53 protein-coding genes and 3 pseudogenes (1 of these 56 only partly in view) are annotated in these 54,702 nt (G+C 72.0%); 24 read left to right on the plus strand and 32 right to left on the minus strand.

The genetic code is table 11. The features are described 5' to 3' along the window. Positions 1-217: 217 nt before the first annotated feature. Positions 218-1,396 carry a helix-turn-helix domain-containing protein gene (locus tag ACFZDJ_RS18105; protein ID WP_391060070.1) on the minus strand — a complete coding sequence of 393 codons (1,179 nt, stop codon included), beginning with the start codon at positions 1,394-1,396 and terminating at the stop codon, positions 218-220. Between the two features lie 113 nt (positions 1,397-1,509). Between ACFZDJ_RS18105 and ACFZDJ_RS18110 the strand changes: the two genes are divergently transcribed. Together ACFZDJ_RS18110 and ACFZDJ_RS18115 are read left to right on the plus strand one after the other, a co-directional pair. Continuing rightward, complete coding sequence (locus tag ACFZDJ_RS18110; protein WP_390936135.1) at positions 1,510-2,679, plus strand: alpha-hydroxy-acid oxidizing protein; 1,170 nt, start codon at positions 1,510-1,512, stop codon at positions 2,677-2,679. A 29-nt stretch (positions 2,680-2,708) separates the two neighbouring features. After that, positions 2,709-3,713 (plus strand): NAD(P)-dependent oxidoreductase, encoded by a 1,005-nt coding sequence (locus ACFZDJ_RS18115; RefSeq protein ID WP_391060566.1) that lies wholly within the window; start codon positions 2,709-2,711, stop codon positions 3,711-3,713. Between the two features lie 22 nt (positions 3,714-3,735). Here ACFZDJ_RS18115 and ACFZDJ_RS18120 read toward each other — a convergent pair whose 3' ends face one another. The 6 genes from ACFZDJ_RS18120 to ACFZDJ_RS18145 form a co-directional block, all read right to left on the minus strand. Continuing rightward, positions 3,736-5,643, minus strand: a complete 1,908-nt coding sequence (locus tag ACFZDJ_RS18120) for a ricin-type beta-trefoil lectin domain protein (RefSeq protein ID WP_391060072.1) — start codon at positions 5,641-5,643, stop codon at positions 3,736-3,738. Positions 5,644-6,185: 542 nt separating this feature from the next. Beyond that, a complete protein-coding gene (locus tag ACFZDJ_RS18125; protein ID WP_384915498.1) occupies positions 6,186-6,563 on the minus strand; it encodes a toxin Doc in 378 nt (125 codons plus the stop codon). 3 nt (positions 6,564-6,566) lie between these two features. Beyond that, positions 6,567-6,812 (minus strand): hypothetical protein, encoded by a 246-nt coding sequence (locus ACFZDJ_RS18130; protein WP_054234230.1) that lies wholly within the window; start codon positions 6,810-6,812, stop codon positions 6,567-6,569. A gap of 79 nt (positions 6,813-6,891) precedes the next feature. After that, entirely contained in the window at positions 6,892-7,206 is a 315-nt protein-coding gene (locus ACFZDJ_RS18135; RefSeq protein WP_390936140.1) for a hypothetical protein, read from the minus strand. Beyond that, the gene (locus tag ACFZDJ_RS18140) at positions 7,206-7,778 is read right to left on the minus strand and encodes a TIGR03086 family metal-binding protein (protein ID WP_391060074.1); all 573 of its coding nucleotides are present in this window, start codon (positions 7,776-7,778) and stop codon (positions 7,206-7,208) included. Before ACFZDJ_RS18140 ends, ACFZDJ_RS18135 begins: the two co-directional genes overlap by 1 nt. Before the next feature lie 53 nt (positions 7,779-7,831). After that, positions 7,832-8,248, minus strand: a complete 417-nt coding sequence (locus ACFZDJ_RS18145; protein WP_391060076.1) for an SRPBCC domain-containing protein — start codon at positions 8,246-8,248, stop codon at positions 7,832-7,834. A gap of 119 nt (positions 8,249-8,367) precedes the next feature. Between ACFZDJ_RS18145 and ACFZDJ_RS18150 the strand changes: the two genes are divergently transcribed. Continuing rightward, positions 8,368-8,679, plus strand: a complete 312-nt coding sequence (locus ACFZDJ_RS18150) for a helix-turn-helix transcriptional regulator (protein WP_099919073.1) — start codon at positions 8,368-8,370, stop codon at positions 8,677-8,679. Next, entirely contained in the window at positions 8,676-9,134 is a 459-nt protein-coding gene (locus ACFZDJ_RS18155; RefSeq protein ID WP_390936145.1) for an SRPBCC domain-containing protein, read from the plus strand. The genes ACFZDJ_RS18150 and ACFZDJ_RS18155 overlap by 4 nt, the downstream gene beginning before the upstream one ends. A gap of 20 nt (positions 9,135-9,154) precedes the next feature. Here ACFZDJ_RS18155 and ACFZDJ_RS18160 read toward each other — a convergent pair whose 3' ends face one another. Together ACFZDJ_RS18160 and ACFZDJ_RS18165 are read right to left on the minus strand one after the other, a co-directional pair. Further along, a complete protein-coding gene (locus ACFZDJ_RS18160) occupies positions 9,155-9,784 on the minus strand; it encodes a hemerythrin domain-containing protein (protein ID WP_391060078.1) in 630 nt (209 codons plus the stop codon). After that, entirely contained in the window at positions 9,781-11,406 is a 1,626-nt protein-coding gene (locus ACFZDJ_RS18165) for an MFS transporter (RefSeq protein ID WP_384915480.1), read from the minus strand. Before ACFZDJ_RS18165 ends, ACFZDJ_RS18160 begins: the two co-directional genes overlap by 4 nt. A 173-nt stretch (positions 11,407-11,579) precedes the next feature. Between ACFZDJ_RS18165 and sigJ the strand changes: the two genes are divergently transcribed. Together sigJ and ACFZDJ_RS18175 are read left to right on the plus strand one after the other, a co-directional pair. Then, positions 11,580-12,557 carry an RNA polymerase sigma factor SigJ gene (sigJ, locus tag ACFZDJ_RS18170; protein WP_390936150.1) on the plus strand — a complete coding sequence of 326 codons (978 nt, stop codon included), beginning with the start codon at positions 11,580-11,582 and terminating at the stop codon, positions 12,555-12,557. After that, entirely contained in the window at positions 12,554-14,101 is a 1,548-nt protein-coding gene (locus ACFZDJ_RS18175) for a cytochrome b N-terminal domain-containing protein (protein ID WP_391060080.1), read from the plus strand. The genes sigJ and ACFZDJ_RS18175 overlap by 4 nt, the downstream gene beginning before the upstream one ends. Here the strand turns inward: ACFZDJ_RS18175 and ACFZDJ_RS18180 are convergent. Beyond that, positions 14,012-17,110, minus strand: coding sequence for a glycoside hydrolase family 2 TIM barrel-domain containing protein (locus tag ACFZDJ_RS18180; protein ID WP_391060082.1), 3,099 nt, complete (start codon positions 17,108-17,110; stop codon positions 14,012-14,014). The genes ACFZDJ_RS18175 and ACFZDJ_RS18180 overlap by 90 nt on opposite strands. A gap of 254 nt (positions 17,111-17,364) precedes the next feature. Between ACFZDJ_RS18180 and ACFZDJ_RS18185 the strand changes: the two genes are divergently transcribed. The 3 genes from ACFZDJ_RS18185 (at position 17,365) to ACFZDJ_RS18195 (ending at position 21,667) form a co-directional block, all read left to right on the plus strand. After that, positions 17,365-19,749 carry a SpoIIE family protein phosphatase gene (locus tag ACFZDJ_RS18185; RefSeq protein WP_391060084.1) on the plus strand — a complete coding sequence of 795 codons (2,385 nt, stop codon included), beginning with the start codon at positions 17,365-17,367 and terminating at the stop codon, positions 19,747-19,749. Positions 19,750-19,850: 101 nt separating this feature from the next. Beyond that, positions 19,851-21,107, plus strand: coding sequence for an SLC13 family permease (locus tag ACFZDJ_RS18190; RefSeq protein WP_391060568.1), 1,257 nt, complete (start codon positions 19,851-19,853; stop codon positions 21,105-21,107). Positions 21,108-21,142: 35 nt separating this feature from the next. Next, positions 21,143-21,667, plus strand: coding sequence for a universal stress protein (locus tag ACFZDJ_RS18195; RefSeq protein WP_391060086.1), 525 nt, complete (start codon positions 21,143-21,145; stop codon positions 21,665-21,667). On the opposite strand, the gene ACFZDJ_RS18200 is transcribed toward ACFZDJ_RS18195, so the two are convergent. Beyond that, on the minus strand, positions 21,597-22,553 hold the full coding sequence (locus ACFZDJ_RS18200) for a helix-turn-helix domain-containing protein (protein ID WP_391060088.1): 957 nt from the start codon (positions 22,551-22,553) through the stop codon (positions 21,597-21,599). The genes ACFZDJ_RS18195 and ACFZDJ_RS18200 overlap by 71 nt on opposite strands. 64 nt (positions 22,554-22,617) lie before the next feature. Between ACFZDJ_RS18200 and ACFZDJ_RS18205 the strand changes: the two genes are divergently transcribed. Next, positions 22,618-23,427, plus strand: a complete 810-nt coding sequence (locus ACFZDJ_RS18205) for a phytanoyl-CoA dioxygenase family protein (protein WP_391060090.1) — start codon at positions 22,618-22,620, stop codon at positions 23,425-23,427. Positions 23,428-23,429: 2 nt separating this feature from the next. On the opposite strand, the gene ACFZDJ_RS18210 is transcribed toward ACFZDJ_RS18205, so the two are convergent. From ACFZDJ_RS18210 to ACFZDJ_RS18220, 3 genes are read right to left on the minus strand one after another with little or no spacing between them, the layout of a single operon-like run. After that, on the minus strand, positions 23,430-26,207 hold the full coding sequence (locus tag ACFZDJ_RS18210) for an AAA family ATPase (RefSeq protein ID WP_391060092.1): 2,778 nt from the start codon (positions 26,205-26,207) through the stop codon (positions 23,430-23,432). After that, positions 26,204-27,127, minus strand: coding sequence for an alpha/beta fold hydrolase (locus ACFZDJ_RS18215; protein WP_391060094.1), 924 nt, complete (start codon positions 27,125-27,127; stop codon positions 26,204-26,206). The genes ACFZDJ_RS18210 and ACFZDJ_RS18215 overlap by 4 nt, the downstream gene beginning before the upstream one ends. Positions 27,128-27,148: 21 nt before the next feature. Continuing rightward, positions 27,149-27,754, minus strand: coding sequence for an NAD(P)-binding domain-containing protein (locus tag ACFZDJ_RS18220; RefSeq protein WP_391060096.1), 606 nt, complete (start codon positions 27,752-27,754; stop codon positions 27,149-27,151). 286 nt (positions 27,755-28,040) lie between these two features. Between ACFZDJ_RS18220 and ACFZDJ_RS18225 the strand changes: the two genes are divergently transcribed. Beyond that, positions 28,041-28,910 carry an endo alpha-1,4 polygalactosaminidase gene (locus ACFZDJ_RS18225; RefSeq protein WP_390936225.1) on the plus strand — a complete coding sequence of 290 codons (870 nt, stop codon included), beginning with the start codon at positions 28,041-28,043 and terminating at the stop codon, positions 28,908-28,910. Between the two features lie 114 nt (positions 28,911-29,024). Next, the gene (locus ACFZDJ_RS18230; protein ID WP_391060098.1) at positions 29,025-30,716 is read left to right on the plus strand and encodes a phospholipid carrier-dependent glycosyltransferase; all 1,692 of its coding nucleotides are present in this window, start codon (positions 29,025-29,027) and stop codon (positions 30,714-30,716) included. A 10-nt stretch (positions 30,717-30,726) separates the two neighbouring features. On the opposite strand, the gene ACFZDJ_RS18235 is transcribed toward ACFZDJ_RS18230, so the two are convergent. Next, positions 30,727-31,260 (minus strand): flavoprotein, encoded by a 534-nt coding sequence (locus tag ACFZDJ_RS18235; protein ID WP_391060100.1) that lies wholly within the window; start codon positions 31,258-31,260, stop codon positions 30,727-30,729. A 49-nt stretch (positions 31,261-31,309) separates the two neighbouring features. Continuing rightward, positions 31,310-31,768, minus strand: a complete 459-nt coding sequence (locus ACFZDJ_RS18240) for a DUF1348 family protein (protein WP_391060102.1) — start codon at positions 31,766-31,768, stop codon at positions 31,310-31,312. A gap of 124 nt (positions 31,769-31,892) precedes the next feature. On the opposite strand from ACFZDJ_RS18240, the gene ACFZDJ_RS18245 reads away from it, so the two are divergent. After that, entirely contained in the window at positions 31,893-32,474 is a 582-nt protein-coding gene (locus tag ACFZDJ_RS18245) for a TetR family transcriptional regulator (RefSeq protein WP_391060104.1), read from the plus strand. 140 nt (positions 32,475-32,614) lie between these two features. On the opposite strand, the gene ACFZDJ_RS18250 is transcribed toward ACFZDJ_RS18245, so the two are convergent. Then, a complete protein-coding gene (locus ACFZDJ_RS18250; RefSeq protein ID WP_054234301.1) occupies positions 32,615-32,809 on the minus strand; it encodes a ferredoxin in 195 nt (64 codons plus the stop codon). 19 nt (positions 32,810-32,828) lie between these two features. Then, positions 32,829-34,016, minus strand: a complete 1,188-nt coding sequence (locus ACFZDJ_RS18255) for a cytochrome P450 (RefSeq protein WP_390936177.1) — start codon at positions 34,014-34,016, stop codon at positions 32,829-32,831. Between the two features lie 405 nt (positions 34,017-34,421). Between ACFZDJ_RS18255 and ACFZDJ_RS18260 the strand changes: the two genes are divergently transcribed. Then, the gene (locus tag ACFZDJ_RS18260) at positions 34,422-35,051 is read left to right on the plus strand and encodes a LysE family transporter (RefSeq protein ID WP_391060106.1); all 630 of its coding nucleotides are present in this window, start codon (positions 34,422-34,424) and stop codon (positions 35,049-35,051) included. A 107-nt stretch (positions 35,052-35,158) separates the two neighbouring features. After that, positions 35,159-35,602, plus strand: a complete 444-nt coding sequence (locus tag ACFZDJ_RS18265) for a nitroreductase/quinone reductase family protein (RefSeq protein WP_391060108.1) — start codon at positions 35,159-35,161, stop codon at positions 35,600-35,602. Positions 35,603-35,668: 66 nt separating this feature from the next. Here the strand turns inward: ACFZDJ_RS18265 and ACFZDJ_RS18270 are convergent, their stop codons facing one another. Next, positions 35,669-36,655 carry a cation diffusion facilitator family transporter gene (locus ACFZDJ_RS18270; protein ID WP_391060110.1) on the minus strand — a complete coding sequence of 329 codons (987 nt, stop codon included), beginning with the start codon at positions 36,653-36,655 and terminating at the stop codon, positions 35,669-35,671. Between the two features lie 111 nt (positions 36,656-36,766). On the opposite strand from ACFZDJ_RS18270, the gene ACFZDJ_RS18275 reads away from it, so the two are divergent. Continuing rightward, positions 36,767-37,084, plus strand: coding sequence for a DUF4235 domain-containing protein (locus ACFZDJ_RS18275; protein WP_391060112.1), 318 nt, complete (start codon positions 36,767-36,769; stop codon positions 37,082-37,084). 44 nt (positions 37,085-37,128) lie between these two features. Here ACFZDJ_RS18275 and ACFZDJ_RS18280 read toward each other — a convergent pair. From ACFZDJ_RS18280 to ACFZDJ_RS18290, 3 genes and pseudogenes are all read right to left on the minus strand, one after another. Continuing rightward, a pseudogene (locus ACFZDJ_RS18280) lies at positions 37,129-37,221 on the minus strand (VOC family protein); the annotation flags it as partial. A gap of 37 nt (positions 37,222-37,258) precedes the next feature. Continuing rightward, positions 37,259-37,720, minus strand: a complete 462-nt coding sequence (locus tag ACFZDJ_RS18285) for a pyridoxamine 5'-phosphate oxidase family protein (RefSeq protein WP_390936184.1) — start codon at positions 37,718-37,720, stop codon at positions 37,259-37,261. Next, positions 37,717-38,475 carry a TetR family transcriptional regulator gene (locus ACFZDJ_RS18290; RefSeq protein ID WP_391060570.1) on the minus strand — a complete coding sequence of 253 codons (759 nt, stop codon included), beginning with the start codon at positions 38,473-38,475 and terminating at the stop codon, positions 37,717-37,719. Before ACFZDJ_RS18290 ends, ACFZDJ_RS18285 begins: the two co-directional genes overlap by 4 nt. A gap of 181 nt (positions 38,476-38,656) precedes the next feature. Here ACFZDJ_RS18290 and ACFZDJ_RS18295 point away from each other — a divergent pair, with 181 nt between their 5' ends. Both ACFZDJ_RS18295 and ACFZDJ_RS18300 read left to right on the plus strand, forming a co-directional pair. Further along, complete coding sequence (locus ACFZDJ_RS18295) at positions 38,657-40,150, plus strand: amino acid permease (RefSeq protein WP_390936186.1); 1,494 nt, start codon at positions 38,657-38,659, stop codon at positions 40,148-40,150. 22 nt (positions 40,151-40,172) lie between these two features. Continuing rightward, a complete protein-coding gene (locus tag ACFZDJ_RS18300; RefSeq protein ID WP_391060114.1) occupies positions 40,173-41,840 on the plus strand; it encodes an amidohydrolase family protein in 1,668 nt (555 codons plus the stop codon). A 59-nt stretch (positions 41,841-41,899) separates the two neighbouring features. Here the strand turns inward: ACFZDJ_RS18300 and ACFZDJ_RS18305 are convergent, their stop codons facing one another. The 6 genes from ACFZDJ_RS18305 to ACFZDJ_RS18330 form a co-directional block, all read right to left on the minus strand. Then, on the minus strand, positions 41,900-43,174 hold the full coding sequence (locus ACFZDJ_RS18305; RefSeq protein ID WP_391060116.1) for a cytochrome P450: 1,275 nt from the start codon (positions 43,172-43,174) through the stop codon (positions 41,900-41,902). Then, positions 43,171-43,779: an ATP/GTP-binding protein gene (locus tag ACFZDJ_RS18310; RefSeq protein ID WP_391060118.1), complete on the minus strand. Its 609-nt coding sequence runs from the start codon at positions 43,777-43,779 to the stop codon at positions 43,171-43,173. Before ACFZDJ_RS18310 ends, ACFZDJ_RS18305 begins: the two co-directional genes overlap by 4 nt. Next, positions 43,760-44,131 (minus strand): DUF742 domain-containing protein, encoded by a 372-nt coding sequence (locus tag ACFZDJ_RS18315; protein ID WP_168514362.1) that lies wholly within the window; start codon positions 44,129-44,131, stop codon positions 43,760-43,762. The genes ACFZDJ_RS18310 and ACFZDJ_RS18315 overlap by 20 nt, the downstream gene beginning before the upstream one ends. Further along, positions 44,128-44,538 carry a roadblock/LC7 domain-containing protein gene (locus ACFZDJ_RS18320; protein ID WP_384915573.1) on the minus strand — a complete coding sequence of 137 codons (411 nt, stop codon included), beginning with the start codon at positions 44,536-44,538 and terminating at the stop codon, positions 44,128-44,130. Before ACFZDJ_RS18320 ends, ACFZDJ_RS18315 begins: the two co-directional genes overlap by 4 nt. Further along, a complete protein-coding gene (locus ACFZDJ_RS18325) occupies positions 44,535-46,085 on the minus strand; it encodes an ATP-binding protein (protein ID WP_391060120.1) in 1,551 nt (516 codons plus the stop codon). The genes ACFZDJ_RS18320 and ACFZDJ_RS18325 overlap by 4 nt, the downstream gene beginning before the upstream one ends. Before the next feature lie 203 nt (positions 46,086-46,288). Next, a complete protein-coding gene (locus ACFZDJ_RS18330; protein WP_390936197.1) occupies positions 46,289-46,573 on the minus strand; it encodes a hypothetical protein in 285 nt (94 codons plus the stop codon). Positions 46,574-46,597: 24 nt separating this feature from the next. Between ACFZDJ_RS18330 and ACFZDJ_RS18335 the strand changes: the two are divergent. Then, positions 46,598-46,774, plus strand: a pseudogene (locus tag ACFZDJ_RS18335) (hypothetical protein); the annotation flags it as partial. Next, positions 46,744-47,034 (plus strand): annotated as a pseudogene (locus tag ACFZDJ_RS18340) (beta-ketoacyl synthase N-terminal-like domain-containing protein); the annotation flags it as partial. The pseudogenes ACFZDJ_RS18335 and ACFZDJ_RS18340, both read left to right, overlap by 31 nt. Positions 47,035-47,160: 126 nt before the next feature. On the opposite strand, the gene ACFZDJ_RS18345 reads toward ACFZDJ_RS18340, so the two are convergent. After that, positions 47,161-48,882, minus strand: a complete 1,722-nt coding sequence (locus ACFZDJ_RS18345; RefSeq protein WP_391060122.1) for an AMP-binding protein — start codon at positions 48,880-48,882, stop codon at positions 47,161-47,163. Positions 48,883-49,228: 346 nt separating this feature from the next. Between ACFZDJ_RS18345 and ACFZDJ_RS18350 the strand changes: the two genes are divergently transcribed. The 3 genes from ACFZDJ_RS18350 (at position 49,229) to ACFZDJ_RS18360 (ending at position 51,634) form a co-directional block, all read left to right on the plus strand. Continuing rightward, positions 49,229-50,545, plus strand: a complete 1,317-nt coding sequence (locus tag ACFZDJ_RS18350; protein ID WP_391060124.1) for a helix-turn-helix domain-containing protein — start codon at positions 49,229-49,231, stop codon at positions 50,543-50,545. A gap of 175 nt (positions 50,546-50,720) precedes the next feature. Further along, on the plus strand, positions 50,721-51,083 hold the full coding sequence (locus ACFZDJ_RS18355) for a DUF1304 domain-containing protein (protein WP_384915387.1): 363 nt from the start codon (positions 50,721-50,723) through the stop codon (positions 51,081-51,083). Further along, positions 51,080-51,634: a TetR/AcrR family transcriptional regulator gene (locus ACFZDJ_RS18360; RefSeq protein WP_067360187.1), complete on the plus strand. Its 555-nt coding sequence runs from the start codon at positions 51,080-51,082 to the stop codon at positions 51,632-51,634. The genes ACFZDJ_RS18355 and ACFZDJ_RS18360 overlap by 4 nt, the downstream gene beginning before the upstream one ends. Before the next feature lie 4 nt (positions 51,635-51,638). Here ACFZDJ_RS18360 and ACFZDJ_RS18365 read toward each other — a convergent pair whose 3' ends face one another. Next, on the minus strand, positions 51,639-52,493 hold the full coding sequence (locus tag ACFZDJ_RS18365; RefSeq protein WP_391060126.1) for a hypothetical protein: 855 nt from the start codon (positions 52,491-52,493) through the stop codon (positions 51,639-51,641). A gap of 121 nt (positions 52,494-52,614) precedes the next feature. Beyond that, positions 52,615-53,571, minus strand: a complete 957-nt coding sequence (locus ACFZDJ_RS18370; RefSeq protein WP_390936206.1) for a helix-turn-helix domain-containing protein — start codon at positions 53,569-53,571, stop codon at positions 52,615-52,617. A 69-nt stretch (positions 53,572-53,640) separates the two neighbouring features. On the opposite strand from ACFZDJ_RS18370, the gene ACFZDJ_RS18375 reads away from it, so the two are divergent. Continuing rightward, a complete protein-coding gene (locus tag ACFZDJ_RS18375; RefSeq protein WP_384915375.1) occupies positions 53,641-54,591 on the plus strand; it encodes an NADP-dependent oxidoreductase in 951 nt (316 codons plus the stop codon). A gap of 46 nt (positions 54,592-54,637) precedes the next feature. Here the strand turns inward: ACFZDJ_RS18375 and ACFZDJ_RS18380 are convergent, their stop codons facing one another. Then, positions 54,638-54,702, minus strand: partial view of a zinc-binding dehydrogenase gene (locus ACFZDJ_RS18380; protein ID WP_391060129.1) — the final stretch only. Its footprint extends 1,042 nt past the window's final position; only the last 65 of its 1,107 coding nucleotides appear in the window; the start codon falls outside the window, past its right edge — the gene reads right to left on this strand; its stop codon occupies positions 54,638-54,640.

Below are 54,702 nucleotides of genomic sequence, written 5' to 3' on the forward strand. Positions count from 1 at the left end.
GTTCGCGCAGTTCCCCGCGCCCCTAAAGGCCTCGGGCCGGCCGACGCCGAGGGCGCAGCCCACCCACGCCGGCCCACACCACTCAGCCCGTCCGGCGCTTGAGGACGAGCCCTTCGGGCGATGCGGGGGTACAGGGGGCGCAGCCCCCGTCGGGGTCGGGGTTGAAGGGGCGAAGCCCCTGGGGGATGGGTCGGGTAGGGCGGCGGGGGCGAGGAGGCTACGGCCTGATCGTGCGGGCGATGTCCAGGGTGAGTCGTTGCCAGGGGTCGCGGGGATCCCGGGACGTCAGGGCGTGGATGCGCCGCAGGCGATAGCGCAGGGACTGCGCGTGCAGGTGCAGCACCCGCGCGGCGGCGCTCGCCGAGCCGGCGTCGATGTACGCGGTCAACGCCTCCATGAGATGCCGCTGCCCCGGGTCGGTGAGCGGCCCCAGAACGAGGCGGGCGACATGGTCCGGCGCGGCGACCGGATGCCCGCCGAGCAGGGCGAGGACATGGGCGTCGGCGTCCGTGAGGACACGCCCCGGCCGGTGCGCGTGGGCAGGCGCCGTGTCGAGGGCGTCGGCGGCGAGCCGATGCGCCACGGCGACCCGGTCCAGGCTCTCCCCGGTGATCGCGCAGCCCCGCCAGGACCGCGCGTCCAGCACAGCCCCCGCCCTGGCGGCAGCCGCACCCGGCAGCAACACAACGGCACGGGAGCCACGTACCGTCGCGGACGAGGCCACCTCGTCCCCCGGAACGGCCAACGCCTCCAGCAGCCCCGTCGCCGCGTCGAGCGCCATGTCGGGACGCTCCGCGCCCACCGGCTCGGCCACCAACAGACAGTAGGGGTCGGGGAGTTGGACCCCCAGCCGGGCCGACCGGTCGCTCAGCGCACCCACCGAGGCGTGCCGCCCGGCGATCAGGTCGTCGAGCAGCAGCCGCAGCGCCCGGTCACGGTCCGCCGCGAGGTCCTCGTCGGTGGCGGCGTACGCCGTGGTCATCTCCTCGGAGAGGGTGTCGAGCGCGGTCAGCAGCATCCGGGAGAGGGCGAAGGCGTCCGCGGCGGCGAGCCGGGGCGCGCGGGCCGCGATCTCGTCGGTGAGGACGGTCGCCGCCACCCGGTAGGCCCGCAGCACCGCCTGCACGGGCCGCCCGTCCGCCGCGCGGGCCGCCGCGATGCCTCGCAGGCGCCGCAGGTCCGACGGTTCGAGGGCGCCGTCGGTGACCCACAGGTGGAGCAGCCGCTCCAGACCCCAGGCCGCGATGGCCCGTACCTCCGGCAGCCGGCTGTCGTCCAGCGCGGCGTACACCGGGACCTGTTCGTGGACCGCCGAGACGATCGCCGCCACGACGCGTGGATCGGCGACCATCTCCTGCCGGACGTGCTCTCTGGCGGCAACGGGCTGACTTGTCACAGGGTGATGATCCCAGCCGCGCGATGTGCGCACCTCAGTGGACGGCTCTTGTCACCTTCGCCAGGATCGACGGCGTACAGCGCGGTCTCAGGGACGAGAGGCGGGACGTACGGATGGCTAAGCATTGGGCCGACTTCCAGTACGAGATCTATCTGAACGGAATGACGGGCGCCGTACCGCGGCTGCCCACCGATCTGACCCGGCTGGAGGAGCTCACCGAGCAGCGGCTCGGGCCCGGTCCGGTCGGCTACGTGGCGGGCAGCGCGGGCAACGGGAGCACCGCCCGGGCCAACCGGGCCGCCCTCGACCGGCGCCGGATCGTGCCGCGCATGCTGCGCGACGTACACGAACGCGATCTGTCCGTCGAGGTGTTGGGACGCGCCCTGCCGGCGCCGCTGGCGCTCGCGCCCGTGGGCGTGCTGTCGATCATGCATCCGGACGGGGAGTCCGCCGCCGCGCGGGCCGCCGCGGCGCAGGGCGTCCCCTACATCCTGTCCTCGGCGTCCAGCACGCCCATGGAGCAGGTCGCGGAGGCGATGGGTGAGGCGGAACGCTGGTTCCAGCTGTACTGGGCGAAGGACCGCGAGGTCACCCGGTCGTTCCTGGACCGGGCGAAGGCGGCCGGGTTCACCGCGCTGTTCGTCACCCTCGACACCCCACTGCTGGCCTGGCGTCCGCGCGACCTCGACCAGGCGTATCTGCCGTTCCTGCACGGTGTGGGCACGGCGAACTACTTCTCCGACCCGGCGTTCCAGGCGGGTCTGGCCAAGCCGGTGCACGAGGACCCCAACGCGGCCGTGCTGCACTTCGTCGGCATGTTCGCGGACCCGGGCAAGACCTGGCCCGACCTTGAGTTCCTGCGCGAGAACTGGGACGGGCCGATCGTCCTCAAGGGCATCCTGCACCCGGACGACGCCCGGCGCGCCGCCGACGCCGGGATGGACGGCGTGGTCGTCTCCAACCACGGCGGCCGGCAGGTGGCGGGGTCGGTGGCGGCGGCCGACGCGCTGCCGCGGGTGGTCGAGGCGGTCGGCGAGCGGCTGACCGTCCTCTTCGACAGCGGCATCCGCACCGGTGACGACATCTTCAAGGCGCTCGCGCTCGGCGCGCGGGCCGTGCTCGTCGGACGCCCGTACGCCTATGGGCTGGGCCTGGACGGGCAGACGGGCGTCGAGCACGTCGTCCGGTGTCTGCTCGCCGAGTTCGACCTCACCCTCGCCCTGTCCGGGCACGCCCGCCCCGCCGGCCTCGGCCCCGACGACCTGATCGAGGAATCCGCATGAGCCAGACCCACACGACCGACACTGCCCACATGACCGACACGATCGACACGACGGTCCCCTCGGTGGCGAAGAACGTTCTGGCCGTGGTCTCGCCCCACGTCGGCGGTCGCACCGCCGGTGCCGCGCTCGCCACCGTCTTCCCCGGCGAGGCCCGTGTCACCGTCGTGGAGACGACCGACGAGGACCCGGCCGCGCTGCGCGCGGCCCATGTCATCATCACGGGCCTCGGCCCGGTGACCGCCGAACACCTCGCCGCCGCACCGGACTTGGAACTGGTCCAGTGCGCGAGCCACGGTTTCGACTACGTGGATCTGGACGCCGCCCGCGCGAAGGGTGTGCCGGTGTGCAACATCGGCTCCAGCGGCGCCGAGAAGCAGAACGTGGCCGAGCAGACCTTCGCCCTCATGCTGGCCCTCGCCAAGCAGCTGGTCCCGGCGCACACCGCGCTCGTCGACGCCGACTGGGCGCTGCCGAGGCTGCAGCGGTCCATCACCGAACTGTCCGGCAAGACCCTCGGCATCATCGGGCTCGGCCACATCGGCGAGGAGGTCGCCCGGCGCGCGGTCGCGTTCGACATGAGCATCGTGTACGCCGGGCCGCAGTCCGTCGGCGCGCAGGCCGAGGCGCGGCTCGGCGGGGCCCGCCATGTCGAACTCGACGAACTGCTGCGGACGTCGGACTACGTCACGCTGCACGCCCCGCTCACCGAGGAGACCCGGCATCTGCTGAACGCCGAGCGGCTCGCGCTCCTCAAGCCGACCGCGTTCGTGGTCAACACCTCGCGGGGCGCCCTGATCGACCAGGACGCCCTCGCGGACGCGCTCGGGGCGGGCGCCCTGGCCGGGGCGGGCATCGACGTCTTCGACCCCGAACCGCCCACCGCGGCCCTGCGGTTGCTCAAGTCCCCGAACGTGGTGCTGTCGCCGCACGTCGCGGGCGTCACGCGCGAGACGCTCGTACGGATCGCGCTGGCGGCGGTCCAGAACGCCGCCGACTTCGTGGCGGGCAAGCCGCCCCGGGACGTGGTGTCCTAGGTCCTGTCGCCCGGGGCGCCCGCTACAGCCCCAACCCCTCCACGAGGGAGGAGAGTGGGGCGGTCAGCGGCAGCACGGGCTGGGGGCTCGTGCGGTCGCCGACGGTCACGGAACGGGGCTCGGCGGAGGACTCCGAGGGGGTCGCCGACGGGTCGGCCCGGCCGTCCGTCGGCGGCTCGCTGGGCGACGCGCTCGGCTCGTCCGCCGTGCCCTGCGGGGACGGCGCCTTGCTGACCGGCCGGGTCGTGGCGCTCGCCGTCCCCGCGATCGACAGCGACCCGGGGTCGGCGGAGGCGGAGTCGGTCCGCCACCGCTGCGCGTCGGAGCCGTCCCGGTCCTTGACGACGATGTCGGCGTTCGGATCGGTGGAACTGGGCGTGAGCGCGAGTCCCTCGCGCGAGCGGGACAGCAACTCGCCCCGCACGGTGAGGTCGTAGCGCACGTCGCCGCCCCGCGCGGCGCTCTGCGGGGCGCAGCGGTCCAGGGCGACGACACCGTCGTCGGCGTGCGAGTCCAGGCACAGCGCGGGGTCGGCGACGCTGCGCAGCAGGCCGTCGTTCTCATACGACCACTGCTGGGTCCAGGCGGACGAGCAGACGGCCAGCTCGGCCTCGGCACCGGCCTTGGCCCTGCCGCCCCGGATGTCGAGGCAGAGATCGGCGGCGAGGTTGCGCAGCCGGGTCTGCTCGGTGCTGGTGGGCAGTCCGGCCGAGGTCGGGGGCGAGGAGTCGACGGAGGGGTCCGGGGCGACCGGGCTGGGCGAGACGGTGTGGCTGCTGCCGACACCCGTGGAGGCGGCCGGGTCGGCGCCACCGTCGCCGTGGGACCACAGGCTGATGGTCAGCACGGTCACGAGCAGCACCGCCGAGGCGGTGCCCGCCCCCGTGAGCAGGACCTTCGAGTGCTTCTGGGCAATCTGGACCAGCCGCCCGGGGGCGGGAATCTGCGCCAGCAGACGATGCCGACCAGCACTCCCAGGACGCCCACCGGTCCCGAGACGCCCGCCGGTCCCCACGCGTCCGCCGATACCCGACCGTCCGCCGGCACCCGCCCGTCCGCTGCCGAACGCGGACTCCTCCTCGGGGCGCATCGCTTGCCGTACGCGCCCCGGGCGTGCGTCGAGGTAACGTCGCGCGCCCCAACCGAGCACCGCTTCGGCGAGCAGAATCCCCAAGCCGCCTTCGAAATAGCCGAGTTGCTCGGCCGCGTGCCGGCAGTGACGACACTCCCCCAGATGCTGTCGGACATCCGGCAGCAAGGCGCCGCCCCGACGAATCGGGACGTCCAACAGCCGGTTGTAGAAGCCGCATTCCTTGCTCGGCGCGAGTTCCCGGTGGGCGCGCACACATCCCTGGCGGAATTGCTCACGGGCCTGCTCCAGAGCGGCTGACGCGGTGTCGACGTCCAGGCCCGACAGACCGGCCGGTACGGAAATGTCCTCGGCCTCGACCTCGGTGTGCCACAGCAGGCACTGGGCGAGGGGCGGCAAGGCGTGGAAAGAGCGCTCGGCGAGCTTCCGATTTTCGGCGGTCATGGACTGCGCCGCCCGCATACCCCGCCCCCCGGCAGGTTTCCTCAAATCCGGCAGAACACCGGATATCCGGTCCTCACCGGCCCACTCATTGACGGTGTCCCGCACGGTCACGAGGAGTCGGGGCCGCAGAGCCGCTCCGGACTCGCCGCGTATCAGGCAGTCGAGCGCGTAGTGGAAGGAGGTGGCGGCGACCATCGACGTGACGTTCGAGGAAGAGGCGAGGCAGATGGCCGCGTAGTCGTGCGTCGGCTGCCAGTGCCGCGCCATCAGCAGGGCGACGGACTGCGTGGCCTCGCCCTCCGTCCGGCCTCTCAGCCGCGCGGCGAGGCTTTCGTCGGACTCCCCGGGAGCACCGCCGGGAGGGTAGGACGGGCGAGGGGGGTGGGGGGTGGGCACAGAGCGGGTTCCTTCCACGGTGCAAGGTGGTGCACAGAATTTCCTTGGTCGTCGAAAAGGGAGCCCCTGCCTGGTGCACACCTTTTTGACGGAGCGCCGGGAAAATGGCCGCCGGCCCGGAATAATGAACACCGATTTCATGCCCGGCCATTGACCCGCGCGGTAAGTTCACCCTCGCACAACACGCTCATGACCAACAAGGCACTTGAGCAACATCCACATATTGAAAGATAGTCAGTAACGGCGCCAACTCGCGTCGCTCGCACCGGCTTTCGAAATTTCCCGGGGCCCGTTCACGCGCCTCGCCGCGGCACCACGTGCATACGCCATGTGGCCTCACGCGCCCCGTGTGAACCGCGCGCTCGCTCCGGAGCCCGTCGCACGCTCCCGGCGCGCGGAGCTCCGTAGTCCACTGGAACCCGGCCCTTCTCGGAGGCCCCGCGCAGGACGGCGGCTCTCCCGCGCGAAACCGGCCGCCGGCCCCGATCCTCCCGCCCTCGGCCGGCGGCCTCGGGGGGCGGCAGGGGGCCGCGCGGCCGGTCTCAGATCTGCCAGGAGCGCAGCCGGTCGGCCGCGCCGTAGACGTCGGTCTTGCCGGAGATCAGATCCCGGGCGAGATCGACGAGCGCCCCGTAGGGCGGGTCGATCCCGACGCCGCTGACGAACATGTACGCCACCGCCGCCGAACAGGCGAAACGGGCGTTGGCGGCCGGTAGCGGCTTCAGCAGGACCAGGGTGTGCAGGAGAGCGGCGGCGCGCCAGGCCGGGTCGGAGTCGACTCCGAGGCGGGGCGGGTCGACGCGGTGCCGGGCCACGGCGGCGACCAGGGCCGAGAAGTCGTTGACCGTGGGCTGGTCGGGCAGCACCTCTTCGTGGCGCTGCAACAGCCACGGCACGTCGATGTGGATGACGGGAGCCATCGCTCAGGCGGCCCGTCCCTCGCCCCTGCCGGGAGGTTCGTCCTCGGGGAAGGCGGCCGCGAACTCGTCGGCGTGCGCCGTGAAGAAGCGGCGGAACACCTCCGCGCCCTCCTTCAGCGCCCGGTGCCGCACGATGTCGGCCGCGGCGGCCTCACGCACCAGGGCCTTCATCGACGTACCGCGCTCTTTGGCGATCTGCCGGAGGTCCTCGAGTTCACGGTCACTGAACTCCACATTCAAGGCTGGCATGCAGCCAAGGTACCGCGAGGGTACTTACTCGTAAATATCACCTGCTCAAGAGGTATGCGCAGCGGTACCGCGGACCGATTCAGCGGGGCTGCTCGCGGGCCGCCTCCGCCAGGGGCAGCCAGCGGGCGGAGGCGGCGAGCGGCAGGCACACCCAGTCCTTCATGGGGCGGCCGCCCATCGGGTCGAAGAGGTGGGCGCCGGTGACCGCGAGCGCCTCGGCGTGTTCGGGACTGTCGCGGTGCAGGCGGACCACGAGTTCGCCTTCGTGGAGACCGACGAAGGCCTTGCCGTTCGGGTCCTTCAGGCACGGCATGCCGAACATCTTGGAGAGCCTCGCCCCGCGGGGGACGAGATCCTCCGCGAGGCGGCCGAACAGCTCGGCGGCGTCCGCCATCAGGCGACCTTCCGTCCGGTGAGGGCGAGCAGGCGCTCCAGCGGGGTGGCGTCGGCGACGGGCTCGACCTCGGGTCCGAAGGATCCGTTCGCCCGGGCGCCTTCGGCGATCTGTCCGACGATGGCCGTCGCGGTGGCGACCACGTCGTCGTCGGCCGTGAACGGCTGCCCGGTGGCCGTGGCCAGGTCCCAGCCGTGCACGGTCAGCTCCATGATGGTGATCATCCCGGCGAAGGGGGCCGGGAAGGTGTTCGGCCCGAAGGAGGTCTCGCCCTCCCAGGCGCCGGGCTCGGCCCAGGCCGCGGTGAGCTGGTCGAGGAGCGGCGGATACACCACCCAGGGCGCCTCGGTCAGCGTCGTCGGGGCGTCGGCGGGCAGCGCCTGCTTCTTGGCGGCGTACCCGCTCATGGTCAGCACGCCGAGCAGGTGCTCGCTGAGCCGGTGGACGTCGAACGCGGCGCAGGGGGTGGGCAGTTCACGCTTTCCGGTGAGGTCCGACTGCCGGGCGTGCGCCCGCAGGTTACGGGCGGCGCGGGCGAGCTGGTCGGCGAGTTCAACGGGGTTGGTGCTCATGAGGGTTGCTCCCATTCAAGACGGGGTGGAGGTGATGGAGGAGAAGGGGACGGTCAGCCGAAGAACGGAGCGGGCTTGCCCGTCTCCGCGTACGCCTTGAGCGCCGTGAACTTGGTGGCCCAGCCGTAGGTGAAGTCGCGGTAGGCGTCGCCCCGGTCCGGGAACCCGGCGTGCGTGAAGCGCAACTGGACCCCGCCCTCGGGGACGTCGAGGATCTCGTACGTCTGCGTGGTGCCGGCCCACGGGCCGTTCTCACCCGCGAGGACCAGGCGCCGGTCGCCGGACTCGGTGATCCGCAGCCGCCAGGGCTCCGGCACGCTGGGGAAGCTCAGCGCGTGCTCCGCCCCGACGCCCTCCCCTATCGCGGCGTCCGTGGTGAACCAGCTGCGTACGCCGGTCTCGGTGGCGAGCGCCGCGCGGACGGTGTCCGCCTCGGCCTCGATGGTCAGCTGCATCGCGATGTCGGCCATCGGACGTCCTCCCAGGCATGTCGTGAGTGTCCGGTATCGCCCCGAACATCTTTCTTTAGTCGACACTAAAATAAGACCTACGTCCGACGCAAGTTAAAGCCATGACTAAAATAAGCAGCGTGGATCAGGTGAAGGCGATCAGCGAGCCGCGGCGGCGGGCGATTCTCCAGCTGGTGTGGCACGAGGAGCTGTCCGCCGGAGAGATCGCCGAGCGCTTCGACGTCACCTTCGGCGCGGTCTCCCAGCACCTGAAGGTGCTCCGCGAGGCGGGGCTGGTCGTCGTCCGAAAGGACGGCACCAAGCGGTACTACCGCGCGGACCGTGCTGGGATGGGACCGCTGGCCGCCTACCTGGAGTCCATGTGGGGCGACTCCCTGGACGCCCTGGCCGCGCTCGCCGAACAGGCCGAGCGGGAGGAGGAGCAGAAATGACCATCACCCCCGACGGCTCCGTCGTCGTACAGCGGCACATCAAGGCCCGTCCGCAGACCGTGTTCTCCTTCTTCACCGACGCCGACCGATGGCTGTCCTGGCAGGGCATCGAGGGCGCGTTCGACCCGACGCCCGGTGGCGCGTACCGGATGCGGGTCGTCGGTGAAGCGACCGCCTCCGGACGCTTCGAGGAGGTCGACCCGTACACGCGGATCGTCTTCACCTGGGGCTGGGAGAACGAGGGCGACCCGGTGCCGCCCGGCAGCAGCCGGATCGAGGTCACCTTCGCCCCCGAGCCGGAGGGCACCCTGCTCACCTTGACCCACTCCGGGCTGCCCGAGCCGGCCCGCGGGCCGCACCAGGAGGGCTGGGAGCACTACCTGGACCGGCTCGCCGTACGGGCGCCCGGTGGCGACCCCGGCCCGGACAACTGGATGGAGCAGAACCCCGCCTGAGCGCTTCCGGGCTCTCAGTCTCAGACCCCCCACAACCCGCGCCTGCGGTAACCCCCCTCCCAGAACAGCTTGTTGAGGACCCGTACGGGCGGGGGCAGCGCGCCGAGGAACCGGGCGCGGTCGGCGGGCGGCGCTCCGTCGACGATCCACGGTACGAAGAGCGCGGCTCCGCGCACGCCTTGCGTCTTTCGGATGCGACCGGTGAACGCGCCCCAGTCCGCGGGCGTCAGCACCTCCCGGATGAGTGGCAGGGCGCTCTCCTCCTCATGGGCGAGGTGTTCGTCGAGGGTCGACGCCAACGAGCGGACCAGCGCGGGGAGTTCGGCCGACCGGTCCATCAGGGCCGCGTCGACGGCGGTGAGCTGCGGGTCGAGGAGGGCGTGCTCCGCCTCCATCTCGGCGAGGAGGGCGACGTCCCGGGGCCGGCCCACGACCTTGCGCTCCAGACGCGGCCACAGATCGCTGTCCTCGGCGGTGTGGTGGATGTGCAGCTGATGCCTGAAGTTGTCCCAGCCCGCGCGGACCTGGGGGGTGAAGGCGGTGCCGTCGGCCGCCGCGGCGCCGAGGCGTTCCAGGTCGCGGCGGAAGGCGTCGTGGGCTGCGTACATGACGGTGAGATCGACGGTGCCGGTCGCGGCTTCGGTGGTCATGAGGTCGCTTCCTCCAGTTCGAGTTCGTGGACGGGCAGGGCGTGCGGGTTGGCCGACGGGCCGCGGTGACGGCGTACGGCGAGACAGGCGAGCGCGCCGGTCAGCAGGACGGCGGCCGAGACCAGGACGGCGGGACCCATGGCGTGCACGAAGCCGTGGCCGAAGACCTGGGCGCCCAGCGCGCGCATGCGGTCGGCGATGTCGTGCGGTACGCCCGCCGGCAGCCGCGCCGCCTGGCGCGCGTTCACATCGGTCCCCGCCTGGGAGAAGCCGCCGACGAAGCCGTCGCGGTACGCGGCGGGCAGCTGTCCGGCGCGCTGTCGGGCCTGGTCGGTGAGCGAGGAGGCGAGCTGGGCCTGGAGCACGGCGCCGACGACGGCGCCCGCGAGCACCGAACCGACCTGCCGCAGCGAGTTGTTGACGCCGGACGCCGCTCCGGAGAGCTTCGCCGGTACGTTGCGCATGACCTCCGTGGCCATCGGCGCGAAGGTGCAGCCCGCGCCCAGACCCGCGAGGAAGAGGGGGAAGGCGACCGCCGTCCAGCTCGACCCGACGTCGACCGCGGCCACGATCCACACCAGGGCCGCCGTCCAGGCGAGCAGCCCGGTCATCAGGATGAACTTGCCGCCGATCTTGTCCGCGAGGACTCCGGCGGGCCCGGCCATCACGAACGAGCCGAGCGCGAGAGGCAGCAGCACGAGCCCGGACTTGAGCGCGCTGAAGCCCAGTACGGACTGCAGATAGATCGTCAGCGGCAGGAACATCCCGACGATGCCGAAGGACACGGTGACACCCACGAAGTTGATGAGGGTGAAGTTGCGGTCCTTGAACAGTGAGAAGGGGACGAGCGGGTCGTCGCCCTGCTGGCGGCGCTCATGGCCGAGGAAGGCGGCGAAGAGGAGTGCCGCCGCGCCGAACAGCGACCAGATCCAGGCGTTCCAGTCGTAGCGCTGTCCCTCGGTCAGGCCGAAGGCCAGGCAGAAGAGGGTTCCTGAGGCGAGCAGCACACCCAGGGTGTCGAAGCGGTGGCGTACGGTGCGCCGTGAACCGGGGATGATCGCCGCGGCGAGGCCCAGCACCACGACCCCGAGCGGCAGGTTCACGAAGAAGATCCACCGCCAGTCGAGGTGGGTGATCAGCGCGCCGCCGATGATCGGGCCGAGGGCGCCGGAGACGCCCGCGACCACGCCCCAGATGCCCATCGCGGCACCCCGCCGGTCGGCCGGGAACACCTCCGCGATGATCGACAGGGTCTGCGGCATGAGCAGCGCCGCACCCAGGCCCTGGACCGCGCGGAACGCGATCAGCTCCGCCGGATTCCGCGCGAGGCCGCAGGCGAGGCTGGCGAGGGTGAACAGGGCGACGCCCGTGAGGAACAGGTTGCGTTTGCCGCGCAGGTCGCCGAGGCGGCCCGCGGTGATCATCAGGACGGCCAGGGCGAGGGTGTAGGCGTTGACGACCCACAGGATCTCGTCGAGGGAGGCGTCGAGGTCCTGGCCCATGTCGGGGATCGCGATGTTCACGATCGTCAGGTCGAGCAGGGTCATGAAGAAGCCCAGGGAGAGCGTGATGAGGATCGCCCATGGGTTGCCGTGCCACTTGTCGTGCCACTTCTTGAACACGGTGTCTGTCTCCTTGTGTCGAGGCATCGGACTCGCGGTCAAGAGGGCGTGGGCTTCGACCGGTGTGACGCCCGGCGGGCGTCATGAGACGTACGTCACATTTCACCCTCCGGACGTCACATTCGGGCCCGCTTCTCCCCTCGCAGTAGTGAGCACACCAAGGGAGGCAAGGCATGTCCGAAAGCCCCGCGACCGGGACGGCCGACGGCGCGACGCAGGTGTTCGTCGACCACCGCGAGCTGCTCTTCGCGATCGTCTACAACATCCTCGGCGGCGTCGCCGACACCGACGACGTGCTCCAGGAGACCTGGCTGTCCTGGACGGGCCGCGCCCACCGCACCCCGCTGGAGGGCATCACCAACCCGCGCGCCTATCTCGTACGCATCGCCGTGAACCACGCGCTCGCGCGGCGCGCCGCGATCACCCGCCGCCGCGAGACGTATGTGGGCCCCTGGCTGCCGGAGCCGCTGCTCGACGAGCCCGCCCCCGAGGACTCGGCCGACGACCGGGCCCTGCGCTCGGAGTCGGTGTCGCTGGCGATGCTCGTGGTCCTGGAGTCCCTCACACCGCTGGAGCGCGCGGTCTTCGTCCTCAACGAGGTGTTCGGCTACGCGCACACCGAGATCGCGGAGGTCATCGACCGCAGCCCCGCGGCGGTACGCCAGCTCGCGCACCGCGCCCGGGAGCACGTGCACGCCCGTCGGCCGCGCTACCAGGCCCATCCGCGCGTCCGTCGGCAGGCGACCGAGCGCTTCGTCGAGGCCGCGCTCGGCGGGGACATCGCGGCGCTGATGGAGATCCTGGCACCGGACGTCACGGTGTGGACGGACGGCGGCGGGAAGGCCTCGGGCGGGCTGCGTCCGGTGCACGGCCGGGACAAGGCGGCGCGGCTGTTCGCCGGTTACGCCACCCGGCGCGGCACCGGCTTCGACCTCCGCTACCGGCGCGTCAACGGCGACGACTCCGCCGTGCTCTTCGCGGGCGAGTCGCCGTACGCGGTCATGGTCATGGACCTCACCGAGGACGGCGAGCAGGTGTCAGGCGTCTACATCGTCACCAATCCCGAGAAGCTCGCGCATGTGCGGCGCGACGAAGAGAACCAGGAGTCCGGTGCCGACGGGACCAGGGTCGAGGAGGGGGAGCGCGCATGACCGCCACGGACCATCGGCCCGCGAAGGCGTCCTCCGGCGAACGCGTCGCCGACTGGTTCGACGGCCGGCTCGGTGTGTACGCCCTCGGCAGGCGCTATCTGCGCAAGGTCTTCCCGGACCACTGGTCCTTCCTCCTCGGCGAGATCTGCCTCTACAGCTTCGTCGTGCTGATCCTCACCGGGGTGTACCTGACCCTGTTCTTCCACCCCTCCATGAACGAGGTGACGTACCACGGCGGTTACGTCCCCCTGAACGGCATCCGGATGTCGGAGGCGTACGCCTCGACGCTCCACATCAGCTTCGACGTGCGCGGCGGACTGCTGGTCCGCCAGCTGCACCACTGGGCCGCGCTGGTCTTCCTCGCCGCGATGCTGACGCACATGATGCGGCACTTCTTCACGGGCTCGTTCCGCAGGCCCCGCGAGGTGAACTGGGTGTTCGGCTGGTCCCTGCTGCTCCTCGGACTGTTCGAGGGCCTCTTCGGCTACTCGCTGCCGGACGACCTGCTGTCCGGGACGGGGCTCAGGTTCGTGGACGGGGCGATCCTGTCGGTGCCGGTGGTCGGCACGTATCTGTCGTTCTTCCTGTTCGGCGGGGAGTTCCCCGGTCACGACATCGTGGCCCGCTTCTACTCGCTGCACGTCCTGCTGATTCCGGGGATCATGGCGGCGCTCGTCGTCGTGCATCTGATCCTCGTCGTGTACCACAAGCACACCCAGTTCGCGGGCCCCGGGAAGAGCGAACGCAACGTCGTGGGCACCCCGTTCCTGCCCGTCTACCTGGCGAAGGCGGGCGGCTTCTTCTTCCTGGTGTTCGGTGTCCTCGCGCTGATCTCGGCGGTCGCGACCATCAACCCGGTCTGGTCGTACGGCCCTTACCGCGCCGACCAGGTGTCGACGGGCGCCCAGCCGGACTGGTACCTGGGCTTCGCCGAGGGCCTGGTGCGCGTCATGCCGGGCTGGGAGATCACCGTGGCCGGGCACACCCTCGTGCTCGGCGTGCTGATCCCCATCGTCGTCTTCCCGCTGCTACTGGTCGCCATCGGCGTGTACCCGTTCGTCGAGTCGTGGGTCACGGGAGACCGGCGTGAGCATCATCTTCTCGACCGCCCACGCAACCGGCCCGTGCGTACGTCGATCGGAGCGGCGTGGATCAGCCTCTATCTGATCCTGCTCGCGGGCGGCGGCAACGACATCGTGGCGACACGCTTCCATCTGTCGATCAACACCGTCACCTGGGCGGTGCGGATCTCCGTGTTCGTCGTCCCGGCCGTCGTCTTCGTGGTCACCCGCCGCATCTGCCTGGGGCTGCAGCTGCGGGACCGGGAACTGGTGGCGCACGGCCGTGCGACCGGCGTCGTCAAACGCCTGCCGCACGGCGAGTACGTCGAGGTGCACCGCCCGCTCGGCCCGGCCGAACTCCACACGCTGACCGAGCACGAGCACCGGGACTCGTCAGACCACCGGGACCTCCAGACGGCTGATCCGCAGCCCGCCCTCGGCGGCGCCCGGGTGCCCGCTCGCCATGAGGAGCCGCAGCCGTGAGCCGCGTACCCCGTCGAAGGTGATCACGGTCGGCGCGTCGGACGCGGTGGCCCAGTCGACGGCCGTTCCCTTCACCGGCACATACCGCTTGCCGTCCCACACCGCGACCTCGACGGACGCGGGCAGTGCGTGCGTGGCGTCGACGGTGAAGGAGACCTCGACGCGGTCGACCGCGCGGGCACGGGCCCAGGCGACCGAGACCCAGTCCTCGGGGCGGGCCCCGCTGAAGGCGGGCAGCAGGGCCGTCGCCGACTTGTAGAAGGCGTTGGACCACCCCGTCGCCGCGTCGCCGTCGAGCATCGCGGCGGGCAAGGTGTCCCGGCGGCCGGAGTAACTGGCGTCCGCGAGCGGGTCGTTCGAGGCGCCGGGACCCGGGTCCGGCCGGAAGGCGGCGGGCGGGGTGGTCGTCTTCGAGCGTGCCGAGGTGGTGCGTACGGTGAGGGTGGCACCCCGCACTCCCTCGGAACGGGCCGTCACCTTCAGCGAGCCCGGCCGCGTCCCGGATCGTACGATCGCGAGCGCCTTGCCGTGGAAGGCCGTTCGGGTGCTCGCCTGATAGCGCTCGGCGCTCTCCTCCCGACCGTTGTCGAGCCCGGCGAGCGAGCCGCCGTCGATGTCGAAGGCGATCAGGTGCTCCGCGTCGGGCACGACCACACCACGGGCGTCGACGACCTCGGCCGTCACGAAGACCAGGGAACGGCCGTCGGCGGCGAGCGACGTGCGGTCGGGCGTGAGCCGTATCGCGTGCGGCGCCCCGGCGGTGCGCAGGACGTCCGTGGCGACGGTACGGCCGTCGCGGCGGGCCACCGCCTTCAACTCACCCGGCTCGTAGGGCACTTTCCAGGTGAGGTGGAGCTTGCCCGCGCTGCCGTTCGGGCTGGTGTAACTGCCCGGGTAGGGGCCCGAGGTGAAGGTCTTGTCGTCGCCGGTCGCCTCGGTCGTCTCCAGATAGGTACGGCCGTCGGTGGTCGTCTTGGTGTCGAACTTCCGTGTGCCGAGGGACTTCCCGTTGAGGAAGAGCTCCACGGTGTCGACGTTCGCGTACGCCCAGACCTCGATCGTGTCGCCCTCCTCGTGGTTCCAGGTCATGGGCACCAGATGGACCATGGGCTCGCTCACCCACTGGCTCCTGAACAGGTGGTACATGTCCTTGGGGAAACCCGCCGTGTCGACCGCGCCGAAGAAGGACGCCTTCACCGGGAACACGTCGTACGGCGTCGGCTCCCCGATGTAGTCGATGCCCGACCACAGGAACTCCCCCGCGAACCATTTGCGGTCCCGGTCCTTCTTGTGCCCGTACTCGCCGCTCATCGTCCAGGACGCGAGGTTGTTGTCGTACGAGGAGACCGCGCGCCGGCCCGGGGTGTGGTTCTCGCCGGTGTTGAGGTGCTCCGGCTCCTGATAGGTGGAGCGGGTCGAGGTCTCGGACGACGACTCCGACTCGAAGAGGAAGAGGTGCGGATAGGCGGCGTGCAGGGCGTCCACCGACGTGGCCGTGTTGTAGTTGAGGCCGAGCCCGTCCAGCTTGGCGAGCATGAGGTCGGCCGCGGAGCCCTTCGTGGGCACGCGGCGGTATTTGTCCGAGCCGATGACCAGCGGCCTGGTGTCGTCCGCCGCCTTGATCGCGGCGATGATCCGGTCCGCCATCGCGAGGCCCGGGGTGGAGGTGGAGTCGGGGATCTCGTTGCCGATGGACCACAGGACCACGGCGGGCGAGTTGCGGGCCGCGAGGACCATCTCGGTGGCGTCCTTCTCGCACCACTCGTCGAAGAACCGGCCGTAGTCGTACCTCGTCTTGCCGGTCCGCCAGCAGTCGAAGGCCTCCACCATCATCACGATGCCCAGCTCCTCGCAGACCTGGATCATCTGCGGCGAGGGCGGGTTGTGCGAGGTGCGGAAGGCGTTGACCCCCATCGACCTCATGATGGTCATCTGCCGGCGTACGGCGTCGACGCTGATCGCGGCGCCCAGCGCGCCCTGGTCGTGGTGCAGGTCGACGCCCTTGATCTTGGCGTGGACGCCGTTGAGGTGGAAGCCCTCGTCCGGGTCGAAGCGGAACGTGCGGATGCCGAAGGGAGTGCGGCAGGTGTCGGCCCTCGCGCCGCCGACCCGCAGTTCGGTCTCCAGGGTGTAGCGGTGGTCCGGGGTCGCGAAGTCCCACAACCGGGGCTCGGCGACGGTGAGTTCATGGGTCTCGTCCGCGCGGCCGGTGACCGGGACCGTGGTGGACGTACGGGCCACCGTACGGCCGTCGGGGTCGACGATCCGCGAGATCACCTGGACCTCGGCGGCGGCACCGGACTCGTTGACGACGGTCGTCCGCACCCGTACGACCGCCCGCTCCGCCGTGATGTCCGGCGTGGTGACATACGTGCCCCAGCGCTGGACGTGCACCGGTTCGGTGACCACGAGCCGGGCCTCGCGGTAGATACCGCTGCCCGAGTACCAGCGGCTGCTGGGCAGTTGGTTCTGGACCTTCACCGCGATGACGTTCTCGGTGGTGCCGTCCGTGTGCAGCAGACCGGTGAGGTCGAGGGCGAACCCCGTGTAGCCGTAGGGGTGACGCCCGACCTCCTCGCCGTTGCAGTAGACGTGCGAGTCCATGTAGACGCCGTCGAACTCCACAGAGATCCGTCGGCCGGCGAGGGCGGGCGGCAGCGTGAAGGTGGTGCGGTACCAGCCGAGACCGCCCGGGAAGAAGCCGGTGCCACTGGTGGTGCCGTGCTCCGTGGTGGGAGTCTGTTCGATGCTCCAGTCGTGCGGAACGGAGACTTCCCGCCACGCCGAGTCGTCGTAGCCGGGCTGCTCGGCGCCCTCGTACGCGCCGGTGGGGTCGGTGATCCCACCCGGGTCGACCAGCGCGAAGCGCCAGCCGTCGCGCAGCTCGACCAAGCGGCGGCCCGCGGCGCGCCCCGGCGAGTCCGCCCAGGCGTCGGCGGCGCCCAGGAGCGATCCGGCCGCGGGTACGGCGGTTCCTGCGATCAATACCGATCTTCGAGTGACCGTCATGGCGGCTCTCCCTAATCAAGGGCCCATAAGTCATCACAACTGATCGTGAACAAACAGATTCTGACGGGGTGACACACAGGCCCGTCAAGGGTGCGGCACCCACTTCCGCCCCGCGCACCACATCGGCCGGAATCCGTCGTACCGATGTACCCCTGGGGCCGCCCGTGTGCCGGGTGCGGAACGCGCGTACGCACTAGGCTGGAACCCGAGTGACGCGCCTGTTCACTGTGAGTGTCCGCAATGGAGTGGCGACGATGAGCCCGGTCCACCCGCTCGACGAGGCTGCCACGGCACGGGCGGTCATCGACGGGAACGGCACCCTGCTCCGATGGAGCGAAGGGGCCCGCCGTCTGCTGGGTCATGCCCCGGAGGAGGTCGAGGGGCGGCCGGCCGCCGATCTGCTGGCCACGGGCACGCCCGTACCGGCCGAACTCACCGGTAACCGCTGGAACGGCAGTCTCGACCTGCGCCACCGCGACGGACACACCGTCTCCGTGTGGCTGCTCGCCCACCGCAGGAAGCCGCGGGACGGCGGCCCGGCCACCTGGCTGGTGGTCACCCCGCTGGAGGCCCGCGGCCCGCGCTCGCCGGACGACCCGCTGACGACGGCCGTGCTGGCGCAGTCCCCGTGCCCGATGGCGGTCTACGACGACCGACTGCGCCTCTTCGGGGTGAACGACGCGATGGCCGATGTGATCGGCCTCCCCGAATCCCGTATCCAGGGCCTGAGGATCTCCGAGATCGGCGGCAAGGAGGAGAGCGAAGCCCTCGAGAGACAGCTGCACGAGGTGCTCGTCTCCGGAACCGGTCGTGACGTGGAGACGTTCATGCAGACGGGCGGCGAATACCACGCGCACGCCTGGATGGCCCGGATCGCCCCGCTGACCGACGCCGAAGGCCGGGTGCGGGGGGTGTGCCTGGCCGCGCACGACTTCACCGAGCAGTACAACGCCCGGGAGCGACTGCAACTCGTCAACGAGGCCAGCGTCCGCATCGGCACCACCCTCGACGTCACCCGCACGGCCCAGGAGCTCGCCGACGTCTGCGTACCCGCCCTCGCCGACTTCGTCAGGGTCGACCTGCTGGATCCGCCGGAGCACGGGAGCGAGCCCCACCCGGAGCCACCGACCGCGCCGATCACGCTGCGCCGCGCCGCCCACCAGTCGGTGAACCCCGGCTGCCCGGAGGCGGTCGTCAAGCCCGGCCAGGTCGACGTCTACCCCGCGCACTCGCCGCAGGCGGACTCCCTCACGGCCGGCCGGACGATCGTGGCGCCCGACGACACCGCCACGCTGGCGGAGTGGCTCTCCTGGGACGACGTGCGAGCCGCGCGCGTCGCCGAGCTCGGCCTGCACACCAGCATGTCGGTGCCGATCAAGGCCCGCGGCCAGACCCTCGGGGTGGCCGTCCTCACCCGGTTCCGGCACCCCGGTCCCTTCACCCCCGACGACGTGCTGCTGGCCGAGGAGGTGACGGCGAGGGCCGGCGTCTGTATCGACAACGCCCGGCGCTTCTCGCGCGAGCGCGAGACCGCCCTCGCCCTCCAGCGCAGCCTGCTCCCCCAGTCGCTGCCCCGGACGGCCGCTCTGGAGGCGGCCTCCCGCTATCTGCCCGCCGCACGGGCCGGGGTGGGCGGCGACTGGTTCGACGTGATCCCGCTGTCCGGGATGCGGGTCGCCATGGTCGTCGGAGACGTCGTCGGCCACGGCATCGCGGCCTCCGCCACCATGGGACGGCTGCGCACCGCCGTCCGTACCCTCGCCGACATCGACCTCGCCCCCGACGAGCTGCTCACCCACCTCGACGACCTCGTCGTACGGCTCTCCACGGAGGCCGGCGCCGAGGGCACCACCGGCGAGGTCGGCGCGACCTGCCTGTACGCGGTGTACGACCCGGTCTCGCGGCGCTGCGTCCTCGCCCGGGCCGGCCATCCTCCGCCCGTCATGCTCCCGCCCGGCGGCCCGCCCCGGCAGATCGAGGTGCCGGCCGGTCCGGCGCTGGGCCTGGGCGGACTGCCCTTCGAGTCCGTCGAGCTCGCCCTGCCCGAGGGCACGGTGCTCGCGCTGTTCACCGACGGCCTGATCGAGAACCGCGAGCGGGACGTCGAGGCCAACCGCGAGCTGATGTGCCATGCCCTGGCGGAGTCCGCGGACTCCCTGGAAGGTGCCTGCCACACCATTCTGCGGACCCTGCTTCCGGTGGGCGGGGCCCACGACGACGTGGCGCTGCTGCTCGCCCGGACCCACGGGCTCGCGCCCTCCCAGGTGGCGACCTGGGACATTCCCGCCGACCCCGCCCTGGTCGCGCCGATCCGCAAGCAGGTCGTCGACCAGCTCGACGTCTGGGGGCTGAGCGCGGCGACGTTCACGGCCGAGCTCGTGGTGAGCGAGCTGGTCACCAACGCGATCCGGTACGGCGAGCCGCCCATCCGGCTGCGGCTCATCCACGACGCCGAGACCCTGATCTTCGAGGTCTCCGACAGCAGCCACACCGCGCCGCATCTGCGCCGGGCCAAGATCTACGACGAGGGCGGGCGCGGCCTGCTGCTGGTCGCGCAGCTCACCCAGCGCTGGGGCAGCCGCCACACGGCCGACGGCAAGACGATCTGGGCGGAGCTGGCGCTCGTCGGGGAGTTCTGACGACATCGGCGCAGGCCCGAAGGGTCGGTGAGCGGGGCGGGGGGGGCGGCGTCTGATGTGATGGGTCGGGCACCACGCCTTGTGTCCCGGAGGACCGAACCCTGAACACCTCGCTCGCCGAATCGCTGTCCGTCGTCCTGCTCGTCGCCGTCCTCGTCTGCGCGGTGGTCCGCCCGTTCGGCTGGCCCGAGGCGGTCGTCGCGGTCCCGGCCGCCCTGCTGGTGATCGCCACCGGCGCGATCTCCTGGGACCACGCAGGCGCGGAGGCGGGTCACCTCGGGCCGGTGATCGGCTTCCTGGCGGCGGTGCTGGTACTCGCCAAGTTCTGCGACGACGAGGGACTCTTCCACGCCTGCGGCGCGTGGATGGCCCGCTGGGCGGCGGGGCGGCCGGGGCGCCTGCTGACGGCGGTCTTCGCGCTGGCCTCGGCGATCACCGCGGTGCTCAGCCTGGACGCCACCATCGTGCTGCTCACCCCGGTCGTGTTCGCCACCGCCGCCCGGATGGGCGCCCGCCCGAAGCCGCACGTGTACGCCTGCACCCATCTGTCGAACACGGCCTCGCTGCTGCTGCCGGTCTCCAACCTCACCAATCTGCTCGCCTTCTCCGCGAGCGGCCTCAGCTTCACCCGGTTCGCGGCGCTGATGGTGCTGCCGTGGCTGGTCGCCATCGGGGCCGAGTACGTCGTCTTCCGGCGCTTCTTCGCCGGCGACCTGGCCGCGGCCGTGCCCGAGCCGACGACCGCGGAGCCGCCGGAGCTGCCCCTGTTCGCGCTGGTCACCGTGGGCTGCACGCTGGCGGGGTTCGTCCTCGCCTCCGCGCTGGACGTGAACCCCGCCTGGTCCGCCGCGGCGGGGGCGCTGGTGCTCGCCGCCCGGGCCCTGCTGCGCGGGCGCGCCACCCCGCTCACCGTGGTGAGGGCCGCCGCTCCGGCTTTCCTCGTGTTCGTGCTCGCGCTGGGCATCGTCGTCCGGGCGGTGGTCGACAACGGGCTCTCCGACGCCCTCGGGCATCTCCTCCCGGACGGCAGCGGACTGCCCGCGCTGCTCGGGATCGCGGCGCTCGCCGCCGTACTCGCCAATCTCATCAACAACCTGCCCGCGGTCCTGGTGCTGCTGCCGCTGGCCGCCACGTCCGGCTCCGGCGCGGTGCTGGCGGTCCTGCTGGGGGTCAACATCGGCCCCAACCTCACCTACGCGGGATCCCTGGCGACCCTGTTGTGGCGGCGTATCGTGCAGGAGCACGACCACGGCGTCGATCTGCGGGAGTTCACCCGGCTGGGCCTGATCGCCGTGCCGGCGGCGCTGGTTCCCGCCGTACTGGCACTGTGGTTCGCGCTCCGCGTCATCGGGGGCTGAGCCGTCGCACAAATGAGGGCCGGAGGCTGATGCTCATGCGGGTCGTCGTGTGGCTCGTCGAGGGGACCTGGCCGGCCTGCGTGGACGCCGTGCGCACGCACGCCCCGCAGGCGACCGAGGTCGTGCTGCTGCACATCAGTGAACCCGGGGTGCCCGCACTGGCGCACGGCGCCTTCGCCGGGCTGCTCGGCCGTGGGCACGTCGAGCGCGATCCCGGGAACCGGCTGGAGGACCTCGGCGCCCTGTCGGCGGCGCGACTGCTCGACGCGGCGGCCGAGCGCCTCGGCCGCCCCTGCACCCGTCAGGAACGCACCGGGCGCACGGAGCGTGAGGTGGTCGCCGCCGCCGAGGGCGCCGATCTGCTCGTGGTGGCCCGGGACGGCGACCGGGCCCGGCTCGGACCGCACAGCCTGGGCCGGGCCGGGCGGTTCGTCGTCGACCACGCGCCGTGCCCGGTGCTGCTGATCTGGCCCGAGTCCACGCCCGCCGTCACGACGATCCCGCCGCATCCCCCGCATCCTCCGGATCCCCCACATCACCCGCATCCCCCGCACTCCTAGCGGTGCTCTTCCGGTAGGCGCCCGGTGGAGTCCCGTAGCGCTGCCGGAAGACTCGGCTGAAGTGGAACCCGCTGGTGAATCCGGAGGCCGCTGCCACCCGTTCCACCGGGAGCTCGGTGGCCTCCAGCAGCCGGGCCGCGTGCAGCAGCCGGGCCTCGCGCAGGGCGCGCATCGGGGAGCGGCCGAGTTGCTCGGTGAAGAGGTGGGCGAACCGGGACGGGGAGAGCGCGACCGCCCCGGCCAGCGAGCGGACGGTGTGGGGCGCGCCCGGGTCCGCGGCGATCAGCGCCTCCGCGTGGCGGACGCGGGCGTCGAGATCGGGGTGGTGGCGCTCCGCCCGGGCGGCGGCGAGCAGCACGATCTCCTCCAGGGAGCACAGGGCCAGTTCCCGGGCGGCGGTGCCGTGCGCGACCGCGACCTCGCCCGGGGCGGGCTCCGCGCCCCCGGGCGGCGGGCCCTCTCCCGTCCAGCGGGCGTCGGTGAGCATCCGGCGGAACGCCGCTTCGACACGTTCCCGGGCGGGCGCGGGTCCGACGGCGTACAGGCCGTCGTCGAGGGCGTAGGGCCGCAGCCATCCGGTCCAGGACGGGCGGGCCTGGCAGTGCGCCCACCAGAACGCCCAGTGCCCGGCCCCGTGTTCGACGGCGTAGCGCTGCGGCACGCCGGGCCCCAGGACCACCAGGTCCCCGGCGCCGGCCGCCGTCCGGGCCGCTCCCTGCCTGAGCTCTCCCCGTCCGCCGGTGGTCCAGGTGAACAGCCAACTGTCGCTGCCCCGAGGCCGGTTGACGCGGTATCCCGGTCCCTGGTCGAAGCGCCCGACGGTCACCAGGCCCGGCGGTGGGGACGGGGCAGCAGGCTCGGGCAACTCCTCAGCACGCACGGGCATCCTCCCGGAAGGCTCATCGGCCTAGCGTGAAGCACCTGGGACTCCGGTGAGAAGGGGCGGTCGGATGACAGTCACGGACATGAGCGGGCCATGGTGGTCGGACTTCGAGGAGAACGGGTTCGTGGTGGCGCGCGGCCTGTTCACCGGCGCCGAGATCGACGAGCTGTGCGCCGAGTTCACGGCCCTGCACTCCGCCGGGCCGGTCCCGGGGCACTTCGAACCCCGGGCCACCGCCGCCGGCGGTCCGGCGGATCCGCTGGACGCCCATCCCCGGGTCATGCACCCGCACCGCGTCAACGAGCTGTCCCTGCGCCGCCTCCTCGATCCCCGGTTGCGGCGAATCCTGGAGACCCTGCTCGGCGAGGAGGTCCTGGCAGCGCAGAGCATGTTCTACTTCAAGCCGCCCGGGGCCCGAGGGCAGGCACTGCACCAGGACAACTTCTATCTGCGGGTCGAGCCGGGCACCTGCGTGGCCGCCTGGATCGCCTGCGACGCGATCGACCGGGAGAACGGCGGCCTGGAAGTGGTGCCGGGCACGCACCGCATGGACCTGTTCTGCCCTCAGCAGGCGGACGCGGAGCTGTCCTTCGTACGGGAGTACGTCCCGCCGCCGCCCGGTCTGGCCGCCGTGCCCGTCGACATGGCACCGGGCGACGTGCTGTTCTTCAACGGCAGTCTGGTGCACGGCTCCGGGCCCAACCGCAGCGCCGACCGCTTCCGCCGCTCCTTCATCGGCCATTACGTCGGCCGCTCCGCCCATCACATCGGCCGCCATTACCCCACGCTGACGATGGGCGGGGATCCCGTCGCCCTGGCCGAGAGCGAGGGTGCGGGCCCGTGCGGCACGGAGTTCGCCCCGGCGGCACCGCACTGATGTCATTCCCGCGGCTCGGGCAGCGCGTCGCGGAGCTGGGCGCGGGAGGTGATGCCGAGCTTGGGGAAGATCCGGTAGAGGTGGAAGCCGACCGTGCGGGGCGAGAGGAAGATCCGTTCGCCGATCTCCCGGTTGGTCAGGCCCGCGGCGGCGAGGCGGGCGATCTGCAGCTGCTGCGGGGTGAGTTCGGCGAGGCCGTCCGGGGAGCCGGCCGACGCGCTCGCCGGGGTGACGCCCGCGGCGCGCAGTTCGGCGCGGGTGCGGTCCGTCCAAGGGCGGGTGCCGAGTCGTTCGAAGACCTCCAGCGCCGCGGCGAGCAGGGGGCGGGCCTCCACCGCGCGGCGCCGGCGCCGCAGCCACTCGGCGTAGTCGAGGCGGATCTGTGCCCGTTCGAAGGGCCACTGGTCGCCCGCAGGGTCGGCCAGGGCCGCCGTGAAGTGCCGTTCGGCGTCGTGCGGTTCGGCGAGCAGGGCGTCGGCCCGGTGCACGATCGCGGTGAGCCGCGCGGACGTCGTGCCCTCGGCGAGGCGCCGCCTGGTCGTGTCGAGGACGAGCCGTGCGTCCTCGGCCCGGCCCGTGCGGACGGCGGCTGCCACGAGGTCGGCCAGGTAGTAGTCGGAGGCGTGGAAGTGCAGGGGCGCGGGCTCCGGCCGGCGGGTGTAGACGGCGCGGAAGCGGTCGTAGGCCGCCGCGTGGTCGCCCTCCGCGAGTGCGGCGGCGCCCAGCGCGTAGTGCGTGCGCACCTGCAGGCTGCGGCAGTTGGGCAGGTCGATGCCGTGCACGGCGCGCTGTACGGCGGCGCGGGCCTCTTCGGTGTCGCCGCGCAGGGCGAGCAGGGTGGCGCGGAGCACGGGCGCTCCGACCACCACGTTCTCCAGTCCCCCTTCGGCGGCCAGGCCGTACGCCTCGTCGAGTGCCGCGCGGGCCTTGGTCCAGGACCCGCTCTCGTAGAGGGCCAGCGCGAGGGCCTGGGCCACGGTCGCGTTGGCCCCGGAGGTCGGGGAGCGGCGCAGATGGTCCATGGCCGCGCCGAGCAGCCGTATCGCCTCGGCCGTCTCGTCCAGGACCCAGGCGGCCCCGCCGGAGACGACCAGGCGGGACAGCGGGACGTCGACGCCGGATCCGGGCTTCGGCAGGGGCTCGGTCCAGGTGGCCGCGAGCAGATCGAGGGCCTGGGTCCGGTTGCGTACCGGATCGCAGCCGGCCAGGGCCCAGAGCCGGCCGGTCTCGTCCTCCTGGGGCGGCACGCGCTCCAGGATCCGCAGGATGTGCTCGCGGTGTTCCGGGGCCCCGGAGTTGTACGCGGGTGTGGTCGCCGTCGCCAGGGCGTCGAGGGTCAGTACGGGGTCCTGGTCGACGGCGGCCTCGGCGACCGGCAGCAGGAAGCCGAGCGAGCCCGCGAACTGGGTGGTCACGGCGAGCGCCCAGCCCGCCAGGAGCGAGGCCTCGGCGAGGAGGGCCGGTTCGTCGGTGAGGGTGGCGACCTGGGCGCTGAGCTCGCCGACCCAGCGCGGGTGACCGGCGTACATCGCCATGGTCGCGGCCCGTACCAGGCGCCCGGCGCGGACGGTGGGGTCGGGGCTGAGCCGGGCCGCGCGTTCGAGGGCCGTCGCGGCGGCCGCGTAGCCGCCGCGGCGCTGTGCCCGGGCCGCGCTGTCGTCGAGTTCCTGGGCGGCCTCCTCGTCGACGCCGGAGACGGCGGCCGCGTGGTGCCAGGCACGGCGGTCGGGATCGCCGACGAGGACGTCGGCGAGCGCCCGGTGGGCTGTGTGGCGTTCGGTGTAGGTCGCGGCCCGGTAGACGGCGGAACGTATCAGCGGATGGCGGAAGCGGACGCGGTCGGCGTCGATGCGGACGAGTCCGGCGCGTTCGGCGGGCAGCCAGTCGTCCGGGGTCGCCCGGTCGCCCACGGCCGAGAGGATGACGGGCAGCTCGGCGCTCTCCGCGGCGGCCGCGAGGAGCAGTAACTCACGGGTGGACGGGGGAAGTTCGGGAAGGTCCGCGGCGAAGATGGCTTCCAGCCGGTCGGTGAGGGGCAGCGCGTCCTCGTGGGCGGCGGCCGGGTCGCGCGCCACGGCCCGGGCGAGTTCGACGAGGGCGAGGGGGACGCCCGCCGCCTGTTCGAGAACGCGGGAGCGGGCCCGTCCCGCGGGTGGCCGGGGCTGGTGGTCGAGGAGCCGTCCGGCAGCGGCCGGATCGAGCGGCTCGATCGTCAACCGGTTGATCTGACGGTCGAGTTGTGCGGGTACGGCGGTGTCGCGCGCCGCCAGGAGCAGAGCGACCGGCTCGCCTTCGAGGCGTCGGGCCACGAAGGCCAGGACGTCGAGGGTGCCCAGGTCCAGCCAGTGGATGTCGTCGATCACCAGGAGGAGCGGGCCGTGCTCCGCGGCGTCGGAGAGCAGGGTGAGCGCGCCGAGTGAGGTCAGCAGGGGATCGGAGACCGTCCGCGTGCCGTCGTCGAGTCCGAACACGCCGAGCAGCGCGGCCCGCTGGCGTGCGGGCAACCCCTCGGCCAGGTCGAGGAAGGGCCGCAGCAACTGGTGCAGCCCCGCGAAGGCGAGGCCCGACTCGCCCTCGCTCCCCCGGCACCGCAGCACCCGTACCCCGGACCGGCGGGCCATGCGGGCGGCGGCGTCGAGGAGCGCGCTTTTGCCCGCGCCGGGCCCTCCCGTCATCATCAGGGCCCCGGTGCGCCCCGTCGTGAGGTCGTCCACCAGCCGTGACAGCAGGGCCAGTTCATGGTCCCGGCCGACGATCCACTCGTCACCGAGCGACGTCATGAGTCGGACCCGGGGAGCGCGTCGGAGGTGAAGGCGAGGAGGGCATGGGCGACCGCGCCGGGGCTCTCCAGGAGCATCTCGTGCGTACCGTCGATCCCGACGACCCGCACGGTGGACCGCCGCGCGGCCAGTTCGGCGAGATCCCTGGCGAGCCCCTTCCCGTACGCCGTCATCAGTTCGTCGAACCAGGGCAGGCCGGGGGCGGGTGGTACGGGTCGCGCGGCCCGTCCGAGCAACAGTGGCCGGCGCGTCCGCGCGAAGGCGTCGAAGAGGTCGAAGAGGTCGAGTGCTTCGACGGCGGCCAGCATCTCCAGCACGAGCGCGATTTCGGGGCGCACCTCCAGCCGTCCGTCGGGTGCGGGCCGCACGCTGCGCAGCAGGCCGGCCTCCAACAGCTCGTAGGGGATGCCCAGTTGGTCGGAGAGTGCGCGCTGCTCGGCAAGCAGTTCCTTCAGACCGTCGACCGGAAGCGGTTCGCCGGAGGCCGTCGCGGCCGCCGACTCCCGCATCTGGGTGAGACGCTCCTCGACGTACGCCGGGTCGAGGCCCACGTACTGGTCGGGGCGGCCCCAGCCGTATCCGTCCAGGTTCACCGCGCCGGGTGTGACGCCCGGATGCTCCAGCGCGTACAGTACGGCGATCATCCCGCCGAGCGAGTGCCCGACGGGCAGCGCGCCGGGAAGGTCGTACCGCTCGAGCACCGCCTCGATGTCGTCCAGTACCCGGGGAAGACTCCAGGTCCCCGACGGTGAGAGACCATGTCCGCGCAGGTCCACGGCGAGCACCCGGTGCCGGGGGACGAGGCGCGGGGCCACGGCGGCCCAGTCGGCCAGCGTGCGCCTGGCTCCGTGCAGCAGAAGCAGGGGTGGGCCGTCACCACCGTGGTCGTGTACGGCCAGTTCGATGCGGTCTCCGGTCATGTCCTGACAATACGGCGTGGGTCAGGGCTCCAGGAGCAGATTGAGCGTCGGCAGGGGGCCGCCCGGGAACTGTTGCAACCGTCCGCCGGACGCCAGCGGGCCCAGATTGATGACCGCCCAGCCCACCCGGTCCGCCAGCCGCGTGACGCGCTCGTTGGCCCCGGGGTGGTTTCCCGAGAGGAAGACCACCCGCCGTCCGACGAAGGTGCGCGGATCGGAGCCGAGCACCGCCGGTGTCAGTGTGTTGAACGCCTTCACCAAGCGCGCCCCGCGGACGAGTTCGGCGACGACCTCGCTGGAGGTGCGGCCGTCGAGGTCGGCGACCTTGAAGTCGGGCGGTCCGAGCGGGTTGGTGGTGTCGATGACGATCCGCTCCTGCCAGTCGAGGACATCAGCGGCGGCCACCGCCTCGCTCAGCCGACGCCACGGCACGGCGAGGACGACGATCTCCTCCTTGGCCGACTCCGCGACGGTGGCGGGCGTCAGTGCAGGGCCGATCGAGGTGGCGAGGTCCCGCAGTGACTGCGGGCCCCGGCTGTTGCTGATGACGACCTGCTCGCCCGCCGCCACGAACCGATAGGCGAGGGCCTGGCCGATGGCTCCGGCACCGATGATTCCGATGGGCATGAGGTGTCCTCCTCCTTGAGTTCCGCGCCTACGACAACAGGGTGACGGTCAGCATCACGCCGCAGGTCACAGCGGCGCTTCTGTCATGTGACTGGGCCGGGTCCGCGACCCGCGCGGGTGTGGCGGGGGCCGCCTTGACGCGGGCGTCGTCCAGACGATTTGATCCTGAGGTGCCGAGGCGCCGCGCCGGGCACGCAGAGGTACGCCCAGCCGGTAGCGGACACCGTTCGAGTCCGGCCAGAGTCGCCAGGACCGCGGGAGCGTCCGAGGCGGGGTCGTACCCCCGATCGATGGAGCCGACATTCCCGCCCAACGTGTTTCCCGCGTCACCGGCCTGGGGGCAGCCGCCGCCCTGGTGGCGCTCGCGACGCTGGTGAGCTGTACGACCGGATCGGACGAGGGGACGCCACCCCAGCAGGGTAAGGCCTCCCCGCCGACCGCGGAGGCCGTACAACTCCCCCCGCTCCACGCGGGCTTCGACTACCAGATCGGCGGCGCCTATCCGCCGCCGTCCGGCGTCCGCATCGTCAGCCGCGACCGCTCGGACTCGCCCGCGCCCGGCCTGTACAACATCTGTTACGTCAATGCCTTCCAGGCCCAGCCGGACGAGTCGAAGGCGTGGCCGGCCGATCTGCTGCTGCGGGACGCGCGCGGCAAGGTCGTCATGGACCGCGACTGGAACGAGGCGCTCCTCGACCTCCGCACGCCGGCCAGGCGCAAGCGGGTGGCCATGCGGGTCAACCGCTGGATCGACGAATGCGCCGACAAGGGATTCGACGCCGTCGAGCCGGACAACTACGACAGCTACACCCGCTCCGGCCATCTGCTGACGGCGAACGACGCCACCGCGTTCATCACCCTCCTCTCGGCCCACGCGCACGCCCGGGGGCTGGCCATCGGACAGAAGAACACCGCGGAACTGGCCGGGCTCAGGTCGAGGACCAAGCTCGACTTCGCGGTGACCGAGGAGTGCGGCCAGTACGACGAGTGCGACACCTACGCAAAGGCGTTCGACAACCGGGTGGTCGACATCGAGTACACCGACAGCGGTCTGCGCAAGGCCCTCGCGAGCTACGGGAACCGGCTGAGCATCGTGCGCCGCGATGTGCAGGTGTCGACGCCGGGCACCGCGCAGTACGTCCGCCGGACGCGCTGACGGACGCTGCCCCGGGCCGGGAGAGGGCAGCGTGCATACTCGCAGCGAAGCCGGGTGGTTTCCGGATGAGCGGGTACGCACGGAGCGGACGTATCAAAGGGCATGTCGACATCCATGGCCAGCAGGCAGGGCGACCGCCTGCCCACCAGCACCGCCAGACCGCCGGGCCGGTTCGATCGGCTCCGGCGGCACCGGCGGTGGCTGCTCGCGCTGGCGGTGGTCGCCCTGCTGGCCCAGATGGCGGTCGCGATGGTCACGGCGGCCGCGCAGCAGACGCCGACGATCGACGAGCCGGTGTACGTGGGCACGGCGGAGACCTATGTGCGGGAACACAGCCTGCGCTTCAACCCCGAGCATCCGCCGCTGGGCAAGCTCATCATCGCGACCGGACTGCTGTTCGCCCGGCCGCACCTGGACGCGCACTTCACGGGCGATCAGACGGCGCTCGGACGGCGGTTGCTGTACGAGTCGGGCAACGATCCCTGGCGGGTGATGCTGTGGGCGCGGCTGCCGGTGATCGTGCTGACGCTGCTGTTCGGTCTGGTCGTCCTCGCGTTCGCCCGTGAACTCGTCGGCACCGTGGGCGGGTTGGTGGCGCTCGGGCTGTACGCGTTCTCGCCCGACGTCATCACCAACGGCTCGCTCGCCACACTCGACGTACCGGCGGCCGGATTCCTGCTGACGTCGGTGTGGCTGGCGTGGCGGGCCCGGCGTCGGCGGCCTCTGCTCCACCTCGCCCTCGCGGGGGCGGCCCTCGGCGCGGCGCTCGCCACCAAGATGAGCACCCTGCCGGCGGTGCCGGTGCTGCTGCTCCTGGTGTTCCTCTCCTACTGGCAGGCACGCCGCACGCCTGGCCTTGGCCTGCGCGCGCAGCCGCGGCTCGTCGGCCTGGGGGTGGCGGTGGCGGCCGGTACGGTGCTGGTGGCGCTCGCCGTCGTGTGGGCGACCTACCTGGTCGTCGACCCGCAGCTGCGCTGGACGGCTCCCGCGAACCTCCCTGCCGTGCACGGTCTGCGCGGGCTCGTCATCGACTGGCTGCCGGTGCCTCGGCCGTACCGCGACGGGATGCGGATCCAGTTCGGCTTCGAGAACGACGTGTGGACCGGCTTCCTGTTCGGACGGGTCTACCACGGCTCGCTCTGGTACTACCTGCCGGCCGCGCTGCTGGTGAAGACACCGCTCGGCATGATCGCGCTCTGGCTCATGGGCCTCGCCGTGACGACGGCCGTACCCCGGCTGCGGCCCGCCGCCCCGTACGTCCTGCTCCCCCCGGCCGTCCTGCTGGCCGTGGCCATGACCGGGTCCCGGGACCTCGGCGTCAGATACGCCCTCTTCGTCCCGGTGTTCCTGGCGGTGGCGGCGGCCGGGGTCGTCGCCCTGCGTCGGCGCTGGGCCCACCTCGTCACGGCGGCGCTGGTCGGCTTCGTCGCGATCAGTTCGCTGCGCGCGTTCCCGTACTACCTGCCGTACTCCAACGAGGCGTTCGGCGGACCCTCGCAAACCCGTCTGCGGCTGCACGACTCGAACGTCGACTGGGGGCAGGACCTGGGCCGCCTGGCCGACCGTCTGGCCGGGCGGTATCCGGGCGAGCGGGTTTGGCTGGTCTACAAGGGCAGTGGTGTGCCCTCGTACTACGGGATCGAGGCGGCCGATCCGCGCAAGGTGCCGCCGAGCGAGGTGCACGGACTGCTCGCCGTGTCGGACACCGCCGTCGCGAAGGCCGACGGCCGTCTGGCGGCGCTGCTCGACGGCGCCACGCCCATCGACGACGTCGGCCACTCGATCACGATCTACCGTCGTCCCTGACCCCCGGGCGTCACGCGCGAGAAGCGAGCAGGTCCAGGGCCCGCCCCCAGGGGAACTCCGCGCGCAGGCCGTTCTCCCCCGGCTCCCCGCAGTAGCGGTCGCCGAACCGGACACCCATTCCGCGCAGCCGCTCGACGCTCCCCCGGTACGCGGGGTGTGCCGCCAGCGCGTCGCTCACACAGGGCAGTACGGCGATCGGGACGCCGAGTCCGTACGCCTCGTTCAGCGTGCCGAGCGCGAGGGTGTCGGATATCCCGGCCGCCCACTTGTTGACGGTGTTGAAGGTGGCCGGGGCGACGGCCACCGCGTCGGGGGCCGGGAAGGGGCGCGGGTCGCCCGGGGCCCGCCAGGCGGACCTGATCGGGCGACCGGTCTGCGCCTCGACCGCCGGTGCGTCGAAGAAACCGAGCCCCTGCGGGGTGGCGATGACGCCGACCTCCCAGCTCCGTTCCTGTGCCTCGGTGATCAGTTCGCTGACGTCCTGTGCGATACCGGCCGCGCACACGACGACGTAGAGGAAGGGCTTTTCGGCGTGTTCGGTCACGTGGGAACCCTAGTGACCACGTGGCATCGCATGCGGACACACGGGATCTTCAGTGGACCGGGAAGGAGTCCCCGCGTTCGGCTTCCGGGCGCGGGCCGAAGATGCGGCGCTCGTGCTCGTCCATGCGTACGTCATTGATGCTGGCCTCGCGCCGGGTCATCAGCCCGTGCTCGTCGAACTCCCACAGCTCGTTGCCGTACGACCGCCACCACTGCCCGTCGGCGTCGCGCGACTCGTACTGGAAGCGGACGGCGATGCGGTTGCCGTCGAAGGCCCACAGGTCTTTGCGCAGGGCGTACTCGTGTTCGCGCGCCCACTTGGCGGTGAGGAGTTCGACGATCTCGGCGCGGCCGGTGACGAAGGTGTCGCGGTTGCGCCAGACCGAGTCCACGGAGTAGGCGAGGGCGACCTTGTGGGGATCACGGGTGTTCCAGGCGTCCTCGGCGGCCTGGACCTTCTGGGCCGCGGTCTGAGAGGTGAAGGGCGGGAGGGGCGGGCGGTCGTTCACGGGGGTGTCCTTTCAGATACACGCGCATCTGGTCCACGCGCATCACGTGAGTGGAGAACGTGCGTTCTCTCTCTCGACTGCTAACGTAGAGAACGTTGGTTCTCGCGTCAAGGAGCAGCCCCGTATGGACAGCACAGCCGCCCGCGAACAGGCCCTCGCCGCCGCCCGCGAACAGGCGTTGGACGCCGCTGAGGAGCTCTTCTACGCCCGCGGCATCCAGACCGTCGGCATGGACGACATCCGCGGCGCCTCGGGGGTCTCCCTCAAGCGCCTCTACCAGCTGTTCCCGGCGAAGGAGCTCCTGGTCGAGGCGTATCTCGAGCGGCGCGACGTGCGCTGGCGGCAGCGGCTGGCCGAGCACGTCGACGGGTTCGAGGAGCCCGGGCAGCGGATCCTGGCGGTGTTCGAATGGCTGGGGCAATGGTTCTCCGAGCCCGACTTCCGTGGGTGCGCCTGGATCAACTCCTACGGCGAACTCGGCGCGACCTCGCCACGCGTGGTCGCGCAGGTCCGTGCCCACAAGGGGGCGTTCAAGGACTACCTGGGCGGCCTGGTGACCGCCGCGGGGCTCCCCGGCGCCCTCGCCGACCAGCTGTTCCTGCTGGCCGAGGGCGCCATGGTCACCGCGGGCATCACACGGAGCACGGCGCCGGCCGAACAGGCGGGCGGGGCGGCACGGGTGCTCGTCGAGGCCCAGCGGCGATAGGACCAACGCCCGGCGGGCACGGCCGACCCGAGCCGGCCGTCCCCGTCGAGTGGTCCTCAGGTCTCGTCGAGTCGTTCTCAGGTCTCTTCGAGTGGTCCTCAGCTCCCGCCGAGTCGTTCTCAGGTCTCGTCGAGTGGTCCTCAGCTCTCGGAGACGGTGATGGCGCCCACCGGGCAGGCCCGCGCGGCCTCCCGGACCAGCGGGTCGCCGCCGCCGTCCTCACGGCCGGGCAACAGCGCGCTGAAGCCGTCGTCGTCCTGGGTGAAGACGTTCGGCGCGGTCAGCGCGCACTGTCCCGCGCCGATGCAGACGTCCTTGTCGATGGCGATCTCGATACTCATGGCCGCCAGCCTCTTACCAGGTCACGGGGAGTTCCAGCATCCCCTGGATCGTGTCTCCCGCTTTGAAGGGGATCTCGTCCGCCGGCACGGCCAGACGCAGTCCGGGCAACCGGTCGAAGAGTGACAGCAGGGCGATCTCCATCTCGGCGCGGGCGAGGTTCTGGCCGAGGCACTGGTGGATGCCGAAGCCGAACGCGACGTGATGACGGGCCGAACGGTGCCAGTCCAGGGCGTCCGGCTCGGGGAAGGTGCCCGCGTCACGGTTGATGACGGAGGTCGAGAAGACCACGCCCTCGTCGGCGCGGATCGTCGCCCCGGCCACCTCGATGTCCTCGGTGGCCACCCGCAGCAGCCCGTCGGCGATGGACAGGAAGCGCAGCAGTTCCTCCACGGCGGCGGGCATGAGCGTCGGCTCGGCGCGCAGTTCCGCCAGCTGCTCGGGGTGGTGCAGCAGGGTGAACGTACCGAGCGAGATCATGTTCGCGGTCGTCTCGTGCCCGGCGACCAGCAGGATCGTCGCCAGGCTGATCAGCTCCTCGCGGTCCACCTTCCCCTCGCTCAGTTGTTCGTGGATGAGCTCGTCGAGGAGCCCGTCCCCCGGGTCCTTCCACTTGCGGTCGATCAGCGCCCCGAAGTAGGCCTCCAGCTGGTCGCGCGCGTCCTGGGTGTCCGCGGCGGCCGGGCCGCGCAGCAGCCTGCGGGACTGCTCCTCGAAGAAGTCGTGGTCTGCGTACGGCACGCCGAGCAGCGCGCAGATCACCATCGAGGGCACCGGCAGCGCGAAGGCGCTGACCAGTTCGGTGGGCGGTCCCTGCCGTTCCACGGCGTCCAGCAGCCGGTCGACGGTCTCCTGGATGCGCGGGCGCAGGGCCGCGGTCCGTTTCAGGGTGAAGCTCGGAACGAGCATGCGGCGCTGGGTGTGGTGAGCTGGATCGTCGAGCCCGAGCAGCGCGACCCGCCGGTTGCGGGACTGGGCGAACCGCTCCGTGGGCATCGGGAACGCCGGGCGGGTGCGGTCGGAGGAGAGCCGGGGATCGGTGAGCAGGTCTCGGGCGGTGCCGTGCCCGGTGACGACCCACACGTTGCGCCCGTCGAACAGGGAGACGCGCGACAGGGGGTGCGCCTCGCGAAGGGCGTCGTAGGCGGTGGGCGGGTGGTAGGGACACGTACGGTCCTGGGGGAAGGCAACGGGTTCTGTCATGAGTGACCTCGCAAGCGATGGTTCCCTCTTGCCGATCTTCATTAGATGCCCCAGGCACCTATAGGAGCCACGCAAAGTTCGGCCAGATGCCCCGGACGGACCATCTGGCCGAACGCCGTCGCCGGTCGGGGCGGCCGCCGGGCTCCCACGGGCCTCGGTCGCCGCCCGGGTGCCGTACGTACGGCGGGTGTGTGGCTCGATCCAACCGCTACCTCCACGGTACACACCCGCCTTTGGTGGCTCGGTGACGTCCTCGCGCAATTCGCTTGCACGGGCGGCTCGAGGGCCCCAGGATCTGCCCATGCCCACGATCGAAGCCCTCCTGCCGCCGACCTCCGCCGCCGCTCGTCCGGTGCGGGTCCAGCAGCAGCCCGGCCGTCCGCGGAGGCCCTCGCTTCCCCGGTCATGACCGCCGCGCTCGTCGCGGGGCTTCTCGCGGGCTATGGCATCGCCATCCCCGTCGGAGCGGTCGCGACCTATCTCGTCTCCCTCACCGCGCGTACGTCCCTGAGAACCGGGGGCTGCGCCGCCCTGGGCGTCGCGACCGCCGACGGGTTGTACGCCCTGGTCGCCGCCCTCGGGGGCGCCGCGCTAGCCGCCGCGCTGCAACCGGTGCTCGTGCCGTTGCGCTGGGCCTCCGGTCTGGTGCTGCTCGCGCTGGCCGTACGGGGCGCGGTCGGCGCGTTGCGCCAGTACCGCGAACAGCGGCTCGCGGCCCGGTCCGCACGGGACCCGGTGCGCCCGGCGCGGGCGTACCTGACCCTGCTCGGGATCACCCTCCTCAACCCCACCACCGTGATCTACTTCGCCGCCCTGGTCCTCGGCAGCCGGACGGCCGAGGCGGTGCGCCCCCTGGAGCAGGCGGTGTTCGTGCTCGCCGCGTTCTTCGCGTCCGCGAGCTGGCAACTCCTGCTCGCCGGCGGCGGCGCGCTGCTCGGCCGGGCGCTGACGGGACGCCGGGGGCGCCTGGTCACTGCGCTCGCGTCGAGTGCCGTGATCATGGTGCTGGCGGTACGGATGCTCGGCGCACCATGAGGAGTGGAGCTCGCGCGTCTGCGGACCGGGTGCGGATGATTCGCGTCCGCGCTGGTGTTGAATCGTGCCGAGACAGGATCAGCACGAGCGACGATGGGACGGAAGTCATGCCTCTTGAGGGTGAGTACGAACCCAGCCCGACGCAGTGGGTGCGCGACCAGGTGGAGTTGTACGAGGGCTCCGGCGGCACGAAGGGAACCACGCTGCTGGACACGGGACTGCCGGTCATCATTCTCACGACCCGGGGTGCCAAGAGCGGCAAGATCCGCAAGACCCCGCTGATGCGGGTCGAGCACGACGGACGTTATGCGGTGGTCGCCTCGCTGGGCGGCGCCCCCAAGCACCCGGTCTGGTACTTCAACGTGCAGTCCGATCCGCATGTGGAGCTCCAGGACGGGGCCGAGCGCCAGGACATGACGGCGCGTGAGGTCACGGGTGAGGAGAAGGCCCAGTGGTGGGAGCGCGCGGTCGCCGCGTACCCCCCTTACGCCGACTACCAGAAGAAGACGGACCGCGAGATCCCCGTCTTCGTGCTGGAGCCGACGGGCTGACCGACCCGGACCGAAATTCCTTGGAAACCGGTGCGCATGATCCCTCGCGCGCCGGGCACCCGTGCCTCAGGCCCCGCCGCGCTCCCCCGTCGCGGCGGGGCTTTCCGCTGCCACGGAACCGCGCGCCGCGGCCCGTGCCGCACGCGCGTCGGTGACGTCCAGGAAGATCTGGTCGGCCTCCGGGACGGTCTGGGCGACGGAGCCTTTGATGCGGACGGCGACCTCCTCGACCTCCTCACTGTCCAGGCCCGGCACGAGGTCGACCCGGGCGGCGACCAGGGTCGAGTCGAGGCCCAGCTCCATGGTGAGCAGCGCCTCCACGCTGTCGATCTCGGGCTGCGCCTCCAGCAGGGCCCGGATCCGACGGCTCGCCTCCTCGTCGGCGGCCCGCCCGATGAGCTGTTCGCGCGCGTCCCGGCCGAGCCAGTAGGCGACGCGCACGAGGAGCACCCCGATGGCGAGGGAGGCGCAGGCCTCCCACACGATCTGGCCGGTGACCATGTGCAGCACCATGCCGGTGATGGCGAGCAGGACACCGATCACGGCGGTGCCGTCCTCGGCGACCACCGTACGCAGGGCGGGGTCGCGCATCCCGTCCGCGCCGCCGCCCTGCCGCCGCACCTGGTGCAGCGCCCGGAGCAGGGACGCTCCCTCGGCGAGCAGGGCGACTCCAAGTACCGCCAGTCCGGCCACATAGCCGTGGAAGGACTCCTCGGCGCCGTTCCGCAGCGCTTCGACGCCCTGGAAGAAGGAGAAGCAGCCGCCCATCACGAAGATGCCGACGGCCGCGAGCAGCGACCAGAAGAACCGTTCCTTGCCGTAGCCGAAGGGGTGCCGGCGGTCGGCGGGGCGGCGGCTGCGGCGCAGCGCGGCGAGGAGGAACACCTCGTTCATGCTGTCGGCGACGGAGTGCGCCGCCTCGGAGAGGAGCGCGGGTGAGCCCGTGAGGAGGCCGCCCACCGCCTTGGCCACGGCGATCAGCAGGTTGGCGCCCAGGGCGACCAACACGGTGACGCGCGTCCTGCGGTCCGACTTGTTCGGTTTCCGGTTCACCTCGGCCGGTTTCCCCGGCGTGCCTGCCTCACACTTCGGCGTACGCCCACGCCCTCTACCCGGCGCCCGGATTCGGTGACACCGTCGGCCTCGACCAAGAAGGAGGACCAGGTGTCCAAGAAGGTGTCCAAGAAGCCGAAGAAACTCAAACTCCCCCTCGCCTACAAGCCCCTCGGCTTCGCGCTGGGCTGGGCGAGCGGCGCCCTGGCCGGGATCGCCTTCCGGGCGACGTGGAAGGCGATCCGCCACGAGGAGGACGCGCCCGACGCCCTGGACAAGGACCGCGGCTGGGGCGAAGTGTTGCTCGCCGCGGCCCTTCAGGGGGCTTTGTTCGCGGTGGCGCGCAGCGCCGCGGACCGTACGGGCGCGAAGGCCGTCGAACACTCGACGGGGGTCTGGCCGTCCTCGGACAAGAGCGACCGGGACTGAGGACCGGCGACCCGCGCGAGACCGGCCCGGCGCGGGTCGGGCGGTCAGCCCTGTTTGGGTGTGGTCTGCGGCAGGAGGCGCAGGGTGAAGGAGTGTCCGGATGGGTCGGCGTAGCCGCGTTCCTCGAACGGGCTCGGCCGCCCGCTGTGTTCCCGGTTACCCCGTAGGGCGATTTCAGTCCGCCATGAGCCACTCCCCGTCGCGCATGAGGTCACGCCCGGTGAGTTCGTCGGCCTCGCGCCAAGCCTGCACGCGCCGCGGCGCGATACGGAAATAGAGGTACGCCGTGGTGAGTCCGCGCGGGTCGAAGCCGGTCTTCTCGGCGAAGGCGTCGCCGACTCCGTCCGGCAGCGCGGCGGGTTCCAGCGCCTCGGCGGTTCCCTCGACGAGCACCACGTCGCGGGTCGGGCCGATACCCAGGCGCACCTTGCCGGTCGCGCGCAGGTTGCGGCCGGTCGGACTGGCGGCCGGGGTGGCGAGCAGCAGGGTGGTGCCGTCCCAGAGGAAGGACAGCGGGATCAGGTACGGCGTCTTCCCGGCGCCGTCGGCCGTGGACACCCAGCAGTCGACGTCGTTCTCCAGCCGGTGGAGGGTGTCGTGCTTGCGTTGCTTCGGGGAACGGGCGGGCGGGTTCATGGACGGGCGGTCTCCTGATCTTCTCCTCGGGCGCGGGAAGGATCGGCGTGATCGGCGACCTCTTCGAGGCAGGCCGCCGCCGCGGTCAGCAGCATGTCCAGCGCCACCGGATAGGCGCTGCGGCGCATGTCCACCAGCAGGTGGCGGGCGGTCGCCGCGATGTGCGGGTGTGTGTCGGCGGGCAGCCGGGCGTACGTCGCCCGCCACACGCCGGCCTCCGCGTCGCGCGCGGCGCGCGGAAGCGCCAGGCTCGCCGCGTCGAGGGCGGCGAAGGCCAGGGACTGGTCGACGAAGGCGTGGTAGATCCGCACCGCGTCCGGGTCCGGGAAACCGGCTCCGCGCAGCACGCCGAGGATGGCTTCGACGGCCTCGATCTCGTGGACCCGGCCGGTGACGCGGTAGGAGCTGAGCACCGCGGCCTGCGGATGCGACAGCGCCCCGGCGTGCATCTGCAGGCCGAGATCCCGCAGGTCGGCGCGCCAGTCCCCGGTGGGGCGCCAGGTGCGCAGGGTGCGGCCGATGAGTTCGTCGGCGATGGCGAGGAGCAGGTCGTCGGTGTCGCGGAAGTACCGGTACAGGGCGGTCGGGTCGGCGCCGAGGGCGAGGCCGAGGCGGCGGACGGTGAGGGCGTCGGCGCCGTGCTCCTTGAGCAGCCGCAGCGCGGTCTCGACGATCAGCTCCTCGGAGAGCACGACTCCGGTCTTGGTGGGGCGCCTGCGCCGCCGGGCGGCGGGCGGGACGACCCGGTCGTTCATGGACGTCATGGACTCTCCCTCCGGTGTCGCACAGGCTCGTCTCCGGTGCCGCACGGCACGGGCTCCGCGCCTCTGGTGCGTGCACCTTATGTCAACGGCGTTGACCTGTTAAGGCCCCGGGCAGTTTCATTTCCGCTCATCGGGCCGGAATCAGGCCCCCTGGGTGCGATCGGAGCAGGCCATGACGCAGCAGCCCTACGGTGAGGACCCCCCGTCCCTGCGCAAGTCGCTCGGCGTCGTGGACGGCGTCGCCATCGCCGCCTCCAGCACGGCGGCGACCACCAGCATCGGCATCGGGCTGGGTGTGACGGCCGGCGTGGTCGGGCTGCACCTGCCCGCCATCATGCTGCTGGCCTTCCTGCCGATCCTCGGGATCGCGGGTGCCTACAGCCGGCTGAACCGGGTCGAGCCGAACGCGGGCAACGGCTATGTGTGGGTGGGCCGTTCGCTCACCCCCTGGCTCGGCTTCCTCGTCGGCTGGGTGAACATCGTGGCCACGGTGGCGTTCCTCGCGTACACCACGGCCGTGACCGGCTCGGCGATGCTCCAACTGGCGGGTGAGGCCGGGCTGCACAGGGTGGCGGGGCTGGTGCTGGACCCGGGTTCCACCGCCCAGACGACCGCGGTGGGCATCGTGGTCCTCGTCGCCGTCACCCTCACCGCGGTCACCGGGGTCAAGACCGCGGCCCGGCTGCAGAGCGGGCTGCTCGTCTTCGAGTACGTCGTGCTGCTGGGCTTCTGCGGCTACGGCATCGTCACCGGTCCGCACCCGTTCCGGCTGAGCTGGTTCGACCCGTTCGCGATTCCCTCGGCGTCGGCGCTGGCACAGGGGCTGCTGCTGTCGGTGTTCTGCTACTGGGGCTTCGAGGCGGCGTTCACCGTGAACGAGGAGGTGCGTGACCCTCGCGACGCCTCACGGGCCGGGCTCATCACGCTGGTCACCATGCTGGGGCTGTTCCTCCTCGGCTCGGTCGCCTTCCAACGCGTGCTGTCGGAGCAGGAGTTGGCCGGGCACGGCGCGCAGGGGCTGGCGTTCTTCGGCGACCGGCTCGCCTCCCAGCCGCTGGCCGCGCTGCCCCTGGTGGCCCTGATGTTCTCGGCCGTCGCCTCGCTGCAGGCCGGGGTGATCCCGACGGCTCGCGGGATGTTCGCGATGAGCCGGGACCGTACGCTCGGACCGGTGTGGTCCAAGGTCAGCACGCGGTACGGAACTCCGGCGACCGGAACGCTGCTGATCGGCGCGCTGGCGACGGCGGTCGCCGCCCTCGCCCTGGTGATTCCCCGTCTCGCCGACATGATCATGGCGACGGTGAACGCGGTCGGGATCGTGGTCGCGCTGTCCTACGCGCTCACCGCCCTCGCGGCCGCCGCCCGCTTCCGGGGCCTGCTGCGGGAGGACTGGCGACAGGGGATACGGGCCGTGGTCCTGCCCTCCTTGAGCGCGGCGGCCCTGCTCACGCTCGGCGGCTATCTCGCCTGGTCCTTCTACACCTCCACCGACCACTTCGAAGTCAGCGCGGACAACGGCTGGTTCCTTCTGCTCACCCCCGCCCTGATGATCGCCTCCGGTTTCCTGGCCGCCGCGTGGGCGAAGTGGGTCCGCAAGTCCCCCTACTTCCGTACGGGACACGGCACCGACGCCGACGCGCCCCAACTGCTGGCCACATCCAACTGAATCCAACCAGGGAAAGAAGCACATGCACGCCGATCTCCTCTTCACCGGCGGCCCGGTCCTCACCCCCGAGGGCCACGAAGGTCCCGGGGGTCCCAGGGGACCCGAAGGCCGCGGCGCGACAGCCGTCGCCGTCACCGGCGACCGGATCACCGCCGTCGGAAACTCCGAGGTCCACGACCTGATCGGCCCGAGGACAGAGGTGGTCGACCTGGCTGGACGGCTGCTCCTGCCGGGCTTCCAGGACGCCCACGTCCACCCGGTCCCGGCGGGGCTGGAGCTCAGTCAGTGCGACCTCACGGGAGCGAAGACCGCCGAGGAGACCCTCGCCGCCGTACGGGCCTACGCCGACGCGCACCCGGAACGGGAGTGGATCACGGGCGGCGGCTGGTCCATGGAGGCCTTCGCGGGCGGCACGCCGACCAAGGAACTGCTGGACGCGGTCGTACCGGACCGGCCGGTGTACCTGCCGAACCGGGATCACCACGGCGCCTGGGTCAACAGCCGCGCCCTGGAGCTCGCGGGCGTCACCCGGGACACGCCCGATCCGGCCGACGGGCGGTTCGAGCGGGACGCCTCGGGCGAGCCGAACGGGATGCTCCAGGAAGGGGCCATGCAGTACGTCGGCCGGCACACTCCCCAGGCCACCGCCGCGGACCGGCTCGCCGCGCTGCTGCACGCCCAGCGGGAGCTGCACGCGCTCGGCATCACCGCCTGGCAGGACGCGCTGGTCGGCGCGTTCGTGGGGATGGAGGACCCGTCGGACGCCTATCTGACGGCGGCCCGCGACGGTTCGCTGACCGCACGCGTCGTCGGCGCGTTGTGGTGGGACCGGGAGCGCGGGGCCGAGCAGATACCCGAACTCGCCGAACGGCGGGCCGCGTTGAGCCACGGCCGATTCCGCGCCACCAGCGTCAAGCTGATGCTGGACGGGGTCGCCGAGAACGGCACGGCCGCGCTGCTCGACCCCTATCTGGACCGGTGCGGCTGCGCCACCGCCAATCGAGGGAAGAGCTTCATCGATCCGGCTCAACTTCCGTCATATGTCACCGAGTTGGACGCGCTCGGCTTCCAGTGTCACTTCCACGCGCTGGGCGACCGGGCCGTGCGCGACGCCCTGGACGCCGTGGAGGCGGCGCGCAGGGCCAACGGGCGAAGCGACACGCGTCCGCACCTCGCCCATCTCCAGGTGGTGCATCCCGACGACGTACCCCGCTTCGCGCGTCTCGGTGCCACGGCCAACATCCAGCCCCTGTGGGCCGCGCACGAACCGCAGATGGACGAGCTGACCCTGCCCTTCCTCGGGCCCGAACGGGCCTCCTGGCAGTACCCGTTCGGGGCGCTGCTGCGGTCCGGGGCGAGGCTCGCCGCGGGCAGCGACTGGCCGGTCAGCAGCGCCGACCCGCTCCAGGGCATCCATGTCGCGGTCAACCGGGTGGCTCCGGACGGGACCGGGCCGGTGTTCCTGCCCGCCGAGCGCATCGACCTGACGGCCGCCCTCATGGCGTACACGGCCGGATCGGCGTACGCCAACCACCTCGACGACACCGGGAGCATACGGGCCGGGGCGCTGGCCGATCTCGTGGTGCTGGACCGCGACCCGTACGCCGGTCCGCCGGAGGAGATCGCGTCCACGAAGGTCGCCCTGACCTATGTGGGGGGTGAGCGCGTCCACACGGCGCCGGGGGCCTGACTCCCCTTGCGGCAGGCCGTTCTCCGCCCCGGCCGGGATGTCGGCCGGGGCGGGATCGGTCAGACGTCCGCGGTGCGTGCCGCGAACTCGACCGGCAGGGCGTCGAGTCGGGTCTCCCAGGTGGAGGCGGTCGAGGTGAGCGCGTCGGCCGGCACCGCGAGGCGCAGGTCCGGCAGCCGGTGCAGCAGGACGTCCACGGCCGTCTCGATGACGGCCTGGCCGATGTACTGCCCCGGGCACTCGTGCGCGCCGCCGCTGAACGCGAGGTGCGACTGATTCCCCTGCACGCGGACGCCGGGGTCGGGCCGGATCTCCGGATCGAGGTTGCCCGCGCCGAGGCCGAGCACCAGCAGGTCGCCCTCCTTGACGGGGTAGCCGGCAAGTTCGAGGTCACCGACGGCGAAACGCCCCGGGAGGACGGCGAGCGGCGGGGCGTTCCACATCACCTCCTCGACGACGGCGGAGATGTCGAGCTGTCCGCTCACCAGGCCCGCGAGCCACGAGGTGTCGGTGAGGATCAACTGCAGTACCCGGGCCAGCAGATTGCTGGTGGTGGTGTGCGCAATGATCAGTACCAGGCGCAGATGGCTGAGGATCTCCTCCTCGTCCAGGTCCGCGGGGTGTCCGATCAGCCCGGTGGTGAAGTCGGGGCCGGGCTCGGCGCGCTTGCGCTCGGCGAGTTCCGCGAGGATCCGCAGGATCCGGTCGTCGTGGGCGAGGGCTTCCTCGCCGCCCTTGACGACGTGGGCGCAGGACTCGGCCAGATTGCGCCCCTCGGCCGCCGGGAGCCCGAACAGCCTGGTCAGGACCAGCATCGGCAGGTACTCGGCGTAGTCGGCCACCAGGTCGGCGCTGCCCGCGTCGGCGAACGCGTCGATCTGCCGGTGCGCGAAGTGCGTGACGTGGCGCCGGATGCCGCGCCCCGAGATGGTCCCGAGGTTGTCGGTGACGGCGCCGCGCAGCCTGCGGTGCGGCTCGCCGTCCTGGGACGCGCAGTCGGAATGCCGACCCAGCATCGGGATCAGCGGTGAGGTGGCGTCGACGCGCCCTTCCTTCCAGTCCCGCCAGATGCGCGCGTCCCGGCTGAACTGGCTGGGGTTGTCGAGCACCCGGCGATTCTCGCGGTAACCGAGGACCAGCCAGGCGGGCACGTCGCCCTCCAGCAGGATCGGCGCGAGGGCCCCGTACTCCTTGCGCAGCCGCGCGTAGATGCCGTGCGGATCGGTCGCCGCCCCGGGCCCGTACAGCCGGGTGAGGTGGCCGACGCCGTCGTGCGCGACGGGGCATCCGCGTCCGCCGGGCGCGTCGGGGGCGGACGACGGCTGGTCGTTCATCGGTGCTCCAGGGCGGCGGTCGAGCGTTCCTGCAGGTGGCGGATGAGCGCGACGAGGACGTCACGGCTGGACCTCCGGTCCCGGGCGTCGCAGGACACGATCGGGGTGTGCGGGTCGAGGTCGAGGGCGTCGCGGATCTCCTCGACAGGGTGGACCGGGGAGTCCGGGAAGACGTTCACCGCGACGACGAAGGGCACGTCCTGCCGCTCCATCTCCTCGATGGCCCGGAAACTGGAGGCCAGTCGGCGGGTGTCCACCAGGACGACCGCCCCGAGGGCGCCCTTGAACAGACCGTTCCACAGGAACCAGAACCGCTCCTGTCCCGGAGTGCCGAACAGGTACAGCATCAGCTCGTCGTTGAGGCAGATCTTGCCGAAGTCCATGCTGACGGTGGTTCGGGTCTTGTCCGCGATGCCGATCAGGTCGTCGACGTCGACACTGGCCTCGGTCAGGGTCTCCTCGGTGGTCAGCGGCTTGATGTCGCTGACCGAGCGCACCATGGTGGTCTTCCCGGTGCCGAAGCCGCCGGCGATCATCACCTTCACCGAGCGGGGGCCGCGGTCCCGCGCGCTCCGGCCAGGATGGTCAAAGCCTGTGAAGTCCACTGAGTACCTCCTGAAGGAGCGCGAGGGCGGGCCCGCGGCCGGCGCCGGACGCCGGGATGGGATGGCGTACCTCGACGCGGCCCGCGTCCAGCAGATCGGAGAGCAGCACCGCGAGAATGTTGAAGGGCAGTCCGAGGTGAGCGCCGAGTTCGGCCACCGAGAGCGGTTCGCGGCAGCGCCGGAGGATCTCCCCGTGCTCGTGCTGCAGGCCCGGCACGGGGGCGGCGCGGGCGACGACGAGGGTCGCCACGTCGAGCTTCGACGCCGAACCGCTCGGTCCGCTGCGGCCACCGGTGAGGACGTAGTAGCGCTCCAGACCGGACGGGTCCGTGGACCGGCGGGGGCGGCTCATCCAGAGCGCTCCTCCAAGCGCGGCCTGGTGCCGAGGAGCTCACCCATCCGGCGGGCCAGATCCCTCATCTGGTGGCCGAGCAGACCCTGGTCGAGGCCTTCCCCGGCGAGCACTCCGAGGTACGTCTCCACGCCGGCCCGCACCACGAACAGATGCCCGCCGTCCACCTCGATCATCGCGAGCCGCAGCTGCCCGCCGAACCGGGGGAACTGCTCGGCCACCGGCTGGGCCAGCGCCTGGAGGCCCGCGACCACGGCGGCGAACCGGTCGACGTCGTCGGGGTCGTCGGCGCCGTAGGAGGTGATGGCCTTGCCGTCGCTCGACGCCACGAGGGCGAAGCGGATCTCCTTGATGCTCTCCGTCAGGTCGCGGAGCGCCCAGCTCACGTCGGTTCCCTGTTGCGTCATGTGAACTGGTCGCTCTCTTCGGTGCGGTGCTCGTTGAACTCGTCGGGTCCGGCGGTCGTCCCGCCCGGCGGGTCGGACTCCCGTCCGGCGGTGGCAAAGGCGGCGAGGCCGACGAAGGAGGCGTCGGGCGGCACGGCGCCCATGGCCTCCTCGGCCCGCCGGACCTCCCCGGAGCGCTCGGCCTCCCCGGAGCGCTCGGCCTCCTCGGCCCGCTCGGCCTCCCCGGACCGCTGGGCGGCCACGGGCCGCGGCTCCGGGGTCCCTCCTCGCCGGCCGCGGCGCCGGGGCAGCCCGCCGGGAGTGGTGTCCGGCTCCTGTGTGCCCGCACCCTCGGCGGCATGGGCCGGTGCGGGGTGCGGCAGGGCAGCCGGTCCGGTGGCGGGCAGCGGGCTGAAGTACTTGTGCGGTACGACGACCACCACCGAGGTTCCGAGCCAGGGCGAGTCGGCGAAGGTGACACGGATGCCGTAGCGGCGGGCCAGCGCGCCCACGACGCGCAGACCCAGATTGGCGTCCTCGGAGATGCCGCCGAGGCCGGGGCCCCTCGTGGTGCCCGCGAGGATCTGCTCCGCCTCGCGCTTCTTCTCCTCGCTCAGGCCCTTGCCCGAGTCCTGGATCTCGATGCCGACGCCGTTGGGTACCTCCTTGCCCGAGACCAGCACGGGCTCGGTGGGCGGCGAGTAGCGGGCCGCGTTGTCGAGGAGGTGCGCGAAGATCAGCGTGAGGTGGTCCACCAGGCCGCCGTCCACGCCGAGTTCGGGCAGGTGGCGGACCTGGACGCGGTCGAAGTCCTTGATCCGGCCGATGCCGCCGCGGACCACGCTGAGCAGCCGCTGCGCCTCCTGCCACTGGCGGCCGAGCCGGTCCGAGCCGCCGAGCACGCCGATGCTGGCGGCGAGCCGGTCGGCGGGGCCGATCTCCTGGTCCAGCTCCATGAGGCCCTGGGCCACCGTGGGCAGCCGGCCGTGTTCGCCCTGCATCTCGTGCAGCCGCCCGCGCAGCTTGCTGGTCAGCACATGGAGGCGGCTGCCGATGCTGATCACGGCCTGCTCGGCGGAGGTGGAGCGGTCGAACTCCGCCTCGACGCCGATCAGCGCGGTGCGCAGGATCTTGCGCAGCTCGGCGCGGAGTTCGGGGCTCGCGTCGGTCTCCCGGGCAACCTCCGGCAGGATGTCGTCGATGGCCTCGCCGTCCCGCAGGCGCCCCAGCGCATCGGGCAGATACATGTCACCGAGCCTGGCGACGACGGCCTGTTGGAGGGCGAGCCGCTCCTGCAAGACCTGGGTCCGGGCGGCGACGGCGGCTTGCGAGGTGCGGAAGTCGCTTATGGCGGAGCGTAGTTGGAACTGGGTGCGGACGAGGAGTCGTACGCAGACGGCGCTGGCCGCGGTCGCCGCGGCGCCGGCGAAGGCCGCGGGTAACTGGACCGGGTCGGGCCCCGCGACCGCGGTGGCCACGGATCCGGCGCCCAGGGCGAGCGGCAGCAGCCACCAGCCGTACCAGGCGGCCGGTGCCCGCGCCGCCGGGGGCGAAGTGGCGAGTTCCATCTGCATCCTTCGAAAGCAACACGATCGAGCAGAGAGGGGGTGTGCAGCCGGCGTACGCGCCGAGCACGCAGCGCGGAGCAACCGAGTGTGTTGGTCCCAACTCGCGCCGCCAGAAAGGAGCTTATCGGTTTCCGGACCAAAACGATCAACCCGGCTCGGCATCCCGGTGAGTATTCGATCACGCTCCGCCAGGAGTGCTCATCTCAACAAAACCGTTCACCGCCAACGCGTTCGGATACCCGGCGGAGGCGGCCGTCCCGGCGCTCGGTGTCCATGATGCCGAGCCCGGGTCCGGGGGCCAGGGACAGCACTCCGACTTTGCCCATATCGGCGTTGTTCTGGACCAGTCGGGCGGTCGCGGCGACATCGTCGAGCGGGTGGGTGACGGTCAGGGCCGGGGCGAGGCGGCCGAGGTCGAGGAGGCGGTGCACGGCGGACTGTTCCTGGAGGTTGGCGCCGTGGCTGCCGATGACCCGCTTGCGGCGCATGCAGAGGTGGCGGTTGTCGAACTCGTGCCGGTAGCCCGTACTGGAACCGCAGGTGACAACCGTCCCGCCACGGCGCACCACGAAAACGGAGACACCGAAGGTGGCCCGCCCCAGTTCGTCGGCATCAGCGGCAACGAGTACGCGCACCTCACGGCCGCCGGCCCCGACGCCTGGACGGCCACGGGAGCCGCGTTGGGCGTCGCGGCGGGCCGGCTGTCCTACACCCTGGACCTGCGCGGCCCGAGCCTGGCCGTCGACACCGGGCTCGACCACGACGTCGAACTCCCGCTCCACCACGCCCTCGATCCGCGCGGCCGTCAGCGAGTCGAGGCCGAGGGGCCGCCGCCATGGACCCCCAGCACCGCATGCTCCTGGAGGTCACCCGGGACGCCCTCGACCACGCCGCCCTGCCCGCGCGGGAACTCGCCGGCACCCGCACCGGGGTGAGTGAGGTCAGTGCCGCCGCGTCCCGTGAGGTGAGGCCCAGTTCGGCCAGCGGTCGGTCGTCGGCGATCTCGCCCGGATCCAGCGCGTACCAGGCGCGCAGCCGCCCGACGATCACCCCGGGAATCCCGTACGCGTGGGGCTCACCGGGGCTCGAACCCGCCGTCGAGGAAGCGGGCCCGGCAGGCCGCTCGGGCCACCTTGCCGCTGCTGGTGCGGGGCACGGAGCCGGGCGGGACGAGAAGCAGCGCGGCGAGCCGCAGCCCGTGGCGGGCGGAGACCGCGGCGCGTACGTCCCGTTCCCCGGCGCGGGTCTCTTCCTCGGTGGGGTCGATCTCGCGGCGGTGCTCGGCGACCACGACGAGTTCCTCACCCGTCTCGTCGGCGCGGGTCACGCCGAAGGCGGCCAGCCGGTCCCGGCGGACGAGGTCCACGGCGCTCTGGACGGTCTCCTCGATGTCCTGGGGATAGTGGTTGCGTCCGTCCACGATGATCACGTCCTTGAGGCGGCCGGTGACCAGCAACCGTCCGTCGTGCAGGGCGCCGTAGTCGCCCGAGCGCAGCCAGCCCTCGGGGTCGCGCAGGGTCCGATCGGCGCGCTTCCAGTAGCCGCGCCCGATGTTGGGCCCGCGCAGCTCGATCTCGCCGACCCGCCCCTCGGGCAGCGCGGCGCCCTCGGCGTCGACGATGCGCACCTCCTGGCCGACGGGCGCGCCGCAGGACACGAGCACGGCCGCCGTGTCCGCCGGGTCCTGTGCGCTCTCGATCCGCCCCTCGGCGAGCGCGCCCGCGTCGCACGCCACCGTCGTGGGCTCCGCCGTGGGCGCGTCCGCCGTCACGAACACGGTGGCCTCGGCGAGTCCGTACGCGGGACAGTGCGCCGCCGGGTCGAGGCCCGCGGGTGCGAAGGCGGCACGGAAGCGGTCGATGGTGCCCGGCCGCACCGGCTCGCTGCCGTTGATCAGGGCGCGTACGCGGTCGAGGCGCAGCTCGTCGGCCACCGCGGGGTCGGTGCGGGCCACACAGTAGTCGTACGCGAAGTTGGGGGCGGCGCTGATCGTGCCGTCGTACGCGCCCAGCAGGCGCAGCCAGCGCGCGGGGTTCTCCAGGAAGGCCACCGGGTCCATCAGGACGGAGGGGAAGCCGCCGACGACGGGCGCGGCCACGCTGAGGACCAGGCCCATGTCGTGGAAGAGGGGCAGCCAGCCGACGGTCGTGGTGGCGCCGGGGTCGTCGAGGTCGCCCGCGAAGGCGTCGATGGCCTGGCGGGCGTTGGCGACGACGTTGGCGTGGCTGATCATCACACCGGCGGGGTCCCGGGTGGAGCCCGAGGTGTACTGGAGATAGGCGATGTCCTCGGGGACCGGCGCGGACTCGACCTCGTCGAAGGCGAAGCGCTGGAGGGGGAGCCGGTCGACGGGGACGACCGGTACGGCGGGCAGCGTGTGGTCCAGGACAAAGGCGTCGACCGCGGTGACGGTGGTCGAGTCGGTGAGCAGGCAGCCGGGTTCGCAGTCGGCGAGGACGGCCGCCAGTCCGCCCGCGTGACCGGGGAGCCGGGGGCTGAAGAGCGGTACGGCGATCACGCGTGCGTAGAGGCAGCCGAGGAAGGCGGCCACGTAGTCGAGTCCTTGGGGCATGACCAGGGCGGCCCGGTCGCCGGGCGCGGCGAGGGTCACCAGTCGGTCGGCGACGGCGCGGGCGCGGGCGTCCAGGGCCCGCCAGCCGAGCGTGCGGTGCTGTCCCGGGGACGCGGTGTCGGGGAAGTCGACGTGGCTGAAGGCCCGTTGCTGCGGGCGGTGGCGGGCCCAGTGCCGCAGGTGGTCCGTCAGTGGGGCGTCGGCGGGCGGCCGGGCGGGGGTCATGGATCGGCTCCAACTTGTGGGGGCGATGGGGCTGTTGTCCGGTGGGGTGGTCGAGCAGGGGGACGGGCCCAGCGTCCGCCGAGGGGTGCCGGTCGGGTTAGACGACGTGTTGACAGTTCGTCACCCGACTTCTGTCAGTGGGCTGACAAAGACCGGGCCTCGATTCGGCGTCCGGGGCGAAGCCACGGGGGCTCCGGGCCGTCGGCCGTCCGCGCCACCGAGTCCCCGTTGTCACCACGTGACAATCCACACACCCACGTCTGTCCGCCGTTGATGGGGCGCGGCTCCCTACTTGCCGGTATCGTCTCCGAGCCCCCGACCGCGCCCGCAGAAGGGAGCCGCAGCGATGACCGGATTCCGCACCTTGGAGAGCGAGGACGCGGGCCGCAGGGCGGTCGACGCGACGGACGACGCCGTGGCGGACGCGGCGGACGCACAGGAGACGGCGGACGCACAGAAGACGGGCGACGAGCCCAACGGCCCCTTCAAGGCGATCCCTTCGGACCTGCACCACCATCTCAGACCGTTCTTCACCGACATCAGGGAAGAGGTCGTACGGGCGATCAGAACCGAGATCCCGGAGTACGCGCGCCCGACGGACGACACGTACATGCAGGTCGTGCAGCGGGGTGTCGAGCACGCCCTGCAGGGGTTCCTGGAGCGGATGGCGCAGCCGGACACCGACGGGGAGCCGGTGAAGGAGACCTACCGGCGCATCGGGCGGGGCGAGGCGGACGAGGGGCGCAGTCTCGACTCGTTCCAGTCCGCGCTGCGGCTCGGCGCGCGGGTGACGTGGCGTCGGATCAACGCGCTGGTCGACGCCGAACTGCTGCCGCGCAATGTGCTGGCCGCGTTCGGCGAGGCGCTGTTCCTGCACCTGGACGAGATGGCCGCCGCGACGACCGCGGGCTACACGGAGGCACGGCTGCACCGGGCGGGCGAGTTGCAGCAGCGGCGGGCCCGGCTCCTCGATCTGCTCACCGCCGATCCGCCGGCGTCGGCCGAGGCGATCAGCGAGCTCGCGCACACCGCGGGATGGCCGGTGCCGCGGGCGCTTGCGGTGGTCGCGATCGACCGCGGGCCACGGCCCGCGGCGGCGGCCCGGCCCATCGTGCCGCCGGAGTTCCTCACCCGGTTCGACGTCCAGCCGGCGGTCCTCGTCGTGCCGGATCCGCAGGGGCCGGGGCGGGCGCGGGCGGTCTCCGGGGCGCTGCACGGGTTACGTACGGCGATGGGGCCGACGGTGGCGCTGCACGAGGGCGCCCGGTCGCTGCGCTGGGCGGCCGAGGCGCTGGAGCTGGTGCGGCGGGGAATACTGCCCGACACGGAGATGGTGCACTGCCAGGAGCACCTGGCCACGCTCCTGCTTTTCCGGGACGAGGCGTTGGTGGACGCGCTGGCCGAACGCCGGCTGAGCCCGCTGGACCGGATCCGCTCGCCGCAGCGGGAGCGGCTCGCCGAGACGCTGCTGACCTGGCTGCAGAGCGGCCACAACGCGAGTGAGGTGGCGGCGCGGCTCGCCGTGCACCCGCAGACGGTGCGCTATCGGATGCGGCAGCTGGACGAGTTGTTCGGCGCGCAGCTCCACGATCCGACGGCCCAGTTCGAGATGCAGCTCGCGCTGCGGGCGCTGACGTTGCGGCGGGCCGCCGGGGCCCGGTGACGGTCACGCCTGGTGACGGTCACGCCTGCGGAGTGTGCGGTTGGCCCCGTACGGAGGTGCGGCCTGAGGCGCCCCCTCACTTCCTGGACAGTCGTCCAGCTATAGTGGACACCTGTCCAGGAAACATCTGTCCAGGGACGCCGTGGACAACCGCGTACGAGGGAGCTTGCTGACGATGGAGACGGTCGCGAACGTGCTGGTGGGCCTGGTGGCCGCGCTGCACGCGTACATACTCGTGCTGGAGATGTTCCTGTGGGAGAAGAAGCCGGGGCGCGGCCTGCACGGCTTCGACCCTCAGATGGCCCGGGCAACCGCGCCGATGGCCGCCAACCAGGGGCTCTACAACGGGTTTCTCGCGGCGGGCCTGGTGTGGGGCCTGATCGCCGCCGATCCGACCGGGTTCCGCGTCCAGGTCTTCTTCCTGGTGTGTGTCGTGGTCGCCGGGGTGTACGGGGCGGTCACCGCCAACCGCCGCATCCTCTTCGCGCAGGCCCTGCCCGGCGCGCTCGCCCTGGCCGCCGTCCTGCTCGCGCGGTGACGCCCGAGGACCCGCGGGCCGCCCGCACCCGCGAGAAGCTGCGCCGGGCGCTCCTCGCGGAGTGCGCCGAGCATCCGCTGGAGGAGGTCGGCGTCGCCGCGCTGGTGCGGCGGGCCGGGGTCGGCCGGGCCACCTTCTACGTGCACTACGCCGACCTGGAGGCACTGGCCGTCGACGCCTGCGCCGATGTCGTACGGGAGGCCGTGGAGGCGCTGCACGCGTGGCGCGGGCGGCCCGACCCGGTGTCCGCGCCGCCCGCCCTGCTCGCGTTCTTCGCCGACCTCGCCCCGCACGCCGGCCTCTACCGCGCACTGCTCAGCCCGGGCGGGGGCGGCCCGCTCGGGCACGTGCTCCATCGCGACCTGCGCGCCCGCAGCCTGGCCGAGCGCACCCTCGCGGGCGCCGCGGACGCCCCGCTGGTGGCCTCCGCGGTCGCCGCCACGTTCGCGGGGGTCCTCGCCGACTGGCTGCACGGACTGCTGGAGGGCACCCCGGAGGAAGTCGCCGACCAGGTCTGGCAGTTGCTGGTCGCCCTGCACATGAGCCGCTGAAGTCTCACCGGCAGGCCACCTGCTCCTTCGTGGCGGGCCATGCCTCCACCCCGTGGTTCGTGCGTACGTACGCCGTGGCCTTGTCGTCCGTCAGCCAGAGCGCCCAGTCGTGGAAGCGGTATCCGGTGTCGTGCGCGACTGCGGGCATACGGACGTCCCCCTTGTACGCCGCGGTGAGCAGGTCGCTCCCGAGCACCCCGTGCGGATCGCGGGCGTATTGCCTGACGTCCTTGCGCCCGCCCAACGCGAGGAAGTGGACGCTCTCCCAGTCGCAGTGCTCCGGCCCCGTCGAGCTGCTCACCGTCGTGGTGGGCAGGCGACGGCCGTCCCGGTCGGTCCAGATCTCGAACCTGTTGTCCGTAAAACTCTCGGGGAGTTCGGCCGGGTCGCAGGAGGCGTTGGTCTCCGGGCCCCAACCGGGGCGGTGCGGCTGGTCCTTGGCGACGACAACGGCAATCTTGGTCCTGCCGTCGACGTCGTACGAGAACAGGACGCGGTCCGCCGCCCTGCGCTCCACCCGGTAGCCGTGATCGGGCAGTTCGGGCTGGTCCATGTCGAAGTACGCGTTCAGGCCCTTCTCCGGCGTCGAGCTGCCGTCACGCTCGGCCCACCCGTCGCCCCCACCGCCCGAGTAGATCGCGCCGTCGCACTCCAACGCCCGGCCGGCCGCGCCCGAGCTCTCCTCGAATTCTCGGGCACTGCCGTCCGCGCTCTCCCTGAACGGCAGGTCCAGCCGCCCCGCGTACGGCGTTGCCGGGGGCGTACCGGTGACGACGAGGCCCTCGCGCACCCCGTCGTCGTCGCACCCCACAGCCGCCAGTCCCACCAGCGCCACCGCCGCCACGATCCCTTTGCGCATCCCGCCCCCTGTTCGACGAACGCTCGCTGTCCCTCCTCCGACGCACGAGGGACCGTGATCGTTCGTACGGGGGACGCTGAGCGAGCGTACGAGCGTACGAGGGACGGCGAGCGATCGTCACTCAGCGAGCCGCCTGGAACGTGCGCCGGTAGGCCCCCGGCGAGACGCCGATCGCCGCGTGCAGGTGCTGGCGGAGCGAGGTGCCCGTCGCGAAGCCGACCTCGCCGGCGATCTGGTCCACCGAGAGGTCGCTGGACTCCAGCAGATGGCGGGCCCGGACGACGCGCTGCTGGATGAGCCAGCGGCCGGGGCTCATACCCACCTCGTCGTTGAAGCGGCGCGCGAAGGTACGCAGGCTCATGCGGGCGTGACCGGCGAGATCGGCCAGGGTCAGTGGGTCACCCAGTCGGGCGAGGGCCCACCCACGGGTCGCCGCCGTGCTGGTCGCCGCGGCATCGGGAACGGGCTGCTCGATGTACTGGGCCTGACCGCCGTCGCGCCAGGGTGGCACGACACAGCGCCGGGCCACCTTGTTGGCCAGCTCACTGCCGTGGTCGTTGCGCAGGATGTGCAGACAGACGTCGACGCCGGAGGCGGCACCGGCGGAGGTGAGGACCGTGCCGTCGTCCACGAAGAGCACGTCCGCGTCCAGGGACACCTGCGGGAACAGGCGTCGGAACTCGTCGGCCAGCTGCCAGTGCGTGGTCGCCCGCCGTCCGTCCAGAAGACCGGCCGCCGCCAGCACGAACGCGCCCGTGCAGATGGAGACGATGCGGGTGCCCGGGCGGATGTGCGCGAGCGCGGCGGTGACCTCGGCGGGGAGCTCCGCGGTCACGGCGGCCGGGTCCATGGCGGGGATCACCACCGTGTCCGCCGTGCCCAGCACCTCGGGGCCGTGCTCGACGGTGACCGAGAAGTCCGCGTTGCAGCGCACCGGGCGACCGTCGACGGTGCAGGTCAGCACCTCGTAGCGGCCGTCCGCGGCGCCGAAGATCCGGCTGGGGATGCCCAGCTCGAAGGGGTAGACGCCGTCCAGTGCCAGGACGGCCACGCGCTCCACACGCTTCACTCGGCTCATGGCACGATCTTATCGAAGGTTGGCAATCTTGCCATTTCGCGCAGCGCGCCGGCCCGGCACGCTGGGTTCATGAGCACTGCGAACACGATGCGCGCGATCAGTCAGGACGTCCTCGGCGGGCCCGAGGTTCTCAAGGAAGTGGAGATCGATCGGCCGACGCCCGGGCCGAGCGAGGTACTGGTACGGGTGCGGGCGGCCGGGGTCAACCCGACCGACTGGAAGCACCGGGCGACGGGCGGGTTCCTGGGACAGCCGCCCTTCGTCCTGGGCTGGGACGTCTCCGGAGTGGTGGAGGCCGTCGGGGTCGGCGTCACCCTGTACGAGCCCGGAGACGAGGTCTTCGGCATGCTGCCCTACCCGTTCGGGCACGGCTCGCACGCCGAGTACGTGACCGCGCCCGCCCGCTCCTTCGCGCCGAAGCCGGCCGGGATCGACCACACGGAGGCGGGCGCCCTGCCGCTGGTCTCGCTGACCGCCTGGCAGGCGCTGGTCGACACGGCCGATCTGCGGCCGGGGCAGCGAGTACTGATCCACGCCGCGGCCGGCGGCGTCGGGCATGTGGCCGTACAGATCGCCAAGGCGCGCGGCGCGTATGTGATCGGCACGGCGAGCGCGGGCAAGCACGAGTTCCTGCGCGGCCTCGGCGCCGACGAGCTGATCGACTACCGGGAGACCGAATTCACCGAGGCGGTCCAGGACGTCGACGTCGTCCTGGACACGATCGGCGGGGAGAACACCTTCCGTTCGCTGCGTGTGCTGCGCGAGGGCGGGATCGTGGTGTCGATCCTGCCGATGGGGCCGGAGGAGCTCTACAAGGAAGCCGCGGCGCTCGGTGTGCGGGCGGCGCGGATGCTGGTGGAGGCCGACCACGCGGGCATGCGGGCGGTCGCGGACCTCGTCGACGCGGGCAAGCTGCGCGCGACGATCGCCGGGACGTTCCCGCTGGCCGATGCCGCCGAGGCACACACGCTCGGCGACACCGGCCGGACCACGGGCAAGCTGGTGCTCACGGTCGACTAGGAGGCAAGTACAGGTTGTCGACTAGAAGACAAGTACGGGTTGTCCACTAGAAGGTCAGTACGGGCTTGATCGTCTTGCCCGCCTTCATGTCCCGCACCGCCTGCTCGATGT

The sequence above is a fragment of the Streptomyces sp. NPDC007896 genome, from assembly GCF_042959425.1.
Taxonomy (GTDB): domain Bacteria; phylum Actinomycetota; class Actinomycetes; order Streptomycetales; family Streptomycetaceae; genus Streptomyces.

Bases quoted from the DNA above. Each gene is read 5' to 3' on its own strand.
- ACFZDJ_RS18115 (WP_391060566.1), top strand. From the start codon at position 2,709: ATGACCGACACGATCGACACGACGGTCCCCTCGGTGGCGAAGAACGTT.
- ACFZDJ_RS18145 (WP_391060076.1), bottom strand. From the start codon at position 8,248: ATGGCCGACATCGCGATGCAGCTGACCATCGAGGCCGAGGCGGACACC.
- ACFZDJ_RS18135 (WP_390936140.1), bottom strand. From the start codon at position 7,206: ATGGCGGACGCCGCCGAGCTGTTCGGCCGCCTCGCGGAGGATCTCGTC.
- ACFZDJ_RS18230 (WP_391060098.1), top strand. From the start codon at position 29,025: ATGGCCAGCAGGCAGGGCGACCGCCTGCCCACCAGCACCGCCAGACCG.
- ACFZDJ_RS18290 (WP_391060570.1), bottom strand. From the start codon at position 38,475: ATGAACGACCGGGTCGTCCCGCCCGCCGCCCGGCGGCGCAGGCGCCCC.
- ACFZDJ_RS18265 (WP_391060108.1), top strand. From the start codon at position 35,159: ATGCCTCTTGAGGGTGAGTACGAACCCAGCCCGACGCAGTGGGTGCGC.
- ACFZDJ_RS18330 (WP_390936197.1), bottom strand. From the start codon at position 46,573: ATGCGCCGCAAGCGGGTCATCGGCAGCCACGGCGCCAACCTCCAGGAA.
- ACFZDJ_RS18220 (WP_391060096.1), bottom strand. From the start codon at position 27,754: ATGCCCATCGGAATCATCGGTGCCGGAGCCATCGGCCAGGCCCTCGCC.
- ACFZDJ_RS18355 (WP_384915387.1), top strand. From the start codon at position 50,721: ATGGAGACGGTCGCGAACGTGCTGGTGGGCCTGGTGGCCGCGCTGCAC.
- ACFZDJ_RS18185 (WP_391060084.1), top strand. From the start codon at position 17,365: ATGAGCCCGGTCCACCCGCTCGACGAGGCTGCCACGGCACGGGCGGTC.
- ACFZDJ_RS18215 (WP_391060094.1), bottom strand. From the start codon at position 27,127: ATGACCGGAGACCGCATCGAACTGGCCGTACACGACCACGGTGGTGAC.
- ACFZDJ_RS18175 (WP_391060080.1), top strand. From the start codon at position 12,554: ATGACCGCCACGGACCATCGGCCCGCGAAGGCGTCCTCCGGCGAACGC.
- ACFZDJ_RS18210 (WP_391060092.1), bottom strand. From the start codon at position 26,207: ATGACGTCGCTCGGTGACGAGTGGATCGTCGGCCGGGACCATGAACTG.
- ACFZDJ_RS18130 (WP_054234230.1), bottom strand. From the start codon at position 6,812: ATGCCAGCCTTGAATGTGGAGTTCAGTGACCGTGAACTCGAGGACCTC.
- ACFZDJ_RS18155 (WP_390936145.1), top strand. From the start codon at position 8,676: ATGACCATCACCCCCGACGGCTCCGTCGTCGTACAGCGGCACATCAAG.
- ACFZDJ_RS18160 (WP_391060078.1), bottom strand. From the start codon at position 9,784: ATGACCACCGAAGCCGCGACCGGCACCGTCGATCTCACCGTCATGTAC.
- ACFZDJ_RS18345 (WP_391060122.1), bottom strand. From the start codon at position 48,882: ATGACCCCCGCCCGGCCGCCCGCCGACGCCCCACTGACGGACCACCTG.
- ACFZDJ_RS18260 (WP_391060106.1), top strand. From the start codon at position 34,422: ATGACCGCCGCGCTCGTCGCGGGGCTTCTCGCGGGCTATGGCATCGCC.
- ACFZDJ_RS18350 (WP_391060124.1), top strand. From the start codon at position 49,229: ATGACCGGATTCCGCACCTTGGAGAGCGAGGACGCGGGCCGCAGGGCG.
- ACFZDJ_RS18140 (WP_391060074.1), bottom strand. From the start codon at position 7,778: ATGAGCACCAACCCCGTTGAACTCGCCGACCAGCTCGCCCGCGCCGCC.
- ACFZDJ_RS18325 (WP_391060120.1), bottom strand. From the start codon at position 46,085: ATGGAACTCGCCACTTCGCCCCCGGCGGCGCGGGCACCGGCCGCCTGG.
- ACFZDJ_RS18200 (WP_391060088.1), bottom strand. From the start codon at position 22,553: ATGCCCGTGCGTGCTGAGGAGTTGCCCGAGCCTGCTGCCCCGTCCCCA.
- sigJ (WP_390936150.1), top strand. From the start codon at position 11,580: ATGTCCGAAAGCCCCGCGACCGGGACGGCCGACGGCGCGACGCAGGTG.
- ACFZDJ_RS18300 (WP_391060114.1), top strand. From the start codon at position 40,173: ATGCACGCCGATCTCCTCTTCACCGGCGGCCCGGTCCTCACCCCCGAG.
- ACFZDJ_RS18320 (WP_384915573.1), bottom strand. From the start codon at position 44,538: ATGACGCAACAGGGAACCGACGTGAGCTGGGCGCTCCGCGACCTGACG.
- ACFZDJ_RS18110 (WP_390936135.1), top strand. From the start codon at position 1,510: ATGGCTAAGCATTGGGCCGACTTCCAGTACGAGATCTATCTGAACGGA.
- ACFZDJ_RS18295 (WP_390936186.1), top strand. From the start codon at position 38,657: ATGACGCAGCAGCCCTACGGTGAGGACCCCCCGTCCCTGCGCAAGTCG.
- ACFZDJ_RS18195 (WP_391060086.1), top strand. From the start codon at position 21,143: ATGCGGGTCGTCGTGTGGCTCGTCGAGGGGACCTGGCCGGCCTGCGTG.
- ACFZDJ_RS18125 (WP_384915498.1), bottom strand. From the start codon at position 6,563: ATGGCTCCCGTCATCCACATCGACGTGCCGTGGCTGTTGCAGCGCCAC.
- ACFZDJ_RS18365 (WP_391060126.1), bottom strand. From the start codon at position 52,493: ATGCGCAAAGGGATCGTGGCGGCGGTGGCGCTGGTGGGACTGGCGGCT.
- ACFZDJ_RS18375 (WP_384915375.1), top strand. From the start codon at position 53,641: ATGAGCACTGCGAACACGATGCGCGCGATCAGTCAGGACGTCCTCGGC.
- ACFZDJ_RS18285 (WP_390936184.1), bottom strand. From the start codon at position 37,720: ATGAACCCGCCCGCCCGTTCCCCGAAGCAACGCAAGCACGACACCCTC.
- ACFZDJ_RS18305 (WP_391060116.1), bottom strand. From the start codon at position 43,174: ATGAACGACCAGCCGTCGTCCGCCCCCGACGCGCCCGGCGGACGCGGA.
- ACFZDJ_RS18180 (WP_391060082.1), bottom strand. From the start codon at position 17,110: ATGACGGTCACTCGAAGATCGGTATTGATCGCAGGAACCGCCGTACCC.
- ACFZDJ_RS18205 (WP_391060090.1), top strand. From the start codon at position 22,618: ATGACAGTCACGGACATGAGCGGGCCATGGTGGTCGGACTTCGAGGAG.
- ACFZDJ_RS18315 (WP_168514362.1), bottom strand. From the start codon at position 44,131: ATGAGCCGCCCCCGCCGGTCCACGGACCCGTCCGGTCTGGAGCGCTAC.
- ACFZDJ_RS18245 (WP_391060104.1), top strand. From the start codon at position 31,893: ATGGACAGCACAGCCGCCCGCGAACAGGCCCTCGCCGCCGCCCGCGAA.
- ACFZDJ_RS18255 (WP_390936177.1), bottom strand. From the start codon at position 34,016: ATGACAGAACCCGTTGCCTTCCCCCAGGACCGTACGTGTCCCTACCAC.
- ACFZDJ_RS18370 (WP_390936206.1), bottom strand. From the start codon at position 53,571: ATGAGCCGAGTGAAGCGTGTGGAGCGCGTGGCCGTCCTGGCACTGGAC.